General features: G+C 52.9%; 58 protein-coding genes and 4 tRNA genes (2 of these 62 cut by a window edge). 30 read left to right on the top strand and 32 right to left on the bottom strand.

Annotated elements, in window-relative coordinates; all coding sequences use genetic code 11:
• The 3 genes in view from GE278_13960 to fruA are tightly spaced (at most 15 nt apart) and all read left to right on the top strand, a layout consistent with a single transcriptional unit that may run on beyond the window.
• A protein-coding gene (locus GE278_13960; GenBank protein ID QLK61809.1) for an HPr family phosphocarrier protein crosses the window boundary here: on the top strand, positions 1-712 show its 3' portion. It extends 419 nt beyond the left edge of the window; 712 of the gene's 1,131 nt are visible here — the last part of the coding sequence; the start codon falls outside the window, past its left edge; the stop codon is at positions 710-712.
• Positions 709-1,644, top strand: coding sequence for a 1-phosphofructokinase (gene fruK / locus GE278_13955; GenBank protein ID QLK61808.1), 936 nt, complete (start codon positions 709-711; stop codon positions 1,642-1,644). Before GE278_13960 ends, fruK begins: the two co-directional genes overlap by 4 nt.
• Positions 1,645-1,659: 15 nt before the next feature.
• Positions 1,660-3,363, top strand: a complete 1,704-nt coding sequence (fruA, locus tag GE278_13950; protein ID QLK61807.1) for a PTS fructose transporter subunit IIBC — start codon at positions 1,660-1,662, stop codon at positions 3,361-3,363.
• A gap of 148 nt (positions 3,364-3,511) precedes the next feature.
• On the opposite strand, the gene GE278_13945 is transcribed toward fruA, so the two are convergent.
• The 14 genes from GE278_13945 to rutA form a co-directional block, all read right to left on the bottom strand.
• Positions 3,512-4,357, bottom strand: coding sequence for a VOC family protein (locus GE278_13945; protein ID QLK61806.1), 846 nt, complete (start codon positions 4,355-4,357; stop codon positions 3,512-3,514).
• Complete coding sequence (locus GE278_13940) at positions 4,350-5,459, bottom strand: alkylhydroperoxidase domain protein (GenBank protein QLK61805.1); 1,110 nt, start codon at positions 5,457-5,459, stop codon at positions 4,350-4,352. The genes GE278_13945 and GE278_13940 overlap by 8 nt, the downstream gene beginning before the upstream one ends.
• A complete protein-coding gene (locus GE278_13935; GenBank protein QLK61804.1) occupies positions 5,456-6,517 on the bottom strand; it encodes a putative FMN-dependent luciferase-like monooxygenase in 1,062 nt (353 codons plus the stop codon). The genes GE278_13940 and GE278_13935 overlap by 4 nt, the downstream gene beginning before the upstream one ends.
• Positions 6,518-6,527: 10 nt before the next feature.
• Complete coding sequence (locus GE278_13930; protein ID QLK61803.1) at positions 6,528-8,147, bottom strand: dipeptide ABC transporter ATP-binding protein; 1,620 nt, start codon at positions 8,145-8,147, stop codon at positions 6,528-6,530.
• The gene (locus tag GE278_13925) at positions 8,144-9,007 is read right to left on the bottom strand and encodes an ABC transporter permease subunit (GenBank protein QLK61802.1); all 864 of its coding nucleotides are present in this window, start codon (positions 9,005-9,007) and stop codon (positions 8,144-8,146) included. The genes GE278_13930 and GE278_13925 overlap by 4 nt, the downstream gene beginning before the upstream one ends.
• Positions 9,004-9,960, bottom strand: coding sequence for an ABC transporter permease subunit (locus tag GE278_13920; protein ID QLK63298.1), 957 nt, complete (start codon positions 9,958-9,960; stop codon positions 9,004-9,006). Before GE278_13920 ends, GE278_13925 begins: the two co-directional genes overlap by 4 nt.
• A 16-nt stretch (positions 9,961-9,976) precedes the next feature.
• Complete coding sequence (locus tag GE278_13915; GenBank protein QLK61801.1) at positions 9,977-11,617, bottom strand: TIGR04028 family ABC transporter substrate-binding protein; 1,641 nt, start codon at positions 11,615-11,617, stop codon at positions 9,977-9,979.
• Between the two features lie 237 nt (positions 11,618-11,854).
• A complete protein-coding gene (gene rutG / locus GE278_13910) occupies positions 11,855-13,201 on the bottom strand; it encodes a pyrimidine utilization transport protein G (GenBank protein QLK61800.1) in 1,347 nt (448 codons plus the stop codon).
• 24 nt (positions 13,202-13,225) lie between these two features.
• Positions 13,226-13,807: a pyrimidine utilization flavin reductase protein F gene (gene rutF / locus GE278_13905; protein QLK61799.1), complete on the bottom strand. Its 582-nt coding sequence runs from the start codon at positions 13,805-13,807 to the stop codon at positions 13,226-13,228.
• A 29-nt stretch (positions 13,808-13,836) separates the two neighbouring features.
• Entirely contained in the window at positions 13,837-14,427 is a 591-nt protein-coding gene (locus GE278_13900; GenBank protein QLK61798.1) for a malonic semialdehyde reductase, read from the bottom strand.
• A complete protein-coding gene (rutD, locus tag GE278_13895; GenBank protein ID QLK61797.1) occupies positions 14,412-15,251 on the bottom strand; it encodes a pyrimidine utilization protein D in 840 nt (279 codons plus the stop codon). Before rutD ends, GE278_13900 begins: the two co-directional genes overlap by 16 nt.
• Positions 15,252-15,260: 9 nt before the next feature.
• On the bottom strand, positions 15,261-15,650 hold the full coding sequence (gene rutC, locus GE278_13890; GenBank protein QLK61796.1) for a pyrimidine utilization protein C: 390 nt from the start codon (positions 15,648-15,650) through the stop codon (positions 15,261-15,263).
• Positions 15,651-15,674: 24 nt separating this feature from the next.
• Positions 15,675-16,361 (bottom strand): pyrimidine utilization protein B, encoded by a 687-nt coding sequence (gene rutB / locus GE278_13885; protein ID QLK63297.1) that lies wholly within the window; start codon positions 16,359-16,361, stop codon positions 15,675-15,677.
• 80 nt (positions 16,362-16,441) lie between these two features.
• Positions 16,442-17,533, bottom strand: a complete 1,092-nt coding sequence (gene rutA / locus GE278_13880) for a pyrimidine utilization protein A (GenBank protein ID QLK61795.1) — start codon at positions 17,531-17,533, stop codon at positions 16,442-16,444.
• A 418-nt stretch (positions 17,534-17,951) separates the two neighbouring features.
• Here rutA and rutR point away from each other — a divergent pair, with 418 nt between their 5' ends.
• Together rutR and GE278_13870 are read left to right on the top strand one after the other, a co-directional pair.
• Positions 17,952-18,641: an HTH-type transcriptional regulator RutR gene (gene rutR / locus GE278_13875; GenBank protein QLK61794.1), complete on the top strand. Its 690-nt coding sequence runs from the start codon at positions 17,952-17,954 to the stop codon at positions 18,639-18,641.
• Between the two features lie 10 nt (positions 18,642-18,651).
• On the top strand, positions 18,652-19,641 hold the full coding sequence (locus GE278_13870) for a metal-dependent hydrolase (protein QLK61793.1): 990 nt from the start codon (positions 18,652-18,654) through the stop codon (positions 19,639-19,641).
• Positions 19,642-19,694: 53 nt separating this feature from the next.
• On the opposite strand, the gene cycA is transcribed toward GE278_13870, so the two are convergent.
• A complete protein-coding gene (gene cycA, locus GE278_13865) occupies positions 19,695-21,095 on the bottom strand; it encodes a D-serine/D-alanine/glycine transporter (GenBank protein ID QLK61792.1) in 1,401 nt (466 codons plus the stop codon).
• A gap of 370 nt (positions 21,096-21,465) precedes the next feature.
• On the opposite strand from cycA, the gene GE278_13860 reads away from it, so the two are divergent.
• A tRNA-Lys gene (locus GE278_13860) sits at positions 21,466-21,541 on the top strand.
• Between the two features lie 270 nt (positions 21,542-21,811).
• Here the strand turns inward: GE278_13860 and GE278_13855 are convergent.
• Complete coding sequence (locus tag GE278_13855) at positions 21,812-22,060, bottom strand: hypothetical protein (GenBank protein QLK61791.1); 249 nt, start codon at positions 22,058-22,060, stop codon at positions 21,812-21,814.
• 227 nt (positions 22,061-22,287) lie between these two features.
• Here GE278_13855 and GE278_13850 point away from each other — a divergent pair, with 227 nt between their 5' ends.
• Together GE278_13850 and leuA are read left to right on the top strand one after the other, a co-directional pair.
• Complete coding sequence (locus GE278_13850) at positions 22,288-22,701, top strand: hypothetical protein (GenBank protein QLK61790.1); 414 nt, start codon at positions 22,288-22,290, stop codon at positions 22,699-22,701.
• 217 nt (positions 22,702-22,918) lie between these two features.
• On the top strand, positions 22,919-24,589 hold the full coding sequence (leuA, locus tag GE278_13845; protein QLK61789.1) for a 2-isopropylmalate synthase: 1,671 nt from the start codon (positions 22,919-22,921) through the stop codon (positions 24,587-24,589).
• On the opposite strand, the gene GE278_13840 is transcribed toward leuA, so the two are convergent.
• The 3 genes from GE278_13840 to GE278_13830 form a co-directional block, all read right to left on the bottom strand.
• The gene (locus GE278_13840) at positions 24,582-25,334 is read right to left on the bottom strand and encodes a helix-turn-helix domain-containing protein (GenBank protein QLK61788.1); all 753 of its coding nucleotides are present in this window, start codon (positions 25,332-25,334) and stop codon (positions 24,582-24,584) included. The genes leuA and GE278_13840 overlap by 8 nt on opposite strands.
• Before the next feature lie 3 nt (positions 25,335-25,337).
• Positions 25,338-25,541 (bottom strand): hypothetical protein, encoded by a 204-nt coding sequence (locus tag GE278_13835; GenBank protein ID QLK61787.1) that lies wholly within the window; start codon positions 25,539-25,541, stop codon positions 25,338-25,340.
• 72 nt (positions 25,542-25,613) lie between these two features.
• Positions 25,614-25,838 (bottom strand): DUF2594 family protein, encoded by a 225-nt coding sequence (locus GE278_13830; GenBank protein QLK61786.1) that lies wholly within the window; start codon positions 25,836-25,838, stop codon positions 25,614-25,616.
• A 796-nt stretch (positions 25,839-26,634) separates the two neighbouring features.
• Here GE278_13830 and uvrY point away from each other — a divergent pair.
• The 6 genes from uvrY to GE278_13800 all read left to right on the top strand — a co-directional run bounded on the left by uvrY (position 26,635) and on the right by GE278_13800 (position 30,176).
• Entirely contained in the window at positions 26,635-27,291 is a 657-nt protein-coding gene (gene uvrY / locus GE278_13825; protein QLK61785.1) for a UvrY/SirA/GacA family response regulator transcription factor, read from the top strand.
• Positions 27,284-29,119, top strand: coding sequence for an excinuclease ABC subunit UvrC (gene uvrC / locus GE278_13820; GenBank protein QLK61784.1), 1,836 nt, complete (start codon positions 27,284-27,286; stop codon positions 29,117-29,119). The genes uvrY and uvrC overlap by 8 nt, the downstream gene beginning before the upstream one ends.
• A gap of 56 nt (positions 29,120-29,175) precedes the next feature.
• On the top strand, positions 29,176-29,724 hold the full coding sequence (gene pgsA / locus GE278_13815; protein QLK61783.1) for a CDP-diacylglycerol--glycerol-3-phosphate 3-phosphatidyltransferase: 549 nt from the start codon (positions 29,176-29,178) through the stop codon (positions 29,722-29,724).
• A 147-nt stretch (positions 29,725-29,871) separates the two neighbouring features.
• A tRNA-Gly gene (locus GE278_13810) sits at positions 29,872-29,947 on the top strand.
• A gap of 58 nt (positions 29,948-30,005) precedes the next feature.
• Positions 30,006-30,079 (top strand) — tRNA-Cys (locus GE278_13805).
• A gap of 11 nt (positions 30,080-30,090) precedes the next feature.
• Positions 30,091-30,176: transfer RNA gene (locus tag GE278_13800), tRNA-Leu, on the top strand.
• Positions 30,177-30,477: 301 nt separating this feature from the next.
• Here the strand turns inward: GE278_13800 and GE278_13795 are convergent.
• Positions 30,478-30,744, bottom strand: a complete 267-nt coding sequence (locus GE278_13795; protein QLK61782.1) for a hypothetical protein — start codon at positions 30,742-30,744, stop codon at positions 30,478-30,480.
• Positions 30,745-30,971: 227 nt separating this feature from the next.
• On the opposite strand from GE278_13795, the gene GE278_13790 reads away from it, so the two are divergent.
• Together GE278_13790 and deoR are read left to right on the top strand one after the other, a co-directional pair.
• Positions 30,972-31,631, top strand: coding sequence for a serine/threonine-protein phosphatase (locus GE278_13790; protein QLK61781.1), 660 nt, complete (start codon positions 30,972-30,974; stop codon positions 31,629-31,631).
• 82 nt (positions 31,632-31,713) lie between these two features.
• The gene (gene deoR / locus GE278_13785; GenBank protein ID QLK61780.1) at positions 31,714-32,478 is read left to right on the top strand and encodes a DNA-binding transcriptional repressor DeoR; all 765 of its coding nucleotides are present in this window, start codon (positions 31,714-31,716) and stop codon (positions 32,476-32,478) included.
• 6 nt (positions 32,479-32,484) lie between these two features.
• Here deoR and GE278_13780 read toward each other — a convergent pair whose 3' ends face one another.
• A complete protein-coding gene (locus tag GE278_13780; protein ID QLK61779.1) occupies positions 32,485-32,961 on the bottom strand; it encodes a DNA gyrase inhibitor in 477 nt (158 codons plus the stop codon).
• 184 nt (positions 32,962-33,145) lie between these two features.
• Between GE278_13780 and GE278_13775 the strand changes: the two genes are divergently transcribed.
• From GE278_13775 to GE278_13765, 3 genes are all read left to right on the top strand, one after another.
• Positions 33,146-33,652, top strand: coding sequence for a hypothetical protein (locus GE278_13775; GenBank protein ID QLK61778.1), 507 nt, complete (start codon positions 33,146-33,148; stop codon positions 33,650-33,652).
• Between the two features lie 137 nt (positions 33,653-33,789).
• Positions 33,790-34,065 carry a hypothetical protein gene (locus GE278_13770; GenBank protein ID QLK61777.1) on the top strand — a complete coding sequence of 92 codons (276 nt, stop codon included), beginning with the start codon at positions 33,790-33,792 and terminating at the stop codon, positions 34,063-34,065.
• Positions 34,066-34,102: 37 nt separating this feature from the next.
• A complete protein-coding gene (locus tag GE278_13765) occupies positions 34,103-34,363 on the top strand; it encodes a hypothetical protein (GenBank protein ID QLK63296.1) in 261 nt (86 codons plus the stop codon).
• 60 nt (positions 34,364-34,423) lie between these two features.
• Here the strand turns inward: GE278_13765 and GE278_13760 are convergent, their stop codons facing one another.
• Positions 34,424-34,636, bottom strand: coding sequence for a hypothetical protein (locus tag GE278_13760; protein ID QLK61776.1), 213 nt, complete (start codon positions 34,634-34,636; stop codon positions 34,424-34,426).
• Between the two features lie 610 nt (positions 34,637-35,246).
• Between GE278_13760 and GE278_13755 the strand changes: the two genes are divergently transcribed.
• A complete protein-coding gene (locus tag GE278_13755; GenBank protein QLK61775.1) occupies positions 35,247-35,591 on the top strand; it encodes a DUF2502 domain-containing protein in 345 nt (114 codons plus the stop codon).
• A 402-nt stretch (positions 35,592-35,993) separates the two neighbouring features.
• Positions 35,994-36,254 carry a hypothetical protein gene (locus GE278_13750; GenBank protein QLK61774.1) on the top strand — a complete coding sequence of 87 codons (261 nt, stop codon included), beginning with the start codon at positions 35,994-35,996 and terminating at the stop codon, positions 36,252-36,254.
• Between the two features lie 63 nt (positions 36,255-36,317).
• Here the strand turns inward: GE278_13750 and GE278_13745 are convergent, their stop codons facing one another.
• Both GE278_13745 and GE278_13740 read right to left on the bottom strand, forming a co-directional pair.
• On the bottom strand, positions 36,318-36,764 hold the full coding sequence (locus tag GE278_13745; GenBank protein QLK61773.1) for a universal stress protein: 447 nt from the start codon (positions 36,762-36,764) through the stop codon (positions 36,318-36,320).
• Positions 36,765-36,777: 13 nt separating this feature from the next.
• The gene (locus tag GE278_13740) at positions 36,778-37,557 is read right to left on the bottom strand and encodes a helix-turn-helix domain-containing protein (protein ID QLK63295.1); all 780 of its coding nucleotides are present in this window, start codon (positions 37,555-37,557) and stop codon (positions 36,778-36,780) included.
• Between the two features lie 252 nt (positions 37,558-37,809).
• On the opposite strand from GE278_13740, the gene GE278_13735 reads away from it, so the two are divergent.
• Positions 37,810-39,420, top strand: coding sequence for an MFS transporter (locus tag GE278_13735; protein QLK61772.1), 1,611 nt, complete (start codon positions 37,810-37,812; stop codon positions 39,418-39,420).
• A gap of 58 nt (positions 39,421-39,478) precedes the next feature.
• Positions 39,479-40,510, top strand: coding sequence for an HlyD family efflux transporter periplasmic adaptor subunit (locus GE278_13730; GenBank protein ID QLK61771.1), 1,032 nt, complete (start codon positions 39,479-39,481; stop codon positions 40,508-40,510).
• Between the two features lie 97 nt (positions 40,511-40,607).
• On the opposite strand, the gene mdoC is transcribed toward GE278_13730, so the two are convergent.
• A complete protein-coding gene (gene mdoC, locus GE278_13725; protein QLK61770.1) occupies positions 40,608-41,792 on the bottom strand; it encodes a glucans biosynthesis protein MdoC in 1,185 nt (394 codons plus the stop codon).
• 331 nt (positions 41,793-42,123) lie between these two features.
• On the opposite strand from mdoC, the gene mdoG reads away from it, so the two are divergent.
• The 3 genes from mdoG (at position 42,124) to GE278_13710 (ending at position 46,698) form a co-directional block, all read left to right on the top strand.
• Complete coding sequence (mdoG, locus tag GE278_13720; GenBank protein ID QLK63294.1) at positions 42,124-43,659, top strand: glucans biosynthesis protein MdoG; 1,536 nt, start codon at positions 42,124-42,126, stop codon at positions 43,657-43,659.
• On the top strand, positions 43,652-46,240 hold the full coding sequence (gene mdoH / locus GE278_13715; GenBank protein ID QLK61769.1) for a glucans biosynthesis glucosyltransferase MdoH: 2,589 nt from the start codon (positions 43,652-43,654) through the stop codon (positions 46,238-46,240). The genes mdoG and mdoH overlap by 8 nt, the downstream gene beginning before the upstream one ends.
• A gap of 212 nt (positions 46,241-46,452) precedes the next feature.
• The gene (locus GE278_13710) at positions 46,453-46,698 is read left to right on the top strand and encodes a YceK/YidQ family lipoprotein (protein ID QLK61768.1); all 246 of its coding nucleotides are present in this window, start codon (positions 46,453-46,455) and stop codon (positions 46,696-46,698) included.
• A gap of 3 nt (positions 46,699-46,701) precedes the next feature.
• On the opposite strand, the gene GE278_13705 is transcribed toward GE278_13710, so the two are convergent.
• The gene (locus tag GE278_13705; protein ID QLK61767.1) at positions 46,702-47,109 is read right to left on the bottom strand and encodes a secY/secA suppressor protein; all 408 of its coding nucleotides are present in this window, start codon (positions 47,107-47,109) and stop codon (positions 46,702-46,704) included.
• Between the two features lie 220 nt (positions 47,110-47,329).
• Here GE278_13705 and GE278_13700 point away from each other — a divergent pair, with 220 nt between their 5' ends.
• Both GE278_13700 and GE278_13695 read left to right on the top strand, forming a co-directional pair.
• Entirely contained in the window at positions 47,330-47,728 is a 399-nt protein-coding gene (locus tag GE278_13700) for a glyoxalase (protein ID QLK61766.1), read from the top strand.
• Positions 47,729-47,860: 132 nt separating this feature from the next.
• A complete protein-coding gene (locus tag GE278_13695; GenBank protein QLK61765.1) occupies positions 47,861-48,199 on the top strand; it encodes a hypothetical protein in 339 nt (112 codons plus the stop codon).
• A 26-nt stretch (positions 48,200-48,225) separates the two neighbouring features.
• Here GE278_13695 and mdtG read toward each other — a convergent pair whose 3' ends face one another.
• From mdtG to GE278_13675, 4 genes are all read right to left on the bottom strand, one after another.
• Complete coding sequence (gene mdtG, locus GE278_13690; GenBank protein QLK61764.1) at positions 48,226-49,470, bottom strand: multidrug efflux MFS transporter MdtG; 1,245 nt, start codon at positions 49,468-49,470, stop codon at positions 48,226-48,228.
• A gap of 270 nt (positions 49,471-49,740) precedes the next feature.
• Positions 49,741-50,175: a DoxX family membrane protein gene (locus GE278_13685; protein ID QLK61763.1), complete on the bottom strand. Its 435-nt coding sequence runs from the start codon at positions 50,173-50,175 to the stop codon at positions 49,741-49,743.
• A gap of 206 nt (positions 50,176-50,381) precedes the next feature.
• The gene (gene lpxL / locus GE278_13680; protein QLK61762.1) at positions 50,382-51,317 is read right to left on the bottom strand and encodes an LpxL/LpxP family Kdo(2)-lipid IV(A) lauroyl/palmitoleoyl acyltransferase; all 936 of its coding nucleotides are present in this window, start codon (positions 51,315-51,317) and stop codon (positions 50,382-50,384) included.
• Positions 51,318-51,675: 358 nt separating this feature from the next.
• The gene (locus GE278_13675; GenBank protein ID QLK61761.1) at positions 51,676-52,773 is read right to left on the bottom strand and encodes an oxidoreductase; all 1,098 of its coding nucleotides are present in this window, start codon (positions 52,771-52,773) and stop codon (positions 51,676-51,678) included.
• A gap of 219 nt (positions 52,774-52,992) precedes the next feature.
• On the opposite strand from GE278_13675, the gene GE278_13670 reads away from it, so the two are divergent.
• The gene (locus GE278_13670; GenBank protein QLK61760.1) at positions 52,993-54,048 is read left to right on the top strand and encodes a rhodanese-related sulfurtransferase; all 1,056 of its coding nucleotides are present in this window, start codon (positions 52,993-52,995) and stop codon (positions 54,046-54,048) included.
• A gap of 65 nt (positions 54,049-54,113) precedes the next feature.
• Here the strand turns inward: GE278_13670 and GE278_13665 are convergent, their stop codons facing one another.
• A complete protein-coding gene (locus GE278_13665; GenBank protein ID QLK63293.1) occupies positions 54,114-54,689 on the bottom strand; it encodes a YceI family protein in 576 nt (191 codons plus the stop codon).
• 50 nt (positions 54,690-54,739) lie between these two features.
• The gene (locus tag GE278_13660; protein ID QLK61759.1) at positions 54,740-55,285 is read right to left on the bottom strand and encodes a cytochrome b; all 546 of its coding nucleotides are present in this window, start codon (positions 55,283-55,285) and stop codon (positions 54,740-54,742) included.
• 566 nt (positions 55,286-55,851) lie between these two features.
• Here GE278_13660 and GE278_13655 point away from each other — a divergent pair.
• Positions 55,852-57,003: the 5' portion of an efflux RND transporter periplasmic adaptor subunit gene (locus GE278_13655; protein ID QLK63292.1), read on the top strand. Its footprint extends 9 nt past the window's final position; the window shows 1,152 of its 1,161 coding nt (coding positions 1-1,152); its start codon is at positions 55,852-55,854; the stop codon falls past the right edge of the window.

The raw sequence follows: 57,003 nt of genomic DNA, 5'->3' as shown, positions 1-57,003 counted from the left end.
GGGTGAGAAGAACGCCGCTGAGTTCCTTTTTGATACGCAATTAATTGCTGTGGATGTCGCCGCAGATAACCTGATCACCCTGCAGGCGCTGAACGCTGGTCGTCTGCAACAGATTGGTGCGGTTGATACGGCCTTTGTCAGTGACGTGATCAGCCGCAAACCGCTTAATCTGGGTCAGGGCATCTGGCTGAGCGACAGCACCGAAGGCAACCTGAAAAGCGCGGCAACAGTCAGTCGTGCTCAGCAGGCTTTCGAACTGGACGGTGAAAAGGTAGCGTTGCTGCTGACGATTTCCGTCGCCGACGATCAGCCGCTGAACGTGCTGAACTACTTAAGCGATCTGCTGATTGCTAACAAAGCTGAACGCCTGCTGACGGCTGACGCCGTGGGTGTGCTGGCCTTGCTGACCAGCGAAGTCGCAGAAGAGGCCAACGTGCTGACTGCTGAATACGTGATCCGCAACGAACACGGTTTGCATGCGCGTCCGGGTACGGCGTTGGTCAATGTGATCAAGCAGTTCACCAGCGAAATCACCGTCACCAATCTTGATGGCAGCGGTAAACCTGCCAACGGCCGCAGCCTGATGAAAGTCGTCGCGCTGGGCGTGAAAAAAGGTCATCACCTGCGCTTTACCGCCAGCGGTGAAGATGCCGAACTGGCATTGAAATCCATCGGTGAAGCTATTTCTGAAGGTCTGGGGGAGGGCGCATGAGCCGCAGAGTCGCCACAATTACCCTAAACCCGGCGTACGATTTAGTGGGCTATGTGCCCGAAATCGAGCGCGGTGAAGTAAATCTGGTGCAGACCACCGGCCTGCACGCCGCAGGTAAAGGCATCAACGTTGCGAAAGTGCTCAAAGATCTGGGCATCGACGTTACCGTTGGCGGCTTCCTCGGTAAAGAAAATCAGGACGGCTTTCAGCTGCTGTTTAGCGATCTGGGTATCGCCAACCGGTTCCAGGTGGTGAACGGGCGTACCCGCATCAACGTCAAACTGACCGAAAAAGATGGTGAAGTCAGTGACTTCAACTTCTCCGGTTTCAACGTGACGCCGGCGGACTGGGAACGTTTCGTGACGGATTCCCTGTCATGGCTCGGCCAGTTCGACATGGTTTGTGTCAGCGGCAGCCTGCCAGCGGGCGTTGATCCTGACGCATTTACTGACTGGATGAAACGCCTGCGCGCACAGTGCCCGTGCATCATTTTCGACAGCAGCCGTGAAGCACTGGTTGCTGGCCTGAAAGCCGCGCCGTGGCTGGTTAAACCTAACCGTCGTGAGCTGGAAATTTGGGCTGGCCGTAAATTGCCAGAACTGAGTGACGTGGTAGAAGCCGCGCACGCCTTGCGTGACCAGGGCATCGCCCATGTGGTGATTTCTCTGGGTGCAGAAGGTGCCTTGTGGGTTAACGCATCCGGTGCATGGATCGCCAAACCGCCTGCTTGTGAAGTTGTCAGTACCGTCGGTGCCGGTGACTCCATGGTCGGTGGCCTGATCTACGGCTTACTGATGCGCGAATCCAGTGAACATACGCTACGACTGGCAACCGCCGTTGCCGCCCTGGCTGTCAGCCAGAGTAATGTCGGTGTCACCGATCGTCCGCAGCTCGCGGCGATGATGGCCCGTGTTGATCTGAAACCCTTTTAATTCGCAGGAGGCAGAATGAAAACGCTGCTGATGATAGACAGTTCGCTGGGACAGGCTCGGAGCCATCTGGCGAAAAATTTGCTTGCTGCTGCCGTAGCGAAAGCCGGGCACCAGCTGGTTGAGCAAGCTGCTGACGCTGAAATCGTGATCGTCGCTGGTGAAAACGTGCCAAACGACGCGACGCTGACCGGCAAAAATATTTATACCGGTGATGTGGCTGCTGCGGTTCGCGAACCAGAGGCTTTCGTGCAACGCGCACTGGCTGAAGCGAAACCTTACGTTGCTCCTGCTGTGGTTGCTGCAGTTTCAGCACCGGCTGCCAATGGTCCAAAACGTATTGTGGCGATCACCGCGTGCCCGACTGGCGTAGCGCACACCTTCATGGCGGCTGAAGCCATCGAAAGTGAAGCTAAGAAACGCGGCTGGTGGGTGAAAGTTGAAACCCGTGGTTCCGTGGGTGCCGGTAACGCCATCACACCTGAAGAAGTGGCCGCAGCCGATTTGGTGATTGTCGCGGCAGACATCGAAGTGGATCTGGCGAAGTTTGCCGGTAAGCCGATGTACCGTACTTCTACGGGTCTGGCACTGAAAAAGACCAAGCAGGAACTGGATAAAGCGCTGGTTGAAGCTGAAGTATTTGCCCCTAACGCACAGGGCGCCGCTTCAACCACGAAGAAGAAAGAAGTGGGCGGTTCAGGCCCATACCGTCACCTCCTGACCGGCGTGTCTTACATGCTGCCGATGGTGGTTGCGGGTGGTCTGTGTATTGCACTTTCCTTCGTATTCGGTATTAAGGCCTTTGAAGTGAAGGGCACGCTGGCGGCCGCGCTGATGCAAATCGGTGGCGCTTCCGCCTTCGCGCTGATGGTGCCGGTTCTGGCTGGTTTCATTGCCTTCTCCATCGCTGATCGTCCGGGTCTGACCCCAGGTCTTATCGGCGGTATGCTGGCTGTCAGCACCGGTGCTGGTTTCCTTGGCGGTATCATTGCCGGTTTCCTGGCGGGTTACGTGGCGAAAGCCATCAGCGGCAAGCTGAAGTTACCGCAAAGTATGGAAGCCCTGAAGCCTATTCTGATCATTCCACTGGTAGCGAGTCTGATTACCGGTCTGGTCATGATTTACGTGGTCGGTACGCCGGTTGCTAAAATCATGGCGGGTCTGACTGCCTGGCTGCAATCCCTGGGTACAGCGAATGCGGTACTGCTGGGCGCAATCCTGGGTGCGATGATGTGTACCGATATGGGTGGCCCGGTGAACAAAGCAGCTTACGCGTTCGGCGTGGCACTGCTGAGTTCTTCCGTCTACGCACCAATGGCTGCCATCATGGCTGCCGGTATGGTGCCACCGCTGGCGATGGGGCTGGCAACGCTGTTGGCGCGCAATAAGTTCGAGCAGAGTGAACGTGAGGGCGGTAAAGCGGCGCTGGTTCTGGGCCTGTGCTTTATCTCCGAAGGTGCGATTCCTTTCGCAGCCCGTGACCCGATGCGCGTATTGCCTTGCTGTATCGTAGGGGGGGCCGTGACAGGTGCTCTGTCGATGGCCTTCCACGCACAGCTGATGGCACCGCACGGTGGTCTGTTCGTGCTGCTGATCCCTGGCGCAATCACACCGGTTCTGGGTTATCTGATTTCGATCATTGTGGGTACTGTGCTGGCGGGTGGCGCTTACGCGGTACTGAAACGTTCAGACGCGGCGGTAGCGGCTAAAGCCGTCATCTAGAAGTGTTTTAGTTTGTTGAAAGGCGCGACGTGAAAATGTCGCGCCTTTTTTATTGCAGTGGCCGCTGTAATGAGGCGGGTTTCAGGTACTTTTTGAACACGTTCAGAGGCTATGTCAAACCGGTCGGATCTTGACCTTGATTTTTAATTTATTCCTCCCGAAACGCCAGTGCCACCCCCAGCGAATCCGCTGCGCGAACCAACACCCTACGGGTTAAGTCATTAAACGGTATTTCCCCCACCCGCAAACTATTACGCACTGCCTCCAGCGAACGCGTCGCAAACTCTAACCCGACCATTCGTGCGCCGCCGCCGTCTCCCTCCGGCACAATGGCGAATTCCGCTGTGGCCTGCGTGGGTGTCACGAAGCGGACGGTGGCGCGACCGGCACGCAGAATCACGCCATCGGCGTCACTGTGCAAGGCTTCAGCGCCAAACAACTCCCCGTAGACACGTGCCGCAGCCTGCGGGTCAGCGGCGGAAATCACAAAGCCTGTGATGTCCGCCACACCGTTAGGGTGGTGCTGCCATTCATTGCGCCATACCAGCTCCGGTGTCAGGTGATGGCAAAAGAAACTGCGGCCATTGGGTACGCGATCGGCGGCCAGCGGAACGGTGCGGAACCGCGCATTGGGCGAGGTGCCATCGTTGAGTGACACAGGCCGGAAGAATTCAGCGGGAGGCGATCCTGCGATGTTTTGCTTTTGCAGATGATGGTAAACCGCCGCCGAATTCTGCGTTTTCCACACCAGCCCGGTCAGCCCGAGCGGAGCCTGCCACAAGTCAGTGCGGGTGTGGGCATTGCCCGGTTCATAACCGAGCAGTTCGAGATAGTTTTCGCTAAAAATCGCCAGATGATTGCTCGATCCCAGCGAGTGATGCCCGCGCGCGGTGAGATGAAATCCTAACCTGCGAAACTGTTGTTCGGAATGGTTGAGCTGTTCGGCGACGTTGATCACCACGTGGTCGAGCTGCGGGCGGAGGGACTCAGTCATTGAACGGTTCCCCCAGCGTTAACATCAGACGGTTTGCCCAGGCGAAAAACGCAGTGGACTGAGCCAGATCGACGATCTCCAGTTCGCTCAGACCCTGATCGCGCAGGGCGGCGATGTGCTGAACCGTGGCGACCGGCGGGGTGGCGGAGAGTGAGGCTGCGAAGTCGATTTCAGCCTGCCAGCGCGGGGACTGGTCTTTGCTGAGAATGCCACCCGGTGCGGTGTCGATCAGGCGCTGAACATCGTCGGTTTGCTTTGACAGCTGGCTAGCCTTGCGCGAATGGACCGATGCACAGAAGATACAGCCGTTGATTTTACTGGCAACGGTCGCGGCCAGTTCACGCTCTTTGCGCGGCAGGCCGCCGGAGGTAAAGAAAATGCCTTTGTCGGTCAGTGTGCGTTGCTCCAGCACCGGCAGGTTGCGGCCTAACAGACGGAAGTAGTCGGAATCTGTATGGCCGAACTTCGCCAGAATCGCCTGCTGGGCTTCATCGAACTCTTCCAGCTTTTTCGCCGGGATCCACGGCTCCCAGCCGAGTTCCTCCTGCGTAAATGCCTGCGGAGCGTCGCGGCCATTATGTGTATTGGGATCGGTGCGCCAGAACGCCGCGCCAACCGGTTTGTTGCTGCCGTTATCCACCGGCTTACCGCCGATCAACCGATAGCTGCGCAACGCGCGGCTCTGGAAACTGACGAAGGAAATCAGCTGAGACAGCGTGACAATCGCATCCACCGACCAGCCTGCTTTTCTCAGCGCCTGCAAATGTGCGGGCGTGGCGCTGGCCGGTTTGAAACTCAGGCGTTCACCGTGCGTCAGCGCTGCGTCGAGGCGGGCAGTTTCATCGATGTCGGGCAAATCCTGCAAACGCTCGGAATAGTGGTTAGTCAACTGGGAGTCTCCGTGCCAGCGCGCCACGTTTTGCGCCAGACGCAGGCGCTCCGCCAGCGTGAAATCCACGCCATCCTGTTCGGTAAACAGCGCATCGTAGCTGCCCTGCGCGTGGCGGGTGGCGGCATCGCGCGTTTCACGCGCCTGTTTCAGTTCAGACGCCGGTGCAATCTCGGCCAGTTTTTCCAGCAGGTCGGTCGAATAGTCGGTCATTGGGTTTCCTTGGAGAAAGAGGTGTCAGAGGAGGACGTGGACACGGCGCGTGACGGCGTGCGGCGAACCCAGCCGAGTGCCGGAGCAACGTGACGGGCGATCAGTTCGATAGAGCGTAAAATATACGGATGCGGCGGATCGATGGAGTGCACCTGAAATGCCAGATCGGTGACGCGGGCCAGTGCGGTATCGGCCTGCAACGAGGCGGTTACCTGCGCCGCTGTGCCGAGATGGACGTCGAACGCGCGGATGTAATCATCCAGCGTATCGCCTTTCACAATTTGACCGCTGGCGCGGTGATTTTCGGCCTGACGGTGCAGGCCTTTTTGCGCCAGCTCGCGGGCTTCCTCGCCATTCTCGGTGACGAACGCGGTGCGAGAGCCCATGATGCGCGGTGCAACGCCGTCAGGCAGTGCATCGAGATAGGCATCAATGATCGGGTTTTGCAGTTCGTCGAGGCGCAAATCAGGGGCATCCGCCGGTCGTGGCTGAGTACGCGAAAGCATCAGTCCATCGCCGGATTTACCGGCACGCGCGCCGCCGTCCACGGAGAATGTCGCCTGCCAGACGCAGTGCGCCAGGTGCGGCGCTGCCGGATACAGGCGATTGTCAGTGCCCGCCAGCTTTTCGCCACGCCATGCACTCAACAGGGTATGCAGGTTATGGGCAAATGCCGCGCCGCGATCCTGGCTTTCCAGTCCGAATGGCGGAAAGGACGTCGGTGTACCGCCTGAGCCGAGACCGATCTCCAGCCGCCCGCCACTGAGCAAATCCAGCACGGCGGTGTCTTCCGCCACGCGCAGCGCATTTTCCATCGGCAGTGTAATCACGCCGGTACCGAGGCGGATATAACGGGTGTGGGCCGCCACCTGCGCGAGGAATACCAGCGGCGCGGGCAGGCCGCCTTCGGCCTCGTGGAAATGGTGCTGCGCGACCCATGCGGAATCAAAACCCAGCTGCTCGGCGTGAATGATTTGCTCGGTCGCCAGCCGGTAACGCTCCTGCGCGCTGGTGTTGTCCAAAAGGCGGGTAAAAAATCCAAGACGTTTACTGCTCATAATTTTCCTCTCAGGCGGCGCGGTGGCGGCCGGGAATGGCATCAATAAGCTGACGGGTGTAATCGCTGGAAGGCAGCGCAAAAACCGCTTCCACCTCACCGGAATCCACCTGCTGCCCGCGGTTTAACACCGAGACGCTGTGGGAGATTTGCCGGACGGTCGCCAGATCGTGCGAGATAAATAAATAGGTCAGGCCGAGCGAATCCTGTAGCTGCGAAAGTAACGTGAGGATCTGCGCCTGTACCGTGACGTCGAGCGCCGAAGTAGCTTCATCGAGGATCAGAACCTTCGGTTCGAGGATCAGGGCGCGCGCAATCGCCACGCGCTGGCGCTGGCCGCCGGACAGCTCACGCGGTTTGCGGCTGAGCAATTCCTCTGGCAGCGCCACGCGGCGGGCGATATCCAGCACGCGCTGCCGACGTACTGCGGACGGTATTTTTTCGAAATTCAGCAACGGTTCTTCGATCACGCTGAACAGGGTTTGTGACGGATCCAGTGAGGCAAATGGATTCTGATACACCAGCTGAATTTTCTTGCGCAGCTGGCGCAACGGTTCACCTTTGAGGCGGGTGATGTCTTCACCGTCAATCAGAACGCGGCCTTTATCCGGTTTCTGAAAACCGAGCAGAATGCGCGCCAGCGTGGTTTTCCCGGAGCCGGATTCACCGACCAGCGAATGCGTTGTCCCGCGCGCAATGCTGAACGAGACATTATCCACCGCCCGGAAAGCAGCCTGATTATTACCGCCGAGCGTGAAGTCGTGCGTCACGCCTTCTACGACTAAGACCGGTTCGTTGCTGGCCTTTCTTTGTGCCCGGTGACGGCCTGACAGAGCAGGAACGTCGGCGAACAACTGGCGGGTGTATTCGCTTTTTGGCGCGCGGAGCACTTCAGCGGTGATGCCCTGTTCCTGCACTTTGCCGTGACGGAAAACCAGCAGCCGGTCGGCGCGTTCGGCGGCGATCGCCAGATCGTGCGTGACCAGCAATACGGCGGTACCGAACTCACGGCGAAGATCGTCGATTAAGTCCAAAATGCGCTTTTGCACTGTCACGTCCAGCGCGCTGGTCGGTTCATCGGCGATAATCAGCGCCGGTTGCAGTGCGATGGCAATCGCAATCAGCACGCGCTGTTTCATGCCGCCGGACAACTCGTGCGGATACTGCTTCGCGCGTTGTTCAGGGTGCGTGAGGCCGACGCGGGTCAGCAGTTCCACCACGCGTTCATCGCGCTGTTTACGCGGCATACGCTGATGGATGTCGAGAATTTCCGCCACCTGTGAGCCGATGGTTTTCACCGGGTCCAGCGAACTGGTCGGGTCCTGTGGGATCAGACTGATGCCTGCCCCGCGCAGAGCATCGAGGCGGCGCTGCGACCACTGGCTGATGTCGGTGCCGTTGAGTCGGATTTCACCCTGATCGATATGACCGTTTTCCGCCAGCAGGCCGATGATTGCCTGCGCAGTGGTGGTTTTGCCAGAGCCGGATTCACCCACCAGCGCCAGCACTTCTCCGGCGTGAATGGAAAACGAAACGTTGTGCACCACCGGTTTGCCGTCGTAGGCAATCGTAACGTTTTCCAGTTCAAGAACCGGGAGGGTGTCATGTTTCAACGTGGCCTGTGCGTTCATCGCGTTCTCCTGCGTAATGACTGGCTGATGCGGTTGGCGGAAAGCACCACCAGTACCACGACAATGCCGGGGAAGGTGGTCAGCCACCAGGCAGTTGAAATGTAGTTACGGCCTTCAGCTATCAGCAAACCCCATTCTGGCGTCGGCGGCGGTGTGCCATAGCCGAGGAAACTGAGGGTGGAAATTGCCAGTATCGCGCTGCCGAACTGCAGCGCCGAGAAGGCGATGACCGAGGTCAGCGAGTTGGGCAAAATATGTCGCCAGAGGATTGAAAAGAAGGTGCCGCCGCTGCCGTAAGCGGCTTCGACGTAATCGCTGTGTCGCACCAGCACCACTTCGGCACGCGCCAGGCGGGCGAAGTTGGCGACCGAGGTCACACCGACGGCAATCGCCGCGTGCACCGTGCCGAAGCCGAGCAGAATAATCACGCTCAGTGAAAGCAGCAGGCCGGGAATCGAGAGAAGCACGTCGTTGATGCGCATGACGATGGCATCAACGACGCCGCCGCTGGCACCGGCCGCCAGCCCTAAAGCGGTGCCAAGCACCAGTCCCAGCGCTACGGCGACCAGCGCACCCGAGAGTGAATGCGAAGCGCCGTACACAATGCGCGCGTAAACGTCGCGGCCAAGCTGGTCGGTGCCGAGCCAGTGTCCGGCCTGCGGCGCCAGACGCTGCGCGCCGGCGATGCCTTCGGTGCCGCTGTAATCCGTAAACCATCCGGGCGCGATAGCCCAGAGAATGACGGTTGCCATCACCAGCCAGGCTAAAATCAGCGCCGGTTGCAGGCGGGCGGTTTTCCAGCGGCGGCGCTGCGTGAGGGGCAAAGAGAGTGCGCTTTTGCCAAGCGGTAAGCTGCTCATGAGGTGGCTCCGGCGGAACGTTTAGCGGAAGTTTTCAGACGCGGGTCGAGCAGCGGATAGAGCAGATCGACCAGTAAATTGATGCCGACAAAGGCGGCGGCGGAAATCACCACAATCGCCTGCAATACCGTGACGTCCTGATTATTTACCGCTTGCTGCGTCAGCTGACCAAGGCCGTTGAGACCGAACACGGTTTCGGTGATAAGCGCCCCGGCAATCAGTTCGCCAAACAGCAGACCGGCAATGGTTAACGCTGGAAGCAGGGCATTTCGCGCCACGTGTCGCCACAGCACACCGCTGCGGCTTGCACCCTTGGCGCGGGCGACGGCTACAAATGGCTGGGTCTGAACCTGATCGATACTGCGGATGAGGATTTGCGCCAGCGGCGCGGAAATCGGCACCGCCAGCGTGACGATCGGTAAAATCAGCCCGACCCATTCGCCGGGGTTAATCACCGGGATCCAGCGCAGGTGGAAGGAGAAAATCTGGATAAGTACAATGCCCAGCCAAAAGGTCGGTATGGAAATAAACAGTGAGGGCACCGACTGCAACAGGTTTTTCAGCCAGCCGAAATGGAGCAGGCTGGAGAGAAACGCCAGTGCGAAGGCCACCACGGCGGCCAGCGCAAAGCCAATCAGCGCCAGCCGCAGTGTAGGCGGGAAGTTCGTGCTGAGTAATTCAGTGACCGGTACGCCAGCCTGAATTGAGTACCCCAAATCCCCGCGCAGGAAATTGCCCAGCGTATGCAGATATTGCTGCACCAGCGGCACATCCGCGCCGTAGGCCGCACGCATATCGGCGATTTGCGCCGGGCTCAATCCCATGTCCGGGTTCTGGAATTTAATCAGAATTGCGTCGCCCGGCAGTACCTGCAACAGGATGAAGGAGACGGTAAACGCCGCCCACAACACCAGCACAGCCTGACCCAGACGACCGCCCACGTATCGGTTCATCATTCACTCCTGCCTGTTAATGCTTTTCCAGCCATGCGCCGTAGAAGCTCGGACGACCAACGGCTTCGAAATTCACGCCTTTCAGATACGGCGCACCGGCAAAGACCTGTGGCTCTTCGAAAATCGGAATGATGTAAGCCTGATCGAGCAGGTAATTCTGCACATCCGCCGTCAGCGCCAGACGTTTTTTCGGATCCACTTCTGCCGAAATAGCGGTCAGCAGATCATTAAGTTTGTCGTCACGGAAGCTTTTCACCTTGCTGCTCAGGCCGCCTTTTTGCAGCAGCGCATCACGGTTGGTCGGGTAGAACGAGCTTTTGATGACGTCAGGATCGGCGCGGCCAACTTCGACGACGTTAGCCGGCGTTTTTTCCGGATCAAGGTTATCCGCCACGCGGCTGCCTGCGTCTCCGGCCAGAATATTTAGCTTCGCGCCGACCTGACTCCACTGCTGGGAAACCAGCTGCAACACCTCTTTGTTCTGCGGCTGCGGCAGCGATTCATAAATTGTCAGCGCCAGCGTTTTGCCGTCTTTCTGACGGATGCCGTTCGCGCCCGGTTTCCAGCCCGCTTCGTCGAGTAACTTTTTGGCGAGCGTCGGGTCATAGGTCAGCTTGTGGCTGAGATCAACGTAACCGGCAGCGGTTTTGGCGATGACCGAGGTGGCCTGCGGATAGTTTGGTGAAAAGAGGGTATCGACCACCTGCTTGCTGTTGGTGGCGTGCAGCAGTGCCTGACGTACTTTCAGATCTGACACCAACGCGTTATCCGGGCGGAAGGCGATGCCATCGTTCACGCCTTTGGTCGGCGCGGCATAAATCGGGAAGTTCTGGTCTTTGGCCTGCTTTTCATCATACGCCTGAACCTGACGGATGAAATCGGCCTGACCCGCCAGCAGCGCGCCGATACGCACGCTGTCTTCGCCGGTGACGATCACTTTGATTCCGTCGAGATTGGCGCGGCCCTGCTGTTTGAGGTTTTTCGGACCCCAGTTGTACTCTTTACGCGCTGTCAGATCGACTTCGCGTCCGAGGGTTTCTTTGCTGACCACAAACGGACCGGAGCCGATGATGTGCGTCGCATCGCCCAGCGTATCAAAATTGCGGTTCAGCGTGCTCAGTGAAACCAGCCCCGAGCCAATCGTGGCCGTCCCTTGCAGGAAGCCCGGAGAGGATTTTTTGAAATAGAACTTCACGGTCAGCGGGTCGATCACTTCGCTGTGGTCGTAGTTATTAATGACTTCGGAGACCGGCAGATGATGCTCTTTGTTGCCAAGGCCGTAGGTGTCAAAGTTTTTAGCCACCGCATTGGCGTCGAGCGGCGTGCCGTCGGAGAAGGTCACGCCCGGACGCAGTTTGAAGGTGTACTCGGTTTTGTCGGCATTGAACGTCCAGGATTCAGCGATCCAGGGTTCCACTTCCAGCGTCTGCGGGTTCTGATAAGTCAGTTTATCGGTTATCTGATTGAGAATGCCGCCGTTCGGGTAGAAGCCGCCCGCCGGAGGATAGAGATTGGTGTGTGCCTGCTGTTCGAGATAAATCAGTGTGCCGCCCTGAACCGGCGCGCCATCGGCGGCAAATACGGTGGACGCACTGGTGAGAAGAACCCCTAAAGCCAGTGCGCGAGCGAGGGCGCTTTTCCGGCGAATGTTTTGCATAGTTAAACCCTTTTCTTATAAGCAGATGAATCACTTTTCCGTTCGCATAGAACGAAAGTGCTGGATCCATAACAAACCAATTTAAAGGGCAGGTGAACGAAGGAAATCTGCATTGCTTAGCTGGAAAACAGGAATGGGGAAGGCAGAAAGAAAAAAACCAGCGGCTAAACCGGACGGGTGGACCGGCTAACCGCTGGCGATCATCAAAAATGATGAGCTAAGGAGAAACTGAGGTCGTCAGTGATCTTTTAATGCAGCTTCTGTGCCAGTTTCTGAAACAGGCAATGTTTTCTCTTTGTTGCTGCGGCTCAGAAAGGCGTTCAGCAGGATCGCACCGAACGTCGCTGTGCCGATACCGCCCATGCTGAAGCCGCCAAGGCTCAGGGTAAAATTGCCTGCGCCCAGTACCAGCGTGACTGCAACCATGATCAGATTGCCGTTAAGCGCCAGATCTACCTGGTTTTGTACCCAGATGCGCGCACCGGCTACCGCAATCAGCCCGAACACCACGATTGACGCGCCGCCGAGCACCGGGCCGGGAATGGTGTGGATGAGTGCACCAAATTTGGGCGAGAAGCCCAACACAATGGCAACAATAGCTGCCGCGACGAAAATCAGCGTGGAGTAAATTTTGGTGACCGCCATGACGCCAATGTTTTCTGCGTAGGTGGTGACGCCCGTTCCGCCTGCTGACGCAGAAAGTAACGTCGCCAGACCATCGCCAACAAACGCGCGGCCCATATACGGGTCGAGGTTTTTGCCGGTCATGCCTGCGACCGCTTTAATGTGGCCGAGGTTTTCTGCCACCAGAATCACCGCCACCGGCGCTATCATCAGCATGGCATGCGAACTGAAGACCGGCGTGGTGATGGCCGGAACGCCAAACCACGGTGCCTGCGCCACGGCCGAAAAATCTACCGGCGCGCCGAGCCCCAGTCCGTTGGTCACCACCATATAAATCAGGTAGGCGGCGATAAGGCCGAGCAACAACAGCAGACGTTGCACCAGACCGCGCGTGAAGACGGCCACTGAACCGATACACAGCACCGTCATCACCGCCATCCAGCTGTCGAAGGATGACGCCGAGACGCTGTTAATGGCGATCGGCGCGAGGTTCAGGCCTATCGCCATCACTACCGCCCCGGTCACCACCGGCGGCATCAGACGTTCAATCCAGCGCGTACCAACGGCCATCACCACAAATCCGATCAGGGTATAGACCACGCCGCAGGCAATAATCCCGCCGAGCGCCACGCCGATATTCGGGTTAGCGCCGTGGCCGCTGTAGCCGGTCACCGCGATGACCAGCCCGACAAACGCTGCGCTGGAACCGAGATAACTGGGAACACGTCCGCCGACTACCAGGAAGAACAGCAGGGTGCCGATACCGGACATCAGGATCGCCATATTGGCGTCGAAGCCCATCAGCAGAGGCATCAGCACGGTGGCACCAAACATCGCCACCGTATGTTGCAGTCCCATCACCACAGTCGGCCCTAATGGCAGCCGTTCTTCCGGCGCGATCACTGCGCCATCTAAATTGCCTTCTCTTTTACGCCATGTTGGAAAGTAAGTGTTCGCCATGCTGTGTTCCCTAATCAGGTTGAATTAACAGGCAGACTGACGCATCAGCGGGTGATAGCGGCGGTCGAAATACACCAGTCCATGGCGTTCGTCGTTACGTCGCAGCGCGACGGCTTCACAGATAAGAATGTCATGGGTGCCGACGCTGGTGATCTGCGTGACCTTACAGTCAAAAGACACCAGCGCGTCGGTGAGGACTGGCGAACCGGTGGCCAGACGGGCCCACTCGGCGGCCCCGAAACGTTGTTCCATCGGCGTTTTTCCGCCGAACAGGTTGGACAGCGACTCATGGCAGTCCGCCAGCGTGTTTACACACAGCACCTGATTTTCCTTAAAAACGGAATATACCGAGGCCGAGCGGTTGAGGCACACCAGCAGCGTGGGCGGAGAATCGGTGACGCTGCACACCGCCGAGGCGGTGAATCCGGCACGGCCAGCGGGGCCGTCGGTGGTGATGATGTTGACGGCGGAACCGAGGTGCGCCATCGCATCGCGATACTCTTTTTTTTCAACGGCAGCTTGCTTCTCAACAGCGGCTTTTTCCTCAACCGCGCTGATCGCGGCAGGTGCAACGGGTAAATCCACGGCATTCAGTGTGGTTTGCATGAGCGGGTCCTCAGAGTTATGTCAGTGACTTACAGCACACGACAGGCGCGGTCGAAATCCAGTCGCGGCGCGCGCGGATATACTTTGCTGTTATCGCCGTAGCCGATATTTATCAGAAAATTGGATTTCCAGCCGGTATCCGACAGGAAGGTTTCATCCACTTTGGCATTGTCAAAACCGGACATCGGGCCGGTATCAAGCCCCAGCGAGCGGCAGGCGAGGATCAGATATGCCGCCTGCAAACTGCTGTTACGAAACGCGGTATCGTGGGCCAGTTGCGGACTGGAGGTGAACCACGAACGGGCATCGCCGGACGGAAACAGTTCTGGCAGCAACTCGTAAAACTCCGGATCCCAGGCGATGATCGCCGTGACCGGCGCGGTCATGGTTTTTTTCAGATTGCCGCTCGATAACGCCGGAGCCAGCTTTTCTTTCGCTTCCTGACTCTGGATAAACACGATGCGTACCGGGCTGCAATTGGCGGAGGTCGGCCCCATACGCGCCAGATCATAAATCGTTTTCAGCTGTTCACCGGTGACCGGTTTGTTCTGCCAGCCATTGTGGGTACGGGCTTCGGTGAATAAAGTCGCCAGTGCGCTGGCGGTTAATGCTTCGGCCATGATGTCTCCGTGGGCAGGTGACTGGACGGCGTGGCCGTGTTTTGCGATGAATGCCGTAGCAGCCAGTCCAGTAAAATAGGGTTAAAGGTATCGGGGTCAGTTACGCTCATCGCATGGCCGCCGTACAACATTTGCGTGTGTTCACCGTTGGGCAGGCGCGCGGCGAGATCGACGGAGCGCATCCAAGGCACCAGCAAATCATCTTTGCAGCTCAATGCCAGCGTCGGGGCGATCACCTGCCCGATCGTTTCGGTGAGATCGGATGCCATCAGCGCCTGTAAGCGGTGCAGGAGGTTTTCCATCCCCTGAAAATGCGCCACCTGATGCTGGCGCTCTTCCTGTAACAACGCTTCGTTTGCAGAAAGCCAGTCACCGGGATACAGAAACAGCGGCTGCGCCTGCACGTAGGCATCGACGCCGCTGTTGAGCAGCAGATTCTGACGCACTTCAAAGCAGCGACGGGTCTGGCTGTCGAGCCTCGCCCAGCCGTTGATCACCACCAGACTTTGCAGCAGCGCCGGATAACGCAGGGCAAGGTGCAGGCCGATAATGCCGCCGAGGGCGTGACCCACCAGATGACAGCGGTTGATGTCCAGTTCGTTGAGCAGCCCGGCCAGTTCGTCGGCCATGTCTTCCATCCGGTAACCTGCGGGGACGCTGCCCTGGCTGGCGCCGGTACCGTGCTGGTCATACACCACCACGCGAAAATGTTCATTCAGCAATGAGAGTTGTGGCTGCCAGAAACTGCCCGAACCCCCGAGGCCGGAGGAGAGCACCACGGTTTCGGCATCTGCATTTTTCTTACCTGACACCTTGTAATACATAGCGTTACCTCACGGCTTACCGATATGGGCAATCGATGCGATTTCGATCAGCGCGCCCGGTTTCACCAGCCCGCACTGAATGCAGAACCGCGCCGGTTTTTCGCCGGGGAAATATTGTGCGTAAACCTGATTCACCGCCGCGTAATTCGCCCAGTCGGTGATGAAAATCGAGTTCATGGTGACGTCATCCATCGTGCCGCCAGCGGTTTCGATCACACTTTTGATGATCTCCAGCACATGGCGGGTTTGCGCTGCGGCATCACCCAAATGCACGACGTTGTTATCTTTATCAAAAGGCAGCGTACCGGAGACATACACCACGCCATCGGCCAGCGTGCCCGGAACAAACGGCGCCAGTGGTACGCCGGTACCGGCTGGAATAATTGCACTTTTAGGCATTCGCGTTTCCTTATCTGCGGCCGGTCAGGCTGCGTTTAGTTCAGATTTGTAACCCACCGCATTGCAGAAACTGCGCACGTCCGATACCCAGCCGAAGAACGTTTCGATGTTGTAGATTGCCGCTTTTTGCGCGAACTCCGGGCCTGCCTGATGGGTGGCGTCTTCCAGCACCACACCGAAATACTCGAGGAAGAAACCGTCACGCAGCGTGGATTCAACACACACGTTGGTGGCGATGCCGGTGAAGACCAGATGATGAATGCCGTAGCTGCGCAGCAGGCTGTCGAGCTGGGTATTGAAGAAGCCGCTGTAACGCGGTTTTGGCAGTACAATGTCGCCCGGTTGCGGCTGGATCTCATCCACCAAATCGTAATCCCAGTCGCCTTTCGCCAGCAGTTTGCCCATCAGTTCCGGGCGTTTGCGCATGGTTTTCAGCGCGTTAGATTTGTGGAAGTTCGGTGAACCCGCACCGCCCGCTTCGACGTACTGATTGTCCCAGCCGTTCTGGAAGAAAATCACTTTAATACCTGCGGCACGTGCGGCGGAAATTGCCACTTTGATGTTGGCAATCACCGGTGCGGTGGCGGAAACATCAAAACCCGCCAGATCCAGATAACCGCCTTGCGACGCGTAGGCATTCTGCATATCCACGACGATCAGTGCCGTTTGTTGCGGCGTGAAGGCGATGGCTTCCGGACGGGCGGTGAGGATAGTTTCGTCACCGGTATTTTTCGGCTCGCGGCGGACAATGGTCTGGTGGTCGACCGCTTTAGGTTTCTCAAAAAAAGTCATTACGCTACCTCTTTCTGTTCTGCCGCGATGTGCTGGCGGGTTTTCATTAATGGCTGGATGAAGCGACCGAAGTTTTCGATACCTTCCACGAAATCATCGAAGGTCAGCAGAATGCCTTCTGCGCCCGGCACGGTGTCGATTTCATCGAGCATTTTGGCGACGCTGGCATAAGAGCCAACCAGCGTACCCATATTAATATTGACCGCAGAGGTCGGGTCAGCCATCTGGCGGACGTTGGTGTCAGCACCGGATTTGGTGTCTTTGCTGCTTTGATCGGTGAGCCATGCCAGCGCACCGGCGTCGGCGCCGGATTTATACAGCTCCCATTTTGCACGGGCGGCGGCATCGGTTTCATCGGCGATAATCATAAACAGTACATAAGAAGAGACGTCCCGGCCTTCGGCTTCGGCGGCGGTTTTCATACGTGCGGCGGTCGGTGCGAAAGCGGTCGGGGTGTTGACGCCTTTGCCGAAGCAGAAGTTGAAGTCAGCGTGTTTGGCGGAGAAGGCCATGCCGGCGTCGCTTTGTCCGGCGCAGATGACTTTCATTTCGGCCTGCGGACGCGGGCTGACGCGGCAGTCGTCCATCTTGAAGAATTCGCCGTCGAGGGTGCAATGACCGGTGCCCCACAGATCGCGTAGTACGCTGACATATTCGGTCAGGTAGTCATAGCGGCGACTGAAATAGTCATCACCCGGCCACATGCCCATCTGCTCGTATTCGGGTTTCTGCCAGCCGGTAACTACGTTGACGCCGAAACGGCCGTTGGAGATTGAGTCGATAGTGGCGGCCATGCGCGCCACGATGGCCGGTGGCATCACCAGCGTCGCGGCGGTGGCGTAGAGCTGGATGCGGGAGGTCACGGCGGCCAGACCGGCCATCAGCGTGAACGACTCCATATTGTGTTCCCAGAACTCGGTTTTACCGCCGAAGCCGCGCAGTTTGATCATCGACAGCGCGAAATCGAAATTGTAGTGTTCGGCTTTCTGCACGATGGTTTTATTCAGTTCGAAAGTCGGTTTGTACTGCGGCGCGGTTTCAGAAATCAACCAGCCGTTGTTACCGATAGGAATAAAGACGCCGATTTTCATAGCTCACCTCATGACATGTTTTTGAAATTTAGACATCAAAACAAGGGCTTGTGAAATTCTCTGCGCGGCTTGAGTGCGTCCTGCGGGTTCCGAATTGCACCGGGCTGAAATTTCCTGACGTGAGGACTATTGCAAAGGGGATGCCAGTTTTTTAATGACCTTAATATTCAGTGAGTTAAGAAAATATTTTGTTTTTAGGTGGAGCAAATGGTCTGTTTCAGACCATTTGGTCAAAACAAACTGCACGTAAATCAGGCAGGATTGAACAGAAATGGTGCAAATTTGTTAAATTTATAATCCTTTATAGTTATGTGGTGTTAGATAACATGTTGCGTTCATCATGGGGATGCATAGCGATAGTCGCCTCTATTCCCATTTGTTATGATTTCTGCCTTGCCGTTTGTCTCAGGGAGACATTGTGAAGCCAATGGATGAACATCCGCAGCCTGCGGCCGGGGTAACCCAAACCCGCAAAGCCGCAGCGAAAGCCCCGACGCGACGTTCGCGCGCCGTCGCCGCCAAGCGTGGCAATATCATGGCCGCGGCGCTGGAATTTTTTTCGTTGTACGGTATTCATGGCACCAGCCTGGATCAGGTCGCCGAGCGCGCCGACGTCTCGAAAACCAATCTGCTGTACTACTTTCCGTCGAAGGAGGATTTGTATATTGCGGTGCTGAAAGGCCTGCTCGATATCTGGCTGGCACCGCTGAAAGCGTTGCAGTCAGATCAGCATCCGCTGGAAGCGATCCGCGAATACATCCGCCTGAAACTGTGTGTTTCGCGTGACCACCCGCAGGCCTCGCGTCTGTTCTGTCTGGAGATGGTACAGGGCGCGCCGCTGCTCAGGCAGGAGCTCGGCGGCAGCCTGAAAACACTGGTGGAAGATAAATCCGACGTGATCCGCGGCTGGATAAAAGACCAATTAATCGCGCCAGTTGACCCGATGCAGCTGATTTTTATGCTGTGGGCAACGACGCAGCATTACGCGGATTTTGGTGTACAGGTCGAAGCCATTACTGGCAAAACGCTCAACGACCCTGATTTCTTCGAGCAGACCGTGAGTAACGTACAGCGCATTATTACCGAAGGCATACAGCTTCGGGCTTAAAGAGGTCAGGATGGATTCGGTATCACAATTAGTCTTGGGCGCTGCGGTAGGCATCGCGGTAATGGGCAAACGCGTGCCGGTGTGGAAAGCCGCGCTGGCGGGCGGCGTGTGCGGAACTTTGCCGGATCTCGATGTCTTTTACGATCATGGTGATGCCATCAGCAATATGACGTTGCACCGTACCGAGACACATGCGCTTTTCTATCTGACGCTGCTGTCACCACTGCTGGCATGGCTGATGGCCAGACTGTTCAGCGCCGGGCAGCACTTCCGGCACTGGTGGGGCGCGGTCTGGCTGGCGTTGATCACCCATCCGCTGCTGGATCTGATGACCGTCTACGGTACGCAGCTTGGTCTGCCGTTCACGAATACGCCGTTTGCGGTCGGCAGTATTTTCATCATCGATCCGCTCTATACCTTGCCGTTGATTATCGGCGTCGGGCTGGCGTTATACCGTGAACGTCAGCGCGGGATTGTCTGGAACAACGTGCTGCTGGGCGTCAGTTGTCTGTATCTGGCCTGCACCGTGGTCGAACAACATCAGGTGACAGCGCACGTTGGCGAAGAGTTACAGCGGCAAAACATCCAAAGTACGCAGGTTCTGGTCACGCCGACCCCACTTAATACATTAGTCTGGCGCGTAGTGGTGATGACCAAAGACAGCTACGGCGAGGGATTCACCTCGCTGCTGCACCCGGATTCAGCGATTCGCTTCCGCTTTTATCCGCGCGGTGAAGCGTTATATGAAGCACACAAAGACAACGCGTTTCTGGCGCGCGTTGCCTGGTTCAGCCACGGTTTCTTTAGCGTAAAAGAGCAGGGCGGTCATATTCTGATCAGCGACTTACGTATGGGGCAGGAACCCGATTACAGCTTTGTGTTCGATCTCGGCGAAATGAAAGCCGGAGAACCGCCTCAATTACCGGTCAAAGTGGCCTCGGCCAGACCCTCAGCGGTGAAAATGTGGCGGCAGTTCAGATCGGCGCTGGATGTGGAGTAAACAACCCAAGAAAAAGGAGCCGTAAAGGCTCCTTTCTACTATTACCGGTTCAGTTAATCGCGGCGGCTTCTGCTTCGCAGCCAGTAGCCAATCCCCAGGATCACGAACCACAGCGGTGTGACGATAAGTGCCTGACGGGTGTCGTCCTGCAAGGTCAGCAGCACCAGTACGCCAGCGAAGAACGCCATGCAGACCCAGCACATCAGTTTACCTAGCGGCATTTTATAGATGGATACTGCGTGCAGCTGCGGACGTTTACGGCGGTAGACCAGATACGAACAGAGAATGATGGTCCAGACGAACATAAACAGGATTGCTGACACGGTGGTGACCAGCGTGAAAACGGTCATCACGTTGGGGATAAGGTAAATCAGCACCACGCCACCCAACAGGCAGATGCAGGAGAAGGTCAGACCGTTCGACGGTACTGCGCGTGAGGAGAGTTTGCCGAACGCTTTCGGTGCATTCCCTTCCTGGGCCAGGCCGAACAACATGCGGCTGGTGGAGAAAACACCGCTGTTGGCAGAGGACGCCGCCGAGGTCAGCACCACAAAGTTAATGATACTCGCCGCCGCAGGCAGGCCTGCCAGAACGAATAGCTCAACAAACGGGCTTTTATCCGCAACGACGTGGCTCCACGGCGTCACTGACATGATCATGATTAACGAGAAAACGTAGAACATGATGATGCGCAGTGGGATCGCATTAATGGCGCGCGGCAGGGATTTTTGTGGATCTTTGGTCTCGGCAGCGGTTGTCCCGACCAGTTCGATACCGACGAAAGCAAACACTGCTATCTGGAAACCAGCGAAAAAGCCGCTGATGCCTTTCGGGAAGAGTCCACCGTCATTCCACAAATTGCTGAAAGAGGCAACGGTGCCGGTTGGCGTCTGGAAGTGAGTGAGTACCATCACCAATCCGGCAATGATCAACCCGACGATAGCGACGATTTTGATCATCGCGAACCAGAATTCCATCTCACCAAACATTTTTACTGTGGCGAGATTCAGGCTAAGTAACAGTAAAACGCACAGCAGTGAAGCGATCCACTGCGAAAGTCCGGGGAACCAGAACTGGGCGTAAGCGGTAATGGCCACAACGTCGGCAATGCCGGTTACCACCCAGCAAAACCAGTAGGTCCAGCCGGTGAAATAGCCCGCCCACGGACCGAGCAGATCGGCGGCGAAGTCGCTGAAGGATTTATATTCGAGGTTGGACAGTAGCAATTCGCCCATGGCGCGCATCACGAAAAAAAGCATAAAGCCGATGATCATGTACACGAAGATGATAGAAGGGCCTGCCAGGCTGATGGTTTTACCTGAACCCATGAACAGACCTGTGCCGATAGCACCACCAATAGCAATCAGCTGGATGTGCCGGTTGGAGAGATTGCGCCGCAGACCTTCGGCGTTCTCTTCCACTGGCTGTGTGAGGATTTTTGACTCGTCTTGCATGTTGTATTGATTCCTGTTTTTTGCTTTTGCGTATGAACTCCGCCATATCGCATTCATTGCAACAAATTAAGTTTTAAAACGCAGTTATTTTGACCATCACTGGAAACGGCAGCGACGGCGTATCGATGTAATAGTAATGTTAAGTGCGCATTTATTATAACTGGCATGAAAAATGCCAACCGGAAAAATGTATCGTAATTTTTACATCGGAGATAACTGCGTGTTAATTAATCAGATGAGCGTTAATGCACAGGGAATAATACCGCTTTTGCTTGTGATGAGCTTCACAATTCTCAAATTGAATAACGGCAAAAAAAATAGGGATAAGCGTTTGACATCATCGGCCAACAGGCGAATAATCCGTCCCGTTGGGTCGTTAGCTCAGTTGGTAGAGCCGTTGACTCTTAATCAATTGGTCGCTGGTTCGAACCCAGCACGACCCACCAACATTTTATAAATCAAAATGATAACCCCTTCCTTCTCTGATTTTTTTCCTCGCCCAGCCTTTCCTTGATAATGATTATTTGATTTCAACTCCAGTCAAAATTAATGACGATTTTTTGACGAAAATAACCTCGGGGAACCTGCATATATTTGAGCTATTGAGTAGGATTATTTTTAGATATCGCAATTCTTTGCAGAAGGGAAATAGGTGAAGCCGTGGGCGTCAGGCCTCAAAGGATGAGGCCTGAACAGGGTTAAGCGGGCGCAGAAAATTAATACATAATGGTCGTATTCGGTTTATTGCCGTTTTTAAGTTGTTTTTGTACCCGCATACACAGACTAAAAATCAGCAGGTGGACGTGAGTGATAAAGGCGCGTTCTTCAGTAAACTGGCTGCTGCGTAAAACCACCATTTCTGAGCGATTCTGTTTGGCAACCAGCAGCTCAATGCCTTTCTCGCGAAACTCGTCTTCATAGGTCTTTACGATCCCGGCGGGGGCGATAAGTGTATAGCTGTACATAGGTGCTTCCTGAATCTGGTTGAACGTCTCATCGGATAAATCCTAATAAGAGTATCAAATACCAGCGGACGGCGATTAGCAATTCGGGTGGTTGATTTTCATACTAACGTCACAGATTTATGCCGCTTTTACCGCCTCCCTTTCGGCCACGCGCAACTCTCACCGGTTTTTTGTTGCCCGCGCCGCGCACGCTGCTATCATTCGTGCATAAACTCAGGGAGATAACGATGAAAAAAACACTGGTGGCCTTGGCTGCTCTGCTTTTAGCCGGGTGCGCAAGCAATCCTTATGAACCGACCCTTCAGGTCAAATCCTCTTTCGCTAACGCCAGTACCTCGGCGCCGAAAGGGCAGACACACATCAGGTTGCATCGTATCGATCAGTGGTCCACGGTGCCGTTTGAGAAAACCTGTCCACTGATTGTGATTTTGGACGGTCAGACCGTAGCTTCCCTGCACTTTAATCAGTACGTTGATCTGAATGTGCCAAACGGCCTGCGCAAAATTGAAGTCCGCATTGCCTGTGCGCTGACCAAAACCACTGGCTCCATCACCGTGGATGCGAAAGGGCAGAGCATCAGTCTCGAAACCGACCGCAGTATCTTAGGTACCTACCATATTCGTCCTAAAACTAGCGAATAACGTGCATAAAAAAATCCGCTTCGGCGGATTTTTTTATGCAGCACCGAAAGCCATTTTTCCCCTTAGATTCAAACTCCTTTTCATTTTGTCCGTTTTGCGAGAGTTGCTGTCAGTTAGCAAGGCGCAGGAAGTTATCGTTTGCGTACTATGTATTTCACAAGGTAAAGACGTATACCCCAAAGCAAAACCTGCCACGACGCATCCTGAGGAGAACCCCATGTTAACCGACCCATCGCAAAAATATCGTCCCTTCCCACCGGTGAATTTACCCGACCGCCAGTGGCCGGGAAACGTGCTGAAAAAGGCACCTCAGTGGTGTTCAAGCGACCTTCGCGATGGCAATCAGGCGCTGGCTGAGCCGATGGACAACGCCCGCAAACGCCAGTTTTTTGATCTGCTGATCCGCTGTGGTTTTAAGCAGATTGAGGTTGCGTTCCCTTCGGCATCGCAAACTGATTTTGATTTTGTTCGTGGTCTGATTGAAGACAAGCTGATCCCGGACGACGTGGTAATACAAGTGCTGACGCCGTCGCGTCCGGACTTAATCGCGCGCACTTTTGAAGCGCTGAAAGATGTGCCACGCGCCATCGTGCATTTATATAACGCCACGGCGCCGGTATTTCGCGAAGTCGTCTTCAATCAGGACAAAGATGCCACGCGTGATCTGGCGGTTCGCGGCGCGCAGCAGATCCGTGAGCTTTGCGAACAATATTCGCAAACCCAGTGGACGTTTGAGTATTCACCGGAAACCTTCTGTTTTACTGAACTGGAGTTTGCGCTGGAAGTGTGTGAAGCAGTCGCCGATGTCTGGGAGCCGGGCAATGCGCGGCCAATGATCATTAATTTACCCGCGACGGTGGAAGTCAGCACACCGAATATTTATGCCGATCAGATCGAATGGTTCTGCCGTCATTTTAGCCGCCGCGAACAGGTTTCTATCAGCGTGCATCCGCATAATGACCGCGGAACCGGTGTAGCCTGTGCCGAATTGGCGATGCTGGCGGGGGCTGATCGGGTTGAAGGCTGTCTGTTTGGCAATGGTGAACGTACTGGTAACGTAGATATCGTGACGCTGGCGCTGAACCTGTACACACAGGGCGTTTCCCCTGAACTGGATTTCAGTAATCTGCAGTCCATCGTCGAGGCGGTAGAAGAATGTAACCAGTTACCGGTGCATCCTCGTCATCCTTATGCAGGAGAACTGGTGTTTACTGCGTTTTCTGGCTCGCATCAGGATGCCATTAAAAAAGGTTTTGCTGCGCAGAAAACCTCAGACAATGACGTCTGGCGCGTTCCTTATCTGCCGCTGGATCCGGCAGACGTCGGGTGCAGCTACGAAGCGGTGATCCGCGTGAACAGCCAGTCCGGAAAAAGCGGTGCTGCCTGGCTGCTGGAGCAGAATCATGGCTTGAAACTGCCGCGCGGTTTGCAGATCGATTTCAGCAAAGCTGTTCAGCGTGAAACTGATTCTCACGGCAAAGAAATGAGCACCAGTGATATCTGGCGGCTGTTCCGTCAGCGTTACGGGCTGATTGAGCAACCGGTGGTGAAATTGCTGAGTTACGACATCCGCAGCGATGAGCAGAACGTCTGCCATTTCAACGCGCGTATCCGTTATCGCAATGAAGAGCAGCATATTTCCGGCAGCGGCAACGGTTTGTTGTCCGGTGCGGTGGATGCGTTCCGCCGCAGCTACGATATTCAGCTGGAAATCGGCGATTATCACGAACACACCCTGGGGCATCAAAGCCACAGCCGGGCAGTGGCGTATGTGAGTTGTCAGGGGAAACTCGGTGAAACGTGCTACGGCGTGGGCATCGACAGTGATGTCTCCAGCGCCTCATTGCAGGCGTTGTTTAATGCGGCGGGCGGGACTCTGGCTAACTAAAATATTCACTCGGCGAGACGCCCAGTGAGCGGCGGAACATCGCACTGAAGGCACTTGGGCTGTCGTAGCCCAGTGCCAGCGCCACATCAATCACCGAATTTCCGGCCGCCAGTTGTTGCAGAGCTTCGAGTAATTTTGCCTGACGTACCCAGTCACTGAAACGCAATCCCGTCTCGCGCTGAAAGCGACGGGAAAGTGTTCTGCTGCTGATATTCAGCCGCGCGGCGACTTCCTCAAGTTCCCACGAAGCGCTCAGATCGTGGCAAATCTGCTGGCTGAGTGTCAGGAGTTCAGGTTCTTTAGGTTCAGGTAAATACAACGGCAGCGTTGGTAACAGGCGTAACTCATCAAGCAGCAATTCCATAATGCGCTCGTCACGGCCACCGGGCAGATAATCGGCGGGGATCGTTAGCGAGACCAGAATAAGTTCGCGCAGCAGCGGGGAAATCTGGACCACCTGACACTGGGCGGGCAAATCCGCGCGGGCCAGTTGATCGACAAACAGGGTGCGGGCTTTAACGCCGCCGATAAAACGCAGGCTGTGTTTAACGTTGGCAGGTAACCAGACACCGCGCCCCGGCGGAACCATCCAGGTACCGAGCGCGGTATGGACTTCAACAACGCCGCACAGTGTGTGGATCAGCTGCGAACAGCTGTGACTGTGCGCCGGTTCGCTGTCACCGTGCTGATAATCCACGGACAGCGGCGCGATGGCCTGCTGTGGGGCAAGGACGTTGCGGTGCATGAATCAGTGGTGTTTTTGTTTTTTGGCGTCTTCAACGGCTTGTCTGGCTTCTTGTGCCGCTTTTTCAATTTCTTCTTCTGTCAGTTGCTCAGATACTTCAATCAGTTCAGCCAGACCGTCGCTCACGTGTACGTCGTCGGCTTTACTTTTGTTTTCTTTATTATTTTCGCTCATTACTTTTGTCCTGATGAAATAAGAAGAGGGCATGATTATAGCAGAATTCAGGGCGGGAAGCTTTTCAGGGGCGGAGTCCGTCGGGCGACAGACTCCGAAACAGCATTACTGACGGTAGGCAAATTTGATTTGCTGCAGGGAATTTCTGAAGATTGCTGCCTGCTGTTCATCTTCTATCTGCGAGACATATTTTTCCATGTTCAACATGATCTTACCCGCATCAGCCTGACCGACCGCTTTCAGGATAAGAGTCAGGGTAGCTTTCAGGCAGGCAACTTCTGTCGCCAGGGTTTCAACGTTCGCTTCAGTGGTAAAATCGCAATTACTCATTATTTCTCCTCAGGCAGGCTGCCAGGCAGCGCTCCCGACTTTATACAGTAAAAAGAAGGGGGTATATCAACGGACTCACCCTAAACACCCAGGTGCAAAGTGACAGCATTTTAGCATAGCCGGCAGGCTTTAGTGCAGTTGAGCGCAGGCTGCGTTCAAAATGAGCTGAATGCTCCGGGCAAGGAGAGAAAAGAAATCCGATGAGTTAAAAGATTTGGAAGTTAGTAAAGAATACTAAACATAATAGATGGCCAGACATTTTCCGTCTAAATGACTAAGGTTATTCTTATAAATGCCGGGGCACTTCGTGCTATTACAAATAATCATTGGGTATATCATAGATATATGGGAGTCATGATTTGCTGTTTTTATCACCTTTCTATAAAGCCAGTTATTTTAGCGGGAAAAACACCGGCACTGTTATTTCTACAGAGGAAAAGATGTCGCTTGGTACAGACCTTATTGCTTGATTCAAAATGCTTTTTTTTTGTATTATTAATACAGGTTATGGCAGTTCTCATTTACATTCAGCAAACTAGTTTTTTGCAGACATTCCTTGGTCAAGCTGCACAGATAGAGTAAAATACGCGGGCAATAATAAATAATCTGAATTATTGATTTAAAAACCCTGTCCATGTGCGGTAGTGAGGTAAGTTCGTTGATGTTGGCTTCTTATTGCCACCTTCTCTTCTATAAGCTGTCTGCGCACGATATCAATGTTTAACGTGTATGATTGCGTTAAGACAAGCCCGAAGATCCTGACGGTGCGTCGCCCTTATTTTTTGGAGAATTCTCTTTGATTAGCGTTCTTCTTGTTGATGACCACGAATTAGTGCGCGCAGGGATCCGACGCATTCTCGAAGATATCAAAGGCATCAAAGTCGTTGGTGAGGCTCAGTGCGGCGAAGACGCCGTGAAGTGGTGCCGTACCAATGATGTTGATATAGTCCTGATGGATATGAATATGCCGGGTATTGGCGGGCTTGAAGCGACGAAGAAAATTGTGCGTTTCACGCCGGATATCAAGATTATCATGTTAACTATCTATACTGAAAACCCGCTGCCGGCAAAAGTGATGCAGGCGGGGGCATCCGGTTATCTGAGTAAAGGTGCAGCACCACAGGAAGTGGTTAACGCAATCCGTTTGGTTGACTCGGGCCAGCGCTATATTGCTTCTGACATCGCTCAGCAAATGGCACTCAGCCAGATTGAGCCTCAGTCTGAAACGCCTTTTGATTCCTTATCTGAGCGTGAATTACAGATCATGCTAATGATTACCAAAGGGCAAAAAGTGAATGAAATTTCAGAACAACTGAACTTGAGCCCGAAGACCGTTAACAGTTATCGTTACCGAATGTTTAGTAAATTAAATATTAGTGGCGATGTCGAGTTAACTCATCTGGCAATCCGACACGGTTTGTACAACGCGGAGACTTTATCAGGCAGTGAATGATGAGCGTTTCGACCCTAAAGCCTTTCTGAAAACGGTCACCAGCCAGCCGGGCGTCTACAGGATGTATGACGCCAGCGGCACCGTAATCTATGTAGGTAAAGCTAAAGACCTTAAAAAGCGTCTTGCCAGCTATTTTCGCGTTCAGGTTTCCAGCCGAAAAACGGAGACGCTGGTCAAAAATATTGCGCAAATAGACGTCACTGTAACGCATACGGAAACCGAAGCGCTCCTCCTCGAACATAACTACATCAAGCTGTATCAGCCGCGTTATAACGTGTTGTTACGCGATGATAAATCCTATCCGCTGATTTTCCTGAGCGCCGATAATCATCCGCGTATTACCGTGCATCGTGGCGCCAAGCACGCTAAAGGCGAATATTTCGGGCCGTTTCCCAACTCCTATGCCGTGCGTGAAACGCTGGCGCTGCTGCAGAAACTTTTCCCGATCCGCCAGTGCGAGAACAGCGTTTACAGCAACCGCTCGCGCCCCTGCCTGCAATATCAGATAGGACGTTGTCTCGGCCCATGTGTGAAAGGGCTGGTCAGCGAACAAGATTATAAAGATCAGGTGGATTACGTGCGTCTTTTCCTTGAAGGGAAAGATCAGCAAGTGGTCACGCAGTTAGTGAACCGGATGGAAGAGGCCAGCAAGGATTTACGTTTTGAAGATGCCGGACGCATCCGCGATCAAATCCAGGCAGTCCGCCGCGTCACTGAGCGCCAGTTCGTATCGGGTAACAGTGAAGATCTCGATGTTATCGGTGTCGCATTCGAATCCGGCATGGCGTGCCTGCACGTTCTGTTTATTCGTCAGGGCAAAGTGTTGGGCAGTCGCAGCTACTATCCGAAGGTACCGGGAGGTACCGATCTTGGCGAAGTGGTGCAAACTTTTGTCGGGCAGTTCTATTTACAGGGCAGTCAGATGCGCACCCTGCCTGGCGAAATTCTCTTGGACTTCAGCCTGCCGGAAAAAGATTTACTGGCTGATTCCCTCAGTGAGATTGCCGGACGTAAAGTGCTGATTCAGAGTAAGCCGCGCGGCGACCGTGCACGCTACCTGAAGCTGGCGCGTACGAACGCCTCCACGGCTCTGACCACGAAGCTGGCGCAGCAGTCGACTATTCATCAGCGTCTGGCAGAACTGGCAAAAACCCTCAATCTTGCGGAAATTAACCGTATGGAATGCTTCGACATCAGCCATACTATGGGCGAACAAACGGTCGCTTCCTGTGTGGTGTTCGACGGTAATGGGCCGGTACGTTCTGAATATCGCCGCTATAACATTACCGGTATCACGCCGGGGGATGATTATGCGGCCATGAAGCAGGTTCTGACGCGACGTTACAGTAAATCGCTGGATGAGAAAAAGATCCCTGACGTGATTTTTATCGACGGCGGGAAAGGGCAGCTCGGCATGGCGTTGGATGTGTTTCATTCATTAGATGTGACATGGGATAAATCCAAACCCCTGCTGATCGGTATTGCGAAAGGTGCCGATCGTAAAGCGGGGCTTGAAACGTTATTCTTTGTTCCAGAAGGTGAGGGGATTGCCTTGCCGGCGGATTCACCGGCATTGCATGTAATCCAGCATATTCGTGATGATTCGCATAATCATGCGATCACCGGGCACCGTCAGCGGCGCGCCAAAGTGCGCACGACGAGCGCGCTTGAAGAGATTGAAGGCGTCGGGCCGAAACGACGTCAGGTATTATTGAAGTATATGGGAGGCATCCAGCCATTACTGAATGCCAGCGTCGAGGAAATTGCACAGGTACCGGGTATTTCGACCGCATTAGCAGAAAAGATTCATAATGCGTTGAAACACTAAAGCCGTTGTAGCAACATACTCATAATATCTAAACTGGACAAACAGTTACCTTCGCTATGCAATTTAATATACCGACGTGCCTTACCCTGTTCCGCGTTGCACTCATCCCTTTCTTCGTGCTCGCCTTCTATCTGCCTTACCCATGGGCACCGATGGCCTGCGCGCTCATTTTCGTGTTTGCGGCAATGACTGATTGGCTGGATGGCTACTTAGCGCGTCGCCTGAAGCAAACGACGCGCTTCGGTGCGTTCCTTGATCCGGTGGCAGATAAAGTGATGGTGGCGATTGCCCTGGTGCTGGTCGCTGAGTACTTCCACTCCTGGTGGATAACGTTACCAGCTGCTACCATGATCGCCCGTGAAATTATCATTTCTGCGCTGCGTGAGTGGATGGCTGAAATTGGTAAGCGAAGCAGCGTTGCCGTTTCCTGGATTGGTAAGGTTAAGACCACGGCGCAGATGTTATCGCTGGTCGCCTTATTGTGGCGTCCTGACAGCATTGTTGTGGGGGTCGGTGTGGTGGCCCTTTACATCGCCGCAGTGCTGACTTTCTGGTCAATGTTCCAGTATTTGAACGCTGCGCGCCACGATTTGCTGGAACCCTGATCAAACTGACGTAAAAAACGTCAAACGAACGAAGGATCCAGATAATTTTATTGACTCATTCTCTCAGGTCAGTAGAATGCAACGCATCGGAAGGCAGACAGCAATGCGCCTGAAGATAGTTAAAAAAATCAGTACGTTCTGATTAAAGCGGGAATAGCTCAGTTGGTAGAGCACGACCTTGCCAAGGTCGGGGTCGCGAGTTCGAGTCTCGTTTCCCGCTCCAAATTTTCTCGAATTGACTTTTTAATCGGTTTGAGTGCAAGACAAGTAGTAAGATTTAAGGCGCGTTAACAAAGCGGTTATGTAGCGGATTGCAAATCCGCCTAGTCCGGTTCGACTCCGGAACGCGCCTCCAATTTTCCCGGAGCCCGGGTGGTGGAATCGGTAGACACAAGGGATTTAAAATCCCTCGGCCTTAGGCTGTACGAGTTCAAGTCTCGTCCCGGGTACCATGGGAAAATTAGCAGAATAATCAAAAGCAATAGTGTAGTAATGTCGTAAGTTATAGCCACCCTCGGGTGGTTTTTTTATGTCTGAAATTTGCGCCAGGAAAGAGTGTTTTTGACATCACAGTTTTACATATAATAAAGGCCACTTCTGAGAGTGGCCTTTATGCTTTTACAGCAACGCCAAATTATATCAGCAATACAAAACGTCCCTTTCCTGTAATTACCGGTCTGGGTATGTGCTGATGTTCAGTGAAAGTGGCGGAGAGAGTGCAGATTAAAACAGCCCCGAAGGGCGTTTTTAGGGCTAAATCTCGCCCGATGAATCTGTATTACTCAGTGCCCGGATCGATAAAGGCAGGTGGTAGTTCGGTTGGCTGGTGAAAAACGCCTGAAGCGCGACGCGTTTCTTCCGGTCTATCGAAATCTCTTCCATGGTTTTGCGGAAGATACTGTAACGGCCACAAGAAGTGCAGGTCACAGTAACAATTTTCGCCGACATATTTACCGACGTCTTATTCGTGTTTTGACACAACGGACACTCGTCTTGAGCGTTTACAACTGTGGAACTCATAAAACCTCCGGTTTTACTTAGAGCGGCCAGTAGTCTAGCACAAAAAGGCGGCAGTTACTTAATGATAAATAATTTATCAGTGGATTTCAGCCGCGACTACGTGTAAAGAGGCCCCAACTTCCTGATGGCACGGGGAAACCCTCACTTTGATCTTTGAACTTCCTTTCCTAATACCCCTCATCAGATACACTTGAGCTATTCTCAGTCACAATGGATCTCATTCAAATATGATTCCTGCTTTGTATAAATGCATTGATGGCACCGACTACCGGCATATTTATATCGTGGGTGATCTGCACGGATGTATGACTTTACTTAACCAGCAGCTGAATAAAATTGATTTCGATCCCCGCTGCGATCTGTTGCTATCCGTTGGCGATCTCGCCGATCGCGGGCCCGACAGCGTCGGTTGCCTGAAACTCATCCGTCAGCCCTGGTTTAGCTGCGTGAGAGGCAACCATGAGCAAATGGCGATTGATGCGGTGAACGAGCAGAATATTCCGCGCTGGTTACGTAACGGTGGTGAATGGTTTTATGCGCTGGAAAGCGAAGCGCAGGAACAGGTGAAAGCACTGATTCTTGAGGCCGACAGTTTACCGCATGTTATTGAGCTAACGACGCGTGAAGGGGAACGCATTGTGGTGGCGCACGCTGACTACGTTTCGAACGAGTATGTATTTGGAAAGCCATTGGACAGTTATGAGATCATCTGGAATCGTGACCGTATCAATCATGCGCTGGCCGGACGTTATCAGCCTGTCGCCGGTGCCGGGGCCTTTTATTTTGGCCATACGCCGGTTGACAAGGCGAAGCAATTTGCCAATCAGCACTATATTGATACCGGCGCGGTATTCGGCGGTTATCTGACCTTGCGTCAGTTGCAATAACATCAGACGGAGTGCGGGTTTGCGGTAGGTTGCTGGCAAAGGTATAGTGACCGGCTGCGAACTGGAAAGCTGAGATAACATCATGGAAACCAAGCGTGAAGACAGGATCCAGCGTCTTTTGCTGGCGCTAAAAAAGACTGACAAAATCCACCTGAAAGAAGCGTCTTTGCTGCTCGATGTTTCCGAGATGACTATTCGGCGTGATTTAAACGCAGAGCCTGCGCCAGTGATCCTGCTCGGCGGCTATATTGTGATGGATCCTAAGAATAACCCGGCGACGCACTATTTTGTCAGTGAGCAAAAAACGAGGCAGGTCGCAGAAAAACGCCGACTGGCTAAGAATGCCGCCAACCTCATCCTCGACAATGACACCGTCTTTTTCGATTGCGGCACTACCATGCCGTATGTGATTGAAAGTATTCCAGAATCCAGGGTTTTCACCGCAATCTGCTATTCGCTCAATACTTTTCTGGCACTTCAGGAAAAACCGCAGTGTGATGTTATCTTATGCGGCGGTGCGTACAAATCCAGCAACAGTATCTTCACGCCAATTGGCCGAAGCAGTGAGCTCGATTTTATTCGCCCGGCAAAAGCGTTTATTTCTGCCGCGGGTGTCAGTATAGAACATGGGGTAACGTGCTTTAATTTCGACGAATTACTGATGAAACATCAGGCGATGGAGCGTTCTGCGCAATGTATTCTGGTGGCCGACAGCAGTAAGTTTGAACAGGTGCGACCGGCGGCGATCGCACCCTTAGCCCGTTTTAACACCCTGGTCAGCGATGCCAAACCGCCACAGGCTTATCTTGATTTTTGCAAGCAGGCTGACATTACACTTAGCGTCTGACTCCCTTTAGCGGATTGCAGGGATCTTTTCGACCGACTGATAAAACACCACTTCCCAGATACCAGTTTTTGAGCCATCACTCAGATAGTGCTCAAAGCAGGCTTTGCCATCCGGCCGGTAATGATTACTGGCCAGCAGCTGGCTGTAAAACTCCCGCCAGGCTTGTTCAAAATTTCCGTCTGTAATGGTGGTGTGATATGCGGCATAGGTGCCACCCGGCAGAGTTTGCAGTGCCAGCCCGTCAGCATCATCCAGAATGAAATTATCCGCGACGCAAACCGAAGGATCCGCGCGCAGCGCTTCAGCGGGTGTGGTGTCCGGGTTATCGTGAAACCACGTCAGCCATTCGGTATGTGGCTGATGGTGTCGCGCAACCCATTTTGTCAGCTGCTGAAAGCCGCTGTGGATTGACTCCTTATATGGCCCGACGACCCGGTAGCTCACCAGTTTTTTTGCCGGTCTTTCCACAATTAATAGTGCCATGATGATCTCCTTTTATCTGACATGAATTGGGTGAATTTCATGATGATAATATCAACGATACAGATACCAGCTATAACAGTTTCCCGCTTTGCCACGGGTAACTGCTCTACGCGCTATAACAGTTGTCATGATAAAATAATGTAATCAGATTGCATTATAGTCTTCACTGCAGCGAGGTTATGGGATGGACGTGATCAAAAATGTATTAAATAGTGAAATTGATCGTATCAACCGTCAGGAAGGCCGTGATGGCAAGGCACGCATCAACGTTGAGTTTTTTGTAAATCATCCGTGGCTGTGTCTTGCAATGCTGGTCGGCTATATTGCCGTCGGCGGGGTGATGTATGTATCGCCTTATATGGGCATCGGCTGGTTTATTGGCTTCACCGCCTTTCTGGTCTTTATGTCAGCGATGCTATTGTTGGAAATCAAACCTGTATATCGCTATGAAGACATCGGGGTGCTGGATCTGCGCGTCTGCTACAACGGCGAATGGTATTTCAGCCGTGAATTATCACCAGAGGCCGTACAGCAGATTCTCAATGCCGAAAGCGTAAGCAGTTGGGTGAAAAACCGCATCGAGTCGATTGTACGTAACAAAGGTTTTGTCGATTTTTACGATGTTTATGATCTGGCGCGCCTTGAGCATCAGCAGCCGGCCGCGATGAATGCTGTACAGTTAGCGCACTAATTCCCCTTCAACATGGCTTTCGGCCATGACGTCACCCGGCATGCTCTGATAAAATAGCGGTTGGACATATATTCTTGAATGGATTGTTCGTCTAACGAACAACTCACAGGGTATGTTGAGCTGCTACAGGAGCCGCTGTGGAACGAATCAAACTGACTATTCATCATCTGCACAAAATCGTTTCTGATGAAAAACAGGATGCGCATGCTGTCGCCCGTATTTATGCTGGCGAAGAGTTGCTGCTGACTGAGACGATGTCCGGGCAGGCCATCCATTTTGATCGCTACATTCACGTCGATAATGACACCGGTAAACCCTTAACGGTGGAATGGGACTGTGACGGCAGTGCAAAGATGTCAGTTTCCCGCGCAGAAGTTTGTCCGTGTTGTGGTGGTGACGCACTTCATGGGTAAGAAAATGCAGAGAGCAAAAGCAGAGCAGAGGTGAATGATGAAGTTTATCAACAACGAAGTTGAATACCGTAAATGGATAATGGATGAAATTTTCCAGGCGAGCGCGGTAGGTGAAACCTCTGAGTTTGCCGATCAGGAAGTGGATGATTTTATTTTCGACGCCAGGCCGGTCGCCTACCCGTGCGTGGCGGTGATGATCCAGACACCGGGAGAACCAGGCGTATGCGAACCACGTTTCGTTTATAAAGAACAGATTTTTGAGTGGGCGCACAAGATGGGCTTTGGATTCGATAGCTGATTCTTGCAGTAAGAATTCACGCCAGCCCTGAGTGTCACTCAGGGCTTTCTCAGGAAGCTTTTACACATTTTTCCTGTCGATTTTCTCTTCACCCCAGAAAAGATGGTCTTCTTTGGTTTTTGCGAAGGCGATAGGCAATACTTCATCATTGCCTTCTTCCCAAATCTTCTGAGCCAGCGTTTCATCATTTTTAGCGAGCTCAAAAATGGCTTCGGCGATTTCGTGAGAGGTTTCACGCGTATTGGCCCAGGCTTTGATATTTGACGTCGTCATCCGGTTCTCCTCGTAGTAATTCGCAAAATAAGTCCGTAAAAAGTGTCTTCATGACACGTTGATATTCACTATAACTATGGTTTCCATGAGCGGTTTATGCAAATCCTGCGGCTTTCAGTGCAGAGATTAAGAGGAAGAAAAGCGTTATCAGGGCACAAAAAAGGCGTCAGATGTACGCCTGTCTCGTTTATACTAAAGCCGATTTCGAACAATTAAGGTGATGAGAATGAGCGACGATATTTTTGATTTTGACATTGATGCTGCACTGGTGTCCGCAGAAGAAAAAGCGGCTGAGAAAGCAGCAGCAGTGCCAGAACCCGTTCAGGACGAAAGTGACTGTGAAGGCTGCAAAATCTGATTTTGCCTCAAAATACAGCAAATAAAGAAACCGCTTCGGCGGTTTTTTTGTGTCTGACGTATGTGGGAAATTAGCTTTTTTTGTCTGAATCTCCTTTGCTGCCATAGCGTTGCAATGCATTACGTAAAACTGGTTTCTGACGCAAATGTAAGGATAGCGAAAGGACATTTTTTTTGGGATAAATTCCTATAGAACAGGAAGATAGCTGGCGGTAATTTGTCATCACCTGATGAGCAGGTCGTGAGGTTTCCAATGAAAAAACTGATTCTTATTCTCGCCGTTATGCTTTCCACTGTGCCCGCGCTGGCACAGGCAAACGTCGAGCTGGGCGTGAATATGCCGGGCCTGTCACTGCACATTGGTGACCGTGACCCCCGCGGATATTATTGGGATGGGGGCGACTGGCGTCCGCCGGGTTGGTGGGATGAACATTACCGTGATGAAGGTCGGGGACACTGGGTCTATTACGAACCCGCTCCACCGCCACCGCCTCGTTACTGGCATCATGAGCACTGGCATGAAGGACCTCCGCCGGGGTACTGGCGCGATGGCCCTCCAGGCCGCTGGCGTGAAGGACCACCTCCGGGACGCTGGTGATCACAGCGCCGTCAGTTAGCCTAAAAAAGTCATAAAAATTTGGGGAACAGGGTTGGCAGTGGTGATGCGAAAGCATCCCCAATGTCAGTTCTGTTCCTTTTACGCTTTAGGCTTATACCGTTTGTCAGATGGGGGATTAATTAATTTAGAGTATGTAAATAAATGATTTATTCATCATAATTATGGTTTGTTGCTTTATTAATAAATATAACTTCAATAATGTTGAAAACTTGATTTTTAAGACGAATTGCAGCTTGCTAACTTCGATATATATGTTAATTTTCTGTTATGTGAAATCAGCAATGGATGGCTCGAACGCAACGCGTGCCTGATCTCATATGCTGTCTTTAAGGAAATTTTCTCATCAGGTGCGTTAGACATTATTTACTGTGAGCTAATCTTATGCACTTGATTAAAAACGATTACGAATACCGTATCTGGATGCTTGATGCCTATTTCCGTCAGGACAACATCTTTGGCGACACACTTCTGACCGATGAAGAGATGGATGATTTTCTTTTCGAATCGCGTCCGCAGGAATACCCATGCCTTGGCATGGTGACGCCCTCTAAAACCAATTCTTTAGATAGTGATATTGCTTTTTTTTATCGTAATCATATCAATGACTGGGCTATGTCTATGGGACTGATAAATACTAAATAGCCTGATTCTTGAGATAGTAAAAAAGCGCCGGTATGGCGCTTTTTGTTTTTATATTTATCGGAATTAATTCCCGCGAACTTCAACTAACACCGGGCAAGGCGCATGGGCGATCACTTCTGCGCTGACTGATCCCTTCATCATTCGGCCAAAGGCCGATAGCTGACGGTGGCCGATGACGATGACCGAGGCCTTTATTTTTTCAGCCTCGGCTACCAGCGCTTCGCCAGCGGCGCCCACGATCAGGTTTCCTTTAGCACGAATACCCGCCTCATTCAGGATTTTCAACGCATTGCCTACCACGGCGCGAGCAGTATTTTGCTCTTCCTCCGCCGGTGGATACCCCACGATTTCGCCGGGGATATCACCGTTCTCTTCGAGCGCATAGGATTCATCGATACAGCAGGTGACATAGACCGTAGCCTGATGACCATTCGCCAGCTGCCGGGCAAGATCGACGACAAAAGGGGACTGCTTTGAGCCGTCTACGGCCAGCAAAATAACATCAAACACGTGCACTCCTGGGTTAGTTGTTCTGGCCGAGCTTACCGATTTCACCAATCAACGCGTTTTTACAATCGAACAGCGCGTCACGAATTTGAGCTTCTTTGGTTTCCTGGCGTGAGGTGGGGAACAGCACTGAAACGGAGTAGCGCCCCAGTATGGTGTCAATAGCAACGGCCATCGTCGAGATACCGTCCACGGTCTCACCGTTCTCCATAGAGATGCCGCTTTCGCGGACTGCGGCGATTTTGTCGAGAAGGGAATCCATCGTGCGCACTGTATGCACGGTGGCAGGTTCAAGCACCTCGCCGACAATAATGCGGATCTCGTCATCCGTTTTAAGAGACAGCAGCGCGCGACCACCGGAGGTGCTGTAAATCGGCAGATTCAGGCCGACTCTAGGTACCACGCGCAGTTCGCGTTCCGCCACGATGCTGTGAATATTGGCGATCTGGCGGCCACTGGCGCGCCCGAGAGAGACTGTTTCGTCAATAGATTCGCAGAGCTGGCGAAGAAAAGGGGAAGCAATAGCGATCACATCGGTGTGTACCGTGGACACCAGTTTCAGCAGCGTCGGGCCAAGCCGGACACCACCGCTGCCTTCGGACCGCACGAGCCCCTCTTCGGCAAGTGCTGCCACGATCCGCTGCACGGTGGAGCGCGGCAGATCGACATCATTAGCGATCGCCCCAAGGCTCATTCCCTGAGGATGTTTCCCCAGCGCATTAAGAATGGACGCCGCGCGCGAAATCACCTGGATCCCACCGCTGCGTTCCTCGTCTCCCGTAATGTCCTGCGCCATCATTTCTCCTTTATCACCGATGGATGATCTTTACCGAAATCTATGCTGCCAATGTAATAGCTGGGCGGTCTAAAAACAATTTTTAATCACATTGCAATACAGTGCACCGTATTATAGTATTTGCGGTTGTATCACAATGTGGTGCAATGCACCGAAACAAAAGTGATATCGATCGCTACTTTAGTTTCCAGCTGCACACCTGCCTTTTCACTATCGCCGCATTCATAAGCGACGAAGTTAACGAGCGACAAGATGAATCATTCAGTCACAACGGCACCTGCCGCGAGCGGTGTTGCAATGCCTGTTCCGCCGCCTTTTAATCTGCGGCTGATTATTGGGTTGATCGGCGTATTGATAGCTTCGCTGTGCTCCGGCCTGAACGACCGGGTGACGGATATCGCATTGGCCGATGTGCGCGGTGCGTTAAGTATCAGCAATGACCAGGGAACCTGGTTGATCGGTGTGTATCAGGCGGCGGAAGTGGCGGCGATGATGATTGCGCCGTGGTTTGCGATGACATTTTCGCTGCGCCGTTTCACTTTGTTCGTCACACTCGGATTTTTGCTTCTGGCTGTGATCCTGCCTTTTGCACCCAATTTGCCGTTGTTTATTGCGTTGCGCGCTGTTCAGGGCATCTTCGGCGGTGCTTTACCACCTTTATTGATGACCGCCGCGCTGCGCTTTATGCCGCCGCATTTCAAATTGTATGGACTAAGTGCATATGCGCTGACGGCAACCTTTGGTCCAAATATGGCGACGTCACTGGCAGCCATCTGGACGGATTACGTAGGCTGGCAATGGGTGTTCTGGCAGGTGATCCCACCTTGTTTACTGGCGGCCATGATGGTCGGATATGGCATCCCGCAGGACCCTTATCGTTTTGAACGTTTTAAACAGATGGATAAAGTCGGGATGCTGACCGGTTGCAGCGGGGTTTCTCTGCTGGTGCTTTCGTTGCAGCAGGGCGAGCGTCTGGACTGGTTTAACTCCCCGCTGATCACGATGATGTTTTTTGGTGCGCTGGCGTTGCTGACGATTTTTCTGGTTAACGAATGGCATCATCCTTTGCCGCTATTTAAATTGCAGATGCTCAGGCGCCACAACCTTGCTCACGGTTTAATCACGCTCTTTGCGCTTATGTTCCTATTTTTATCCGGCTCGGCCTTACCGTCGAGCTATATGGAGCAGGTCGGTGGGTTCCGTGCGGTCCAGGTAGGGCCGCTGGCGCTGACAATTGGCTTGCCGCAACTTTTGCTGGCACCGCTGGTGGCATTTGTGCTGACGATGCGCTGGATTGACAGTCGCTGGGTATTGGCCTGCGGGCTGGGGCTGATAGGGGTTTCCTGCTACTGGGGCACGCACCTGACCAGCGCCTGGGCACGGGACAATTTTTACCTGATTCAGATTATGCAGGCGTTCGGTCAGCCGATGGCAGTGTTACCGATCCTGATGAGCGCGACCAGCGTGGTGCAGCCGCCGGAAGGGCCTTTTGCCTCGGCGATGTTTAATACCACGCGTGGTCTGGGCAGCGTGATGGGCAGCGCTATGCTCGGCGTTTTCGTCAGCCACCGGGAGCAGATTCACTCCAATGTGTTACTCAATCACGCAGGCAGTGTGAGCTACCTGCTGTCGCAACCGTACGGGGGCGGCAGCAGTTTTCTCGCGCCGCTTAACAGCGATGGCTCGGCGATTTCCGCCGAAGTGATCACCCAATTTTCCCGGCTGGTAAAAAAGCAGGCACTGGTACTGGGGCTGGCGGATACCTATCTGGTGATTATCGGTCTGGCATTGGTGCTGATCTTGCTGGCCGCAATATTGCCGAAGCGCACATATCCGCCGCAATCTCTGGTTAACCGAGCCTGAACAACGCATCACCCTAATAAATGCTTTCCACCATAATAAAGAATGAGAGAAAAGAATCATGATAAAAACATCGCCCGTCCGCCTGAGTTGGCTGATTGCCGCCGTGGTGGTGATCTTGTTGATTATTATCGCCTTCTGGATTTTAACCGGTAACAGCAAGCCGGATACCGACGATGCCTTTGTTTCGGCCGATTCCACGCTGGTTGCACCGCGAATTTCCGGCACTATCGCCGAAGTGTATGTACGGGACAATCAGGCGGTTAAGGCAGGGGAGGTAATGGCACGGATTGATGATCGCGATTATCGCAACGCGGTGCTGACGGCCGAAGCGAATCTGGAAACAGCCAATGCACAAATGTTGAGTCTCGCCGCGCAGTTGGCGAAACAGCAGCAAACCATTTTACAGGCTCAGGCGCAGGTCAATGCCGACAGCGCGGGTATTTCTTATGCGCGTCAGAGCGCCGACCGTTATAAGCGTTTACTGCAAAACGGATCTGGCACCGCCGATGCGCGTGATGAATCAGATGCGAATCTGCGGGCCAAACTGGCTACGCAGCAAAGCGATATGGCGGCAGCGCAGGCGGCGGAAAAACAGGTCGATGTGCTCAACGCGGGGCAGGCCGAAGCGAAAGCTGCCATCGATTCAGCTATGACCGCTCTGGCACAGGCCAAATTAAATCTCTCCTATACGGAAATCAAGGCGCCGGTCGACGGTTTTGTCGGGCAACGTTCGCTGCGAATCGGCGGTTATGTCAGCGCGGGAACGCGTGTTCTGGCAGTGGTTCCTTTGCACGATGCCTACATTGTGGCGAATTATCTTGAAACACAGTTGGGTGATGTGAAACCCGGGCAGACCGTCGATATTAAAATTGATGCGCTGCCTGGTGTTGTGCTGAAAGGGAAAGTAGACAGCATTTCTCCGGCGACCGGCGTAACCTTTTCCCCGATCTCTGCGGACAACGCGACGGGCAATTACACTAAAGTGGTGCAGCGTCTCGCGGTAAAAATCGTGCTCGAACCCAATCAGGCCGATGCGAATCGTCTTAAAGTGGGCATGTCAGTCATTCCCACTATTAATACGGCATCGTGATAAAGCAGGTTTTCACCCACACAAACCGACACAAAAAAACGGCCATGCATCAGTGCATGGCCGCCTTTTTATCATTCCGCGCCGTTAATGCGGGCGGTTATGACGCCTGATTCTGCGGCGGGGTAGGCCCGGACTCATTCTTTTTGTTCAACTGCTGCGGTTTGCCTGAGAACAGGAAGCGCAGGAGCGGAATACGTTTGTGCACTTCATAAAGGATGAAGGCGATACCGAATACGAACACCAGTCCCAGCCAGAAGCCCATCCAGTCGCTCTGAATTTTAGGTGTGATGAACGCGCCATAGATCAGCGTTAACGGGTGGTGAATCAGATAGATGAAGAGGGATGAGTTCACCAGATAAGTGATCCACGGTGCCTGGAAGTTCAGCATGTAATGGCTAAATGAAAACACCACGTTAACCATCAGAATTCCCAACAGCGTCGTGATGATGGCATCAATCTCCATCGAGTAAAGCTGAGGAGTATTTACGTGCTGATTAAACATGTAGGCAGCAAACAGGAAGATACTAACCACACCGGCTGTGGCAGAGGGCTTGATAAACAACTCTTTTAGCCAGGCGAATTTATACGCAAAAGCGCCAATAATGAAAAATGGCAGATAAAACAGCGTCTGCATCACGATGAAATTAAATGCCCCGTTAGAAAGTAAATCCGGCGCGAAAAGGTACAACGCTCTGTTAAATACGGCATAAATTAAACCGATAAACAAAAAGAGTATTGAGAGTTTTCCTAAGCTATTTGTTCGGTTTTTAATTAATTGAATGCGATTAGTCTTAATTTCTTTTATAAATTTAAAGAGATAAAAACAAATGCTGGTAAGAATAACCAGCGTTAACAGGAACCATAAATGGGACACTAATTCCCAGACGGTGATGTTAATTTTCTGATAAAGCCCCATTGTGCTCCAGTCAGAAAACTTGCTGGTGTATTTCATCAGGAAATAAAGCTGAGGAAGCGTGATCAGCGGGAACGCTGCGGCGAGTGGGATGGCAACCCGCTCCAAACGCACTTTTAGCCACTGGTGAGATTCATAGCGCTCGTACAGCATATAGGAGAAGTAGCCGGATATGACGAAGAACACCTGCATACGGAAGGCGTGGATGACATCATTGAAAATCGTCAGGCCGTGCGAAGGTATTGCACTGTTTACTGCCCAGATATGACTGGAGTAAATCAATGATATATGGAATGGGATACCCAGCAGCATCAAATATGCGCGTATCGAGTCCAAAAAGAACTCACGTTGTGGTTTTTGTGGTTTCATTACGTTTCCGTTGTAAGCAGCTCATCCTAATTTTAGAGCGTAATTTGTCTTTAGGGTTATTGTGTCAGGTAACCAGAAATGAACGGTGCTGACAATAGTATAACTCCGAACATAAAACGGGCCTTGTTATAGGACAAGTTTCCATAGCCTGTGTTTCAACGAATTGATATCCTTGTACCCTGTTGCGCTTAAACGGTTCATCAATGGATGAACCATCGACTGCTCAGGTTGTCGGAAACCTGACACTTCCCTTAAAATTGTTACAGCGAATGAGTTAAGCGCGCTTAAAGGAGACAAGGTGTCGGATAAAAATTTTTCCATAGGGTCACGTATGATCAAAGTCCGTTTGCTAAGTGCCGCAGTGTTGATGGCCATGTTCACCTCATCTGCCTGGGCTTTTTCTATTGACGATGTTGCAAAACAAGCGAAAGCATTAGCCGATAAAGGCTACGAAGCGCCAAAGAGCAACTTACCGTCCCAGTTCCGCGACCTCAAATTCGCAGACTACCAACAAATTCAGTTCAATCATGATAAAGCGTACTGGAAAGATCAGAACACGCCTTTCAAGCTTGAGTTCTACCACCAGGGGATGTACTTCGACACTCCGGTGAAAATCAATGAAGTGACGGCCAACTCCGTTAAAGAAATCAAATACAGCCCGGATTACTTCAACTTTGGCAACGTCAAACATGACGCTGACTCTGTTAAGAACCTCGGCTTTGCTGGTTTCAAAGTGCTTTATCCCATCAATAAAGCAGACAAAAATGATGAAATTATGAGTGTGCTGGGTGCCAGCTACTTCCGCGTAATCGGTAAAGGTCAGGTTTATGGCCTGTCTGCACGTGGTTTGGCGATCGACACCGCATTGGCTTCCGGCGAAGAATTCCCGCGTTTTCGCGAATTCTGGATTGAACGTCCTAATCCGGATGAAAAACACTTAGTCATTTACGCCTTACTGGATTCTCCGCGTGCGACCGGCGCTTATCGTCTGGATGTTTATCCAGGCAAAGAAGCCACCGTCGACGTGCAGTCTCAGGTCTATCTGCGTGACAAAGTGGGCAAACTTGGGATCGCACCATTGACCAGTATGTTCCTGTTCGGCGCGAACCAGCCGTCTCCGGTGATGAACTATCGTCCGGCGCTGCATGATTCCAACGGTCTGTCTATCCACGCGGGTAACGGTGAATGGATCTGGCGTCCGCTGAACAATCCAAAACATCTGGCTGTCAGCCAGTTCTCTATGGAAAATCCAAAAGGGTTCGGTCTGCTGCAGCGCGGCCGTAGTTTCTCCAACTTTGAAGATTTGGATGATCGTTACGATTTGCGTCCAAGCGGTTGGGTAGAGACCAAGGGCGACTGGGGTAAAGGGAAAGTTGAGCTGGTAGAAATTCCGACCGCTGATGAAACCAATGACAACATCGTGGCCTTCTGGACGCCGGATCAGTTACCTGATGCAGGCAAGCCGCTGTCCATTAATTATCGTCTGCACTTCTCTATTGAAGAAGACAAATTGCATTCACCGGATCTGGCGTGGGTAGAACGTACCATGCGCTCAACAGGTGATGTGAAGCAGTCAAATCTGATCCGTGAACCAGATGGCAGCGTTGCCTTCCTGGTTGATTTTGTTGGTCCGAATCTGAAATCCCTGAAAAGCGACACCCCGGTGACGTCTCAGGTCAGCGTGGGCGACAACGGCGATCTGGTCGAAAACACTGTCCGCTATAATCCGGTAACTAAAGGCTGGCGTCTGACGCTGCGCCTGAAAGTGAAAGATCCGAAGAAAGCGATCGAAATGCGCGCTTCTCTGGCCAATGGCGATAAAACACTGAGTGAAACCTGGAGCTATCAGCTGCCTGCAAATGAATAAGTCAACGCACTCTACTCATGAATATGTAGAAGCTTTGCCACTTCCTGAAGAACAGAAAGCGGCACTTCTTCAGCAGCTCCCGGCTGCTGAAGACGAAGCTTTTGCCACCGTGCATCGGCGCTTAGGCGCTGATGACATGGCTTCAGCGGCGGCTGCCGCCGCGGACGCCGATGCGCCTCTGGCCTCGGTGAAAGCGCGCGTCGGCGCTGGCTGGCCTTACGCGCTGGAGAAGGGCTCGCTGGATGAGGTGGATAATGAAGGCCGCACCATCGCGAGCGCCATGCCTCCGGTTAAACGTTCCAGCATGTTCCCTGATGTCTGGCGCACCAACCCGGTAGGGCGTTTTTGGGACAATCTGATGGGGCGCAGTGCAGCTTCCCGTCATCGTGCCTCTGAAATGCCGGAATCTGAAAAGCGCTGGCGTCATGCGGGCTCCGTCCGTCGTTATATTTTGCTGGCTTTGATGCTGGTGCAAACGGCGATCGCGACCTGGTACATGAAAACTATTCTGCCTTATCAGGGCTGGGCGCTGATCGACCCCGCGGATATGCTGAATCAGGACTGGTTACAGTCGGTTCTGCAACTTTTACCGTATGTGCTGCAGACAGGGATCCTGGTGCTGTTTGCCATCCTTTTCTGTTGGGTGTCGGCCGGTTTCTGGACGGCGCTGATGGGCTTTTTACAACTGCTCATCGGTCGCGATAAATACAGCATCACGGCTTCGACCAAAGGCGATGAGCCACTGAACCCGAATAACCGTACTGCGTTGATCATGCCGATTTGTAACGAAGACGTGGAGCGCGTTTTCGCGGGTCTTCGTGCAACGTATGAGTCCGTGAAAGCGACGGGTGATTTGGATCAGTTTGATATCTATGTCCTGAGCGACAGCTATGACCCAGATATCTGCGTGGCCGAGCAAAAAGCCTGGATGGAAGTGTGCCGAGACGTTGATGGTCACGGTCGTATCTTCTATCGCCGTCGTCGTCGCCGTGTGAAACGTAAAAGCGGTAACATTGATGACTGGTGCCGTCGCTGGGGCGGGGAATATGCCTACATGGTTATTCTCGATGCTGACAGCGTCATGAGTGGCGAATGTCTGACCGGTCTGGCGCGTCTGATGGATGCCAACCCGAACGCTGGTATTATCCAGTCTTCGCCGAAAGCATCTGGCATGGATACGCTGTATGCGCGTTGTCAGCAGTTCGCAACACGCGTCTATGGCCCGTTGTTTACTGCCGGTTTGCACTTCTGGCAACTGGGTGAATCCCATTACTGGGGTCACAACGCTATTATTCGCGTCAAACCTTTTATCGAGCACTGTGCGCTTGCACCGTTGCCGGGTGAAGGGTCGTTTGCCGGTTCCATCATGTCGCATGACTTCGTGGAAGCGGCACTGATGCGCCGTGCGGGCTGGGGCGTGTGGATAGCATACGATCTGCCGGGCAGTTATGAAGAATTACCGCCGAACCTGCTGGATGAGCTGAAACGCGATCGCCGCTGGTGTCATGGTAACCTGATGAACTTCCGCCTGTTCCTAGTGAAAGGGATGCACCCGGTTCACCGTGCAGTGTTCCTGACAGGCGTGATGTCTTATCTGTCCGCTCCGCTGTGGTTTACGTTCCTGGCCCTGTCTACAGCCTTGCAAGTGGTGCATACGCTGATGGAACCGCAGTACTTCCTGCAACCGCGCCAGCTGTTCCCGGTGTGGCCGCAGTGGCGTCCTGAGCTGGCCATCGCGCTGTTCTCGACCACCATGGTGCTGCTGTTCCTGCCAAAACTGCTGAGTATTGTCCTGATTTGGGCTAAGGGTGCGAAGCAATTTGGCGGCGGCTTGCGTTTGCTGCTTTCCATGTTGCTGGAAATGCTGTTCTCAGTCCTGCTGGCACCTGTGCGCATGTTGTTCCACACCGTATTCGTGGTCAGCGCGTTCCTGGGCTGGGAAGTGGTCTGGAATTCACCGCAGCGTGATGATGATGACACGCCGTGGGGCGAAGCCTTTAAACGTCATGGTTCACAACTGTTGCTGGGTGCTGTCTGGGCTGCCGGTATGGCATGGCTGGACTTACGCTTCTTGTGGTGGCTCGCGCCTATCGTCTTTTCTCTGATCCTCTCGCCAATCGTGTCGGTGTTGTCAAGCCGCGCGACGCTCGGGATTAAGAGTAAGAGAGCCAAGCTGTTCCTGATCCCGGAAGAGTATGATCCTCCGCGAGAGCTGGTGGCGACTGATGAATATCTCAAACTGAACCGTGAGCGCAAATTGCAAAACGGCTTCATGCATGCGGTATTCGATCCGACGTTCAATGCACTGGCCACAGCTATGGCAACTTCGCGTCACCTGATGCGTGATGCGGTTGAAAATGGCCGTCGCGCTCACCTTGAGCAGGCCTTGAAAACCGGACCGAAAGATTTAGGCAAGGCCGATCGCCTGCTCCTTCTGAGCGATCCGGTACTGATGGCGCGCTTACACTCTGCGGTCTGGACGCAACCGGATCAGCGGGCGTGGAGTGAGCATTACAGTAAATTGCCGCGTAACGTTGAGGCTTTCCCTGAAACCCAGACGCTGGAAGTTAAACCCGCCTGAGTTGATGTGAAGAGTCAGTAAAGCTTACGGGCAGTATGTGAAAAACATACTGCCCGTTTTTTATTGCAGCAAGTTCAGTGACTCTTTAGGTGCCAGCGTATAAAATTTTACTTTGCCTTAACATAGCGGAGCATGAAGCGCGTGCTAAGCTAACAGCGCTATTTAGCGCTCTGCGGGGGGCTTCTATTGATTCGAATCGACAGGTTGAGTGAGTGATTAAACGGGTAATTTTTCGCGGATGTGTTCTGGCATTTCTGACCACCATGCTGACGGGCTGTGGCAGCATCATCAGCCGGACAGTGCCGGGGCAGGGACATGGCAATCAGTATTATCCCGGCGTGCAATGGGATTTGCGCGATAGCCCGTGGCGTTTTGTCACCGTCATCGACGTACCTTTGTCGATGATCGTCGACACCTTTATGTTGCCGGTTGACGCCCGCCACGGACCTTATGACTAGTCGTTAGTCGATATCACGTCCCGGATAATCGTCCTCATCATCCCACTCCTCAGCAGCAGCTGCACCCTCCTCAGTGTCGGTCTGCGGTTCGTGCTGGAATTCTCCCTCGTCCCATTCGTACAGCGTCGCTTCTTCCAGCCACTCTTCTTCCAGTTCGATGACGTCATAGTCCTCATCGAAAATGGCCTGTGCGGCAGCACCGCTGCGGAAGGTCAGTGCATCAATAGATTCGCCTTCACCGCTTAGAAACTCCGCCTGCCACATGATATCGCCATCCTGCATGATGTATTTCTGCAAATTGAACTGATCAGGAAGCGGCTCTTCATCGTCCTGGATCCTATCCTGTGCGGCTTCGAGAAATTCTTCGCGGGCGGCATCAATAGCCTCTTCAAGCGTTACGTACATGCTCATTGTTGTCTCCTGAGTTGAAAAGGGGTACGGATAAAAAAGATGTGGGGTAAATAGCGTTATGAATGAACAGGTAACAACCATCCGCCAGTGAAAACGCTGATTCAATGATTGTTGTCGATAAATCCCAGAGTGCAAGTTTTCAGATGAAAAACAGTCTGGCATTCTTCTGCTATTCTGAATTTCCTGGTCATAAACGCTGATGTGAGGGAGTGAATTTACGATGATTTCACGAAATGCAGTGCTGCGGGTGGCGCGCCCGACTGACAATCTTGGGCAAATAGCCCAAATGTATTGTCACGGTTTAGGATTCGAGGTGATTGGCCGCTTCAGCGATCATCAGGGATTTGACGGCGTTCTGGTAGGACATCCGCATCATCATTACCATCTGGAATTTACGCATCATCACGCTTCAACCGCAGGCCGTGCGCCGACACAGGACAACCTGTTGGTCTTTTATATTTCCGAGTCCGACCAATGGAATGCGCAATGTGAAGCGATGCGCCTGGCCGGGTTTACAGAGGTGGCGTCGTTTAACCCCTACTGGGACGAGAACGGCAAAACGTTTGAGGATGTGGATGGATATCGTGTAGTTTTGGCTTCTCGTGACTGGACGGTTTAGACACAAATGTCAGTACTTTCCCTGCTTTGCAAAGGCTCTAAAGGGGGAGGGTAAAGTTTTAGCAAACCGTCTGTACGGCGTGAAAATGGGGATTACAGTGACCATGAAACTTTCAGAAATAAGGTGACTGTTATGAAGATTCTTTCCCGCGTTTTACTTCTGCCGCTGTGTGGCCTCGGCGTGGTATTCAGCGTTGCCAGTACGGCTGCTGAAATTACCTATCCGCAACCGCCCGTTGGCTTGCCATCTTTCCACGGTGAAGGCATGCCACCGCCGCTGCCAGTGATCATGGGGTTCTGTCATCCGGGGCAGTTATTCTGTGCCAGTGTGGCCAGTGAAAATCCGACGGACACCATCCAGAAGCTGACTTCGGTCTTGCCTGCGACCACGGCCGGTAAACATTATGAAGTCCGTCTTGCGGTAGTTGAAGTTTCTGAAGATCTGCCGCAGCGGGCAGAAAAGGCCAGGTAAGCGGCTTTCTAAAACGGCGGCCACGTTTAATCGACCATCGCCTGACGTGGCCGGCGTTGCAAACACCACCAGGAGTAGACGGCGTTAAACAGCACCACCAGCGCCGTGACGCAAAATACTGTACGAAACCCGTAACTAGCCGAGACTGCTGCACCCAGCAGCGGGCCGGTGACGTTTCCGACATCACGGAATGACTGGTTGTAGCTGAACACGCGTCCTGCGACCTGATTAGTGCAGTTGTATATCAGCAGGGTCTGTACCGCCGGAAGCAGCGCACCGTCGGTGGCACCGAGCAGGAAGCGCAGAATCCCCAACTGCAACGGCGTTTGCACAAATGCCATCGGGATGAGCAGCAGCACTGATATCCCCATCATTGCCACCAGAATGCGCTCCGGCCCGATTCTGTCCCCCAGTTTACCCAGCCTTGGGGCACTCATTAATGCCGCCACGCCCGGTACCGAGGCGATCATGCCACTGATAAACGCCAGATTTTGCGTATTGCCCGCCAGCTCGCGCACATAAAGAGTCAGGATCGGTGCAATCGAGCCAGTAGCGACCTGAATAATCATTGTGGTGACGAACAGGCATAGCACCAGTTTTGGATTCTTAAGCGAAGCAAACACTTGTTTGCGGTTAAGCATGTCTTTTTTGTTCACCGGGACGAATTGTTCGCGGATGCAGTACAGCGTCATCACAAAGCACAGGAATAGCACTGTGGCGGTGATGAAGAAGACCGGACGCAGTCCGTAGCTGTCAGCAAGTAAACCGCCGACCAGCGGCCCGAGCAGTGCGCCGCTGACGCCACCGGTAGAAAGCGTACCCAGCGCCCAGCCGCTCTTGTTACGGGGAATTTGAGTGGCAATCAGCGCGTTGGCGTTGGGCACAAAGCCGCCGAGTAAGCCGAGCAGGGCGCGAAGAATGAGGAATTGCCAGATATTTTGCGCGAACCCCATCAGCACCATGACGATCGACATACCGAGTGCAGAGCGCAGCAACATGATTTTGCGGCCTTTGCGGTCGGCCAGTCCGCCCCAGAAAGGCGAGGCAATGGCGGAAAACAGGAAGGTGATACTGAATACCAGCCCCGACCACATGTTCAGAGACTCATGGCCGGTTACGCCGAGGGTTTCTACGTACAGCGGCAGGAAAGGCATAATCAGGCTGAATGCGGCACCGGTAAGAAAGCAGCCGATCCAGGCAACAAACAGATTACGTTTCCAGTTAATGGGTTCTGGTGCTAGTTCAGGTTCAGGTTCAGGGGCCGGGGTCATAAATTACCGAAAGATAAAGGTCGATTCGCTCTGTCATAGCAGACAGAAACAAGGCAGAGCACAAGTAACAATCAGTCAGGTGGATAATTATGCGCCTAATTATCATCCACTTCAATGATGTTAATGAACTGTAACAACCGACGTAAAATACAGGTATTAGAAAAAATCGCAGATGAAGGAGATCAATATCAGTGCGGATAGATCAAAAGAAAAACGGCCAGCAAGGAGGCTGGCCGCAACAGACACAGAAAGACAAAACCCTATTAGGAATTAACGCAGCGCCGGATTTTTCATCACAGAATAACGGCCGCTGCCGAGGAACATAATCACCAGGCCGCCGAAGAAATACAGCGCTTCGCCTTCCAGACCCCACGCACCCACTTCAGTGACGGTGAAGAATTTACCCGCAACTACCAGGAAGACGGCAACAAGAATATTGAATGCCATCACCAGCGCCGCAGGGCGGGTGAAAATCCCCAGAATGATCAGCACGGGGGCGATTACTTCGCCGATATAGGCACCGTAAGCAATAAAGCCCGGTAAGCCATCAGCCTGTAACATTTTGGCAATCCAGCCCACACCGTTCTCAATTTTTGCCACGCCGTGGAACAGAATCAGAATACCGAAAGTGAGACGTAACAAAAGCTTACCGAAATCAGGATGGTCGGTGGCGCGGGTAAAAGCAGTATTCAGTTTAGCTAACATAATACGTTCCTTGCGAGTGAGACTCAGATGTCACGCGGCCCCAAAAAAGGCGGGGTAATCACGTGGATAAATTATATTGAGAGTATTGACCTAAAAGAGATGAGATAAAATCTGATAACGTTGAAGAAGTCTGTCAAAAAAACTGTTTAAGCAAATCAAAAACAGAAAACATTCGCCGGTTCAGTGAACATGAACCGGCAAGCCGTTTATTCTTTGAGTGTTTTATAAAGTGATGACTCACCTTGCGGACGCGTTTTGAACCGGCGATGCAGCCACATATATTGTTCCGGAGCCTGACGTATTTCGTTTTCCACCACTTTATTCATATAGGTGGCGGCAACCACTTCATCATCCAGTGGGAAGTCAGCGACCTGAGGATGAATGATCATCTCATAGCCTTTGCCACCTTCCAGACGTCGCGGGGTGAACGGAATAATTGCCGGTTTACCCATACGGGCCAGCAGATAAGTCCCGGTAGTGGTGGCGGCTTTGTCGACGGCAAAAAATGGCACAAAGACGCTGGCGCGCGGACCGTAGTCATGGTCTGGCGCATACCAGATGATATCGCCTTGCTTGAGGCTGCGGATCATCCCTTTAAGATCTTTGCGATCCAGCATGCCTTTGTTTGACCGCATACGGCCTTTGGTCTGGATCCAGTCCATCAGTTTATTATCGTGCGGACGGTACACGCCAACGCCCGGATTGTGGATGCCGAAAATGCGCGCACCCAGCTCCAGCGTCAGGAAATGAACACCGATCAGCAATACGCCCTGCTGGTTGTCGCGGGCGCGTTGAATGTGCTCAAGCCCGCTGACGCGAAACCAGCGCTCGATCCGCCAGTCAGGCCAGAACCACGCCATGCCGGTTTCAAACAACCCCATGCCCACGGATTCGAAATTTTTCACCACCATATCTTCCCGCTGCTCAGGGTGCATATCGGGGAAACAGAGTTCAATGTTGCGCATCGCGATGTTGTAGCGACGTTTTAGAAAGCGCATTGAGAATCGTCCCAGCCCGGTACCCAGACGATAGATAACCGGATAAGGCAATAAGACCAGTACGTAAAGCAAGCCCAGTCCCAGCCAGGTAAGCCAGTAACGTGGGTGCAGTAATGAACGGTTAAATGTTGGTACCTGAGTCATAGAATCTCTGCGTCATTATATCGAAGTAGAAAATATATAAGCTCTGTCTAGTGCAGCAGCCCGCTACATAAAAACGATCACTCCCCATATGGAGTGCGTGTTATGCGTTATTTTTTGTAGCAAAGTGACATATTGTGGCACTTTTTTTGTATGAGGTGAAAGTCGTCGGCACTAATACCTCATTTTTTGGTATTCATTGTCTGAATGGAAAGCAATGTGCTCTGTTTTTGAACGGCGGCCTGTAAACGGCTACATAGCGGCCTTTCCTCTTTCCGACTGAATATCAGCAGAGAAGCGGTTTTTGTCAAATAAACGGGCAGCCAAATGGGCTGCCCGAGGGTAAATTTACAAACAGAGATTACTTCGGCAGGAATAAACCTTTCACGCTGTGCGGCTCGCTGCGCCAGTATTGTTTTGGTGCGGCCACTTTTGCGCCGAGTTTTGCTGCGGCGTGCCATGGCCAGCGAGGGTTATACAAAATGCCGCGCGCCAGGGCTATCATATCCGCCTGTCCGGTTCCGATAATCGCTTCAGCCTGCTCAGGTTCGGTAATCAGGCCTACGGCGATCACCGGCATTTTCACGTAACGCTTAATGCCATCGGCAAAAGGTACCTGATAGTTCGGGCCGACGGCGATCTTTTGCTCCGTGCTCAAACCACCGCTGGAGACATGTATGTAACTGCACCCCAGTGCATCCAGTGCTTTTGCCAGCTCAATGGATTGCTCCAGATCCCAACCGCCTTCTACCCAGTCGGTTGCGGAAATTCGCACGCCCACCGGCTTTTCTGCCGGGAAAGCGGCACGGATTTCTTCGAAGATTTCCAGCAGCAGGCGCATACGGTTTTCCAGAGATCCGCCGTACTGATCGGTGCGCTGGTTGGATAGCGGCGAGAGGAACTGATGTAAAAGATATCCGTGCGCACCGTGTAATTCCAGCAGATCAAACCCCAAACGTTCAGCGCGGAATACGCTGTCGACGTAAGCCTTTTTCAACTCAGCGATGCGTTCAAGTGACATTGCCTCTGGCGTTTCGGTACCTTCTGCAAACGCCAGCGCAGACGGCGCGACGGTTTGCCAGCCACCGGCGGACTGAGGAATTTGCGCGCCGCCGTTCCATGGTGCAGCGCACGATGCTTTACGCCCGGCGTGGCCGAGCTGCAGGCCGAGCGCCATATCGCTGTTTTCGCGCAGGCCATCAATCAGGCCTTTCAGCGCGGCTTCAGTCTCATCATCCCAAAGCCCTAAATCCTCGGCAGAAATGCGCCCGACGAATTCCACCGCGGTAGCTTCCAGAATCAGCAAACCCGCGCCCGAAAAGGATAACTGGCCGAGATGGGCATGATGCCAGGACGTGGCTTTACCATTATCCGAGGAGTACTGGCACATCGGGGCAATGACTATGCGGTTTGGGAGTGTCAGCTGACCCAGCGAAATCGGTTCAAAAAGCTTGCTCATATTTCCTGCTCCTGCGAAGGGTTGAATTGTGAATTAATCCCGAAAAATGGATAACACCTAAGCATAGATTATCGTAATTATCCTGCGGGCAAGGAGCAGCAGGTGTTTTTCTGTTGACGAATTTGCAACGGGAGATGTCCTCATTGTTGCTTTAATGTATAATCTTGCCGCTTAAAAGTGACCGATAGTTTAATTCCCCGAAAGACAGGAACGTACACCATGCCAGTGTTACATAACCGTATTTCTAATGAGGAACTGAGGGAGCGCATGCTGGCCGAAACTGAGCCGCGCACCACCGTTTCTTTTTATAAGTATTTCCAGATTGAAGATCCGAAAGTCTTCCGCGATGCCCTTTATATCAGCCTGACGCGTCTGAATGTTTTTGGCCGTATTTACGTCGCCAAAGAAGGGATTAACGCGCAGATCAGTGTCCCGCAAAGCCGATTTGACGCGTTCAAAACCGAGCTGTTTGCCAGCCATCCGGCGTTGCATCAGATCCGTCTGAACGTTGCGCTTGAAGACGATGGCAAATCCTTCTGGGTACTGCGCCTGAAAGTGCGTGACCGCATTGTGGCGGACGGTATCGACGACGAAACCTTTGACCCGTCAAACATCGGCGAGTACCTGAAAGCCGAACAGGTCAACGCGATGATTGACGATCCGGACACGCTGTTCGTCGATATGCGTAACCACTACGAATATGAAGTGGGGCATTTTGACAAAGCGATTGAAGTGCCGTCGGATACTTTCCGCGATCAACTGCCGATGGCCGTTGATATGCTGAAAGAAGATAAAGAAAAGAAAATCGTCATGTACTGTACCGGCGGGATCCGCTGTGAAAAAGCCAGCGCGTACATGCTGCACAACGGCTTTAAAAATGTGTATCACGTCGAAGGCGGTATTATTGAATATGCGCGCCGGGCGAAAGAGCAGGGCTTGCCGGTTAAATTTAAAGGCAAGAATTTCGTCTTTGATGAGCGCATGGGCGAACGTATTTCTGATGACGTGATCGCGCATTGCCACCAGTGCGGCACCGCGTGCGATAACCATACAAACTGTAAAAACGACGGCTGCCACTTGCTGTTTATTCAGTGTCCGGTCTGTGCGGCGAAGTTTGATGGTTGTTGCAGTGAAATTTGTATGACAGAGCTGAAGCTGCCGGTCGAAGAACAGCGTGCGTTACGCGCCGGGCGTGAAAATGGCATCAAGATTTTCAACAAGTCTAAAGGCTTGTTGCAAACTACCATGCATATTCCCGCGCCAGAAAACGACTGAACCGTTTTCTGAACGTAAAAAAGCCCTGACTGTCCACATTCAGGGCTTTTCTTCGTCAAAAGTAATTACTTTTCTTGTATGCCTTCAACGGAAATAATCAGCTCAACTTCCTGAGAGGCCGGGCCCAGATCGGTTGTGATGCCGTAATCTTTCAGCGCGATAGTACCAGCCGCCTCGAAGCCCGCGCGGTAACCCCCCCACGGATCCTTACCCTGACCCAGCAGTTTCGCCTGCAGTGTCAGTGGTTTGGTGACGCCGTTAAGGGTGAAATTCCCTGTCACGTCCAGATTCTCGCCTTCTTTCTTCACAGATGTTGAGGTGAAGGTGGCTTGCGGATGTTTGCCTACGTTGAGAAATTCTGCGCTACGCAGGTGTTTGTCACGCTCAGCGTGATTAGTGAATACGCTGGTGGTGTTAATGGTGACGTTGACTTTATCGGCAGACGGATCCTTTTCATCAAAAGTGAAGCCGCCATCGAAATCATTAAAGCTGCCGTACAGCCAACTGTAACCTAAGTGCTTGATACGAAATTCGATAAAGGCGTGCTGGCCTTCTTTGTCGATTTTGTAATTTGCCGCGGTGGCGGACCCAGTGGCCAGTAACAGCGATGCCAGCGTCATGCCCAGGGTGGTTTTTTTCAACATGATGATTCTCCATTGTCCATAAAGGGAAGAGCAGAAAGTCAAAAGGATCAGCGTCCCAGCATGCGTGTCAGGGTGCTGTCCCGGTCAACGAAATGGTGTTTAAGCGCCGCAAGCGCATGGAAGGCGGAAACAATCACAATGCCCCACGCCATCCATAAATGAACTGTTCCGGCGATATCTGCCTGCTGGTTCAATCCGAAAAGCGTCGCAGGGATATCAAACCAGCCAAACACACTTACCGGCTGGCCCTCCGCCGTGGAAATCAGATAGCCGCTGATCAAAATGCCGAGCAGCCCGGCAAACAGCAGAACGTGTGCCAGCCACGCGCCGATGCGGGTTTTCGCGCTGTAACTGCTGAGCGGTTTCGGCGGCGGGGAAATAAACCGCCATGCCAGCCGAAATACCATGGCTGTGAAAACCAATACGCCAATACTTTTATGTAATTCCGGCGCACGGTGATACCAGGTGTCGTAATAACCCAATCCGACCATCCAAAGTCCCAGTGCAAATAATCCGTACACGGCCAGTGCAACGAGCCAGTGAATCAATATCGAAATATAGCCAAATCGGACTGACGTATTTCTCCACAGCATAGAATACATCTCACTTAATTAGATATTTTCGAAAGCTAAACATTTTGAAACATGTTGGCAATATTTAATTTTCAAAAGTATCGATTAATTTATCTTGTTCATTATTTTTGATGTTTATGCTGGTGTTTTGTTCAGCTCGTTAGTGTTAGTAGAAGAGATTCATAAGAAATAAATGATAAGGCAGCAATGGCAAGGGATTGTAAGGTTTTGTCATGGCGGGTAAAGATAATCTTAGTTCTAAAAAATTGAGTAAAAAAATGATTTCATCCGTGATTACTCGTTTTTGATGTATTTAGTTTTGGCGGTAATTATCGGTGTGAAAAATTTTATATACCTATTTGCTATCATTTTTAAAGTTTAAATATTTCTTAAATAAAACGTAAGAAAAATTCAGGGCGGGCGTTGAGGTGATCGAGATCAGGTTTCGAAATATTTACGGAATTATACTGGCGGAAATTTTTAGTTAGGAATTTCTTTATATTCCTTATATCTGATGTCTGCGTTTGCTTGCCCGCTCTTTTTTGAACAGGGCAGGCATCCGACATCACAAGGAGAGTGACGCTATGATGATCCCTGCAATTCGCCGCCTGAGCACGGGCCTCTTTTTTAACCCCCTCGCGGCGATATTGGCTTTTGTTCTGCTTTATTCTGACAACGTGACCGCTCAGCCTGTACCGGTCGTCGGCACCGTGACGATTTCTACACAGACTGAAGGCGTCAGCCGCAATTATCTTGGACGACTTGAGGCCGTCCAGTCGGTGAACGTGGTCAGTCGTACCGAAGGCTTTATTGCCCGCCGTGCCTTTGAAGAAGGGCAGTTCGTTAATGCGGGTGACGTACTGTATGAAATCGAACCCGCTTTACATAAGTCGGCTGTTGCCCAGGCGAAAGCGCAGCTCGACAGCGCAAACGTAACTGCACGCCACGCACAAACGCATCTGAATCGCATTCAGCGTCTGGGAGATGCGCGCACGGTCAGTCAGTCTGACGTTGATGCGGCAGTTGCTGCCCGGGATACCGCCCGTGCCGCCGTAGCACAGGCACAGGCCGCCCTGAAAACACAGGAGCTGCAACTCAGCTACACGCGCATCACAGCACCGATTTCGGGGCGCATCGGCGTTAGCCATTTTCACACCGGCAGTCTGGTGAACCCGGCCAGCGGCACGCTGACTGAAATCGTTCAGCTCGACCCTGTTCGCGTAGTGATCTCCGTCAATGAGCGTGATTTCCTCAGCGCCAGCCAGAACACCGGTTCACTCGAAAAGGCAATGTCCGCGAAAAACATGGCGTTGTCTTTGCGCTTATCAGACGGTTCGCCGTATATGACCGCTCCTGCCTTCGAATCGCTGGGTAACCGTATTGACGCGCAGACCGGCACCGTGGCTGTCAGGCTGACGGTGGTCAATCCTGCGCATCGTTTACTGCCGGGCGGCACCGTCAATGTGTCGGCGGAACCGCGTTCTGATGCGCATCTGCCGGTCGTGCCTGCTAACGCGTTACAGCAAAATCAGGCCGGTCATTTTGTTCTGCTGGTGAATGCACAACAGCAAATTGAAGCGCGAGCGATACGTCTCGGGGCCCAAACGTCTCAGGGCTATTTCGTGCTGGAAGGCGTAAGGGGAGGGGATCTCGTGGTGACGGAAGGTCTGCAATGGATCCAGCCGGGAATGAAAGTGACGACGCGGAACGCTCAGGGCGTTTCATCGGCTCAGACAACC

It is taken from the genome of Enterobacteriaceae bacterium Kacie_13 (assembly GCA_013457415.1).
In the GTDB taxonomy this organism is placed as follows: Bacteria; Pseudomonadota; Gammaproteobacteria; order Enterobacterales; family Enterobacteriaceae; genus Rahnella.
Note: the sequence above shows the minus strand (reverse complement) of the source record. Positions and strands in the feature narration are given on the sequence as shown.

Coding starts and splice junctions, on each gene's coding strand:
- rutC (QLK61796.1), bottom strand. CDS start 15,650: ATGCCTAAAAGTGCAATTATTCCAGCCGGTACCGGCGTACCACTGGCG.
- GE278_13795 (QLK61782.1), bottom strand. CDS start 30,744: ATGAGTTCCACAGTTGTAAACGCTCAAGACGAGTGTCCGTTGTGTCAA.
- GE278_13765 (QLK63296.1), top strand. CDS start 34,103: ATGAAGTTTATCAACAACGAAGTTGAATACCGTAAATGGATAATGGAT.
- GE278_13705 (QLK61767.1), bottom strand. CDS start 47,109: ATGAGCATGTACGTAACGCTTGAAGAGGCTATTGATGCCGCCCGCGAA.
- GE278_13740 (QLK63295.1), bottom strand. CDS start 37,557: ATGGCGCAGGACATTACGGGAGACGAGGAACGCAGCGGTGGGATCCAG.
- GE278_13675 (QLK61761.1), bottom strand. CDS start 52,773: ATGAGCAAGCTTTTTGAACCGATTTCGCTGGGTCAGCTGACACTCCCA.
- mdoG (QLK63294.1), top strand. CDS start 42,124: ATGATCAAAGTCCGTTTGCTAAGTGCCGCAGTGTTGATGGCCATGTTC.
- GE278_13870 (QLK61793.1), top strand. CDS start 18,652: ATGGATTCGGTATCACAATTAGTCTTGGGCGCTGCGGTAGGCATCGCG.
- rutG (QLK61800.1), bottom strand. CDS start 13,201: ATGGCGAACACTTACTTTCCAACATGGCGTAAAAGAGAAGGCAATTTA.
- GE278_13730 (QLK61771.1), top strand. CDS start 39,479: ATGATAAAAACATCGCCCGTCCGCCTGAGTTGGCTGATTGCCGCCGTG.
- GE278_13780 (QLK61779.1), bottom strand. CDS start 32,961: ATGGCACTATTAATTGTGGAAAGACCGGCAAAAAAACTGGTGAGCTAC.
- rutF (QLK61799.1), bottom strand. CDS start 13,807: ATGCAAACCACACTGAATGCCGTGGATTTACCCGTTGCACCTGCCGCG.
- GE278_13920 (QLK63298.1), bottom strand. CDS start 9,960: ATGAACCGATACGTGGGCGGTCGTCTGGGTCAGGCTGTGCTGGTGTTG.
- GE278_13850 (QLK61790.1), top strand. CDS start 22,288: ATGAAAAAAACACTGGTGGCCTTGGCTGCTCTGCTTTTAGCCGGGTGC.
- GE278_13775 (QLK61778.1), top strand. CDS start 33,146: ATGGACGTGATCAAAAATGTATTAAATAGTGAAATTGATCGTATCAAC.
- pgsA (QLK61783.1), top strand. CDS start 29,176: ATGCAATTTAATATACCGACGTGCCTTACCCTGTTCCGCGTTGCACTC.
- GE278_13945 (QLK61806.1), bottom strand. CDS start 4,357: ATGACTGAGTCCCTCCGCCCGCAGCTCGACCACGTGGTGATCAACGTC.
- GE278_13855 (QLK61791.1), bottom strand. CDS start 22,060: ATGTACAGCTATACACTTATCGCCCCCGCCGGGATCGTAAAGACCTAT.
- GE278_13900 (QLK61798.1), bottom strand. CDS start 14,427: ATGGCCGAAGCATTAACCGCCAGCGCACTGGCGACTTTATTCACCGAA.
- GE278_13700 (QLK61766.1), top strand. CDS start 47,330: ATGATTTCACGAAATGCAGTGCTGCGGGTGGCGCGCCCGACTGACAAT.
- lpxL (QLK61762.1), bottom strand. CDS start 51,317: ATGACTCAGGTACCAACATTTAACCGTTCATTACTGCACCCACGTTAC.
- GE278_13660 (QLK61759.1), bottom strand. CDS start 55,285: ATGCTGTGGAGAAATACGTCAGTCCGATTTGGCTATATTTCGATATTG.
- GE278_13940 (QLK61805.1), bottom strand. CDS start 5,459: ATGACCGACTATTCGACCGACCTGCTGGAAAAACTGGCCGAGATTGCA.
- GE278_13830 (QLK61786.1), bottom strand. CDS start 25,838: ATGAGTAATTGCGATTTTACCACTGAAGCGAACGTTGAAACCCTGGCG.
- cycA (QLK61792.1), bottom strand. CDS start 21,095: ATGCAAGACGAGTCAAAAATCCTCACACAGCCAGTGGAAGAGAACGCC.
- GE278_13750 (QLK61774.1), top strand. CDS start 35,994: ATGCACTTGATTAAAAACGATTACGAATACCGTATCTGGATGCTTGAT.
- mdoC (QLK61770.1), bottom strand. CDS start 41,792: ATGAAACCACAAAAACCACAACGTGAGTTCTTTTTGGACTCGATACGC.
- GE278_13915 (QLK61801.1), bottom strand. CDS start 11,617: ATGCAAAACATTCGCCGGAAAAGCGCCCTCGCTCGCGCACTGGCTTTA.
- GE278_13835 (QLK61787.1), bottom strand. CDS start 25,541: ATGCCCTCTTCTTATTTCATCAGGACAAAAGTAATGAGCGAAAATAAT.
- GE278_13735 (QLK61772.1), top strand. CDS start 37,810: ATGAATCATTCAGTCACAACGGCACCTGCCGCGAGCGGTGTTGCAATG.
- GE278_13840 (QLK61788.1), bottom strand. CDS start 25,334: ATGCACCGCAACGTCCTTGCCCCACAGCAGGCCATCGCGCCGCTGTCC.
- GE278_13760 (QLK61776.1), bottom strand. CDS start 34,636: ATGACGACGTCAAATATCAAAGCCTGGGCCAATACGCGTGAAACCTCT.
- leuA (QLK61789.1), top strand. CDS start 22,919: ATGTTAACCGACCCATCGCAAAAATATCGTCCCTTCCCACCGGTGAAT.
- rutA (QLK61795.1), bottom strand. CDS start 17,533: ATGAAAATCGGCGTCTTTATTCCTATCGGTAACAACGGCTGGTTGATT.
- GE278_13670 (QLK61760.1), top strand. CDS start 52,993: ATGCCAGTGTTACATAACCGTATTTCTAATGAGGAACTGAGGGAGCGC.
- deoR (QLK61780.1), top strand. CDS start 31,714: ATGGAAACCAAGCGTGAAGACAGGATCCAGCGTCTTTTGCTGGCGCTA.
- GE278_13790 (QLK61781.1), top strand. CDS start 30,972: ATGATTCCTGCTTTGTATAAATGCATTGATGGCACCGACTACCGGCAT.
- GE278_13755 (QLK61775.1), top strand. CDS start 35,247: ATGAAAAAACTGATTCTTATTCTCGCCGTTATGCTTTCCACTGTGCCC.
- GE278_13925 (QLK61802.1), bottom strand. CDS start 9,007: ATGAGCAGCTTACCGCTTGGCAAAAGCGCACTCTCTTTGCCCCTCACG.
- GE278_13685 (QLK61763.1), bottom strand. CDS start 50,175: ATGTTAGCTAAACTGAATACTGCTTTTACCCGCGCCACCGACCATCCT.
- mdoH (QLK61769.1), top strand. CDS start 43,652: ATGAATAAGTCAACGCACTCTACTCATGAATATGTAGAAGCTTTGCCA.
- fruA (QLK61807.1), top strand. CDS start 1,660: ATGAAAACGCTGCTGATGATAGACAGTTCGCTGGGACAGGCTCGGAGC.
- GE278_13695 (QLK61765.1), top strand. CDS start 47,861: ATGAAGATTCTTTCCCGCGTTTTACTTCTGCCGCTGTGTGGCCTCGGC.
- GE278_13935 (QLK61804.1), bottom strand. CDS start 6,517: ATGAGCAGTAAACGTCTTGGATTTTTTACCCGCCTTTTGGACAACACC.
- GE278_13930 (QLK61803.1), bottom strand. CDS start 8,147: ATGAACGCACAGGCCACGTTGAAACATGACACCCTCCCGGTTCTTGAA.
- mdtG (QLK61764.1), bottom strand. CDS start 49,470: ATGACCCCGGCCCCTGAACCTGAACCTGAACTAGCACCAGAACCCATT.
- fruK (QLK61808.1), top strand. CDS start 709: ATGAGCCGCAGAGTCGCCACAATTACCCTAAACCCGGCGTACGATTTA.
- rutD (QLK61797.1), bottom strand. CDS start 15,251: ATGTATTACAAGGTGTCAGGTAAGAAAAATGCAGATGCCGAAACCGTG.